Raw genomic sequence first — 57,671 nt, 5'->3', positions numbered from 1 at the left:
AGCGGCTGGACGCCTTCGGCCGCTCCGACCTCTCCGACTCGATCCGCCCGAACTCCTTCAGCCCGGACGAGTCGAAGCTCTACTTCCAGGTGTCCTTCTTCAACGGCTTCCTGGAGTACGACATCGCCACCGACCGGATCACCCGTCTCAAGACCCTCCCGGAGAACCCCGCCACCAGCAAGGACCGCACCGCCTGGGTCAACGACTCCCGGCACCACGGCATGTCCATGAGCCCCGACGGCGCCAAGCTCTGCATCGCGGGGACCATGGACGACTACGCGACCGTCGTGGACCGGGCCACCCTGGCCGAGGGCCCGCTGGTCCCGGTGTCCAAGCCGTACTGGGCGACGGTCAGCGGGGACGGCACGGCCTGCGTCGTCTCCGAGAGCGGCAGCGACCGGGTCACCGCCATCGACTTCGCCACCGGCGCCAAGCGGGTGTCCGTCCCCGTCGGCGACCACCCGCAGCGGGTCCGGCTCGGCCGAATCCCGGCCGGCTGGACCGGACCCGCCGCCTGACCGGGCCGGGTGCGCGTCACGACGCGCACCACGACGCGACGCGCACCACGGCATGCGTCACGACATGCCGAGCGCACCCAGCAGTGCCTGGATCGCCGCGACCGCGGGTGCTCCCACGGTGCCGGCCACGGTCGCGACACCCGCGATGCCGACGAGCGCCCGGCGCAGCCGCCCGGGCTCGACGCCCTGGCCGTCACCGATGACGGCCAGGTTCTCGTCGACCGCCTCGCGGTCCTCGGGACCGAGGTGCGGGCGCAGGCGTTCCACCGCGGCGAGCATGGCGCCGAAGGCGGTGCCCGGATCCGCCGGCGCCTGGTTCTTGATGATGCCGATGTTGTGGTTGCCGTGCTGCTCGACGCTGTCGCCGTAGTGGATTCCGCCGTTCGTCACAGGTCCTTCTTCCTGAGGTCGTGGTGGCCGTGCCGGACGGCCGAATGCCCAGGATGAGCGTCAACGGGCGCTCGGGCAAGGGGAGTTCAAGGCGATGGCTCCGTTCGGGGGCGCTGCCGTGCCGGGGCGGGCGGGCGGTCGGCCGCCGGCGTAGGCGATCTTCGCGGCTGCCATGCCGAAGTCCGAGGACCAGGCGCCGGGGCCCATGCCGGTGGGCAGCCGGTGCAGGTCCTCGGATCGGTAACGGCGTACGTTGCGGTGCCAGTTGAGGATGGCCGCGAGCCAGTCCTGGAGTTCCCGTACGTACGCGCCCAGGGCGGCCCGGGCCTCCTCGTCCAGCTTCCAGTCGTCGTACAGCACCGGCAGCCGGGTCGCGGCGATGTGCTCGAACTCCTCCGTGCGCCGGGTCATCAGGTCATGGCAGATGTGCAGGGCCTCCGGGTAGCCGATGTCGAAGAAGTTCCGGGTGACGAGCACGTGGTTGTGCACCTCGCCCTCGATCTCGATCTCCTTCTGGTAGGAGAAGATGTCGTTCATCAGGCAGGCGGTGTCGGCCGCGGCGTTCTCCAGCGAGCGGATCACCCCGGAGGCGTAGAGGCCGTCGGGGATGCCCCGCCCCTGGTGGCCGAGCCGGCAGAGGTACATGGTGAGTTCGCTGCCGAAGGTGTGGCGGCGCATCTCCGCGTAGTCCACCGGGTCCGGGATGCGGTTGGCGATCTGGTTGTCGACCTCCCAGACCCAGCTCTCCAGCATGGCGATCAGAGTGTCCCGGAACTCCGACCGGTGCTGCGGGGCCATGCCCGCGGTGGTGCGTACCCACAGGTCCGCCAGCGAGCGCTCCATCACGGTGAGCGGCTCCGGCTGCTGCGCGTGGTCGACCGGGACCATGCCGATCAGCCGGGCCGTGGCCGCCTTGGCCGCCGGCAGGTTCCTGGCCTGGGCGAACGCCACCGGGTAGTAGTCGTCCGCGTACGTCCCCCAGGTCAGCCAGCACGCGTTGAGCACCAGCTGCTCCGGCGTGGCGTCCGGGTCGAGGCCGGCCGAGCAGAGCGCGAAGTCGAACCCGCGCAGCTTGCGTTCGGTCCAGATCGCCGAGGCCGGGTCGCCGGGCTGGGGGTCGACCATGCCCATCCGCTTGGCCCAGGCCACCGATTCCTCGAAGGCGTGCCGGTGGTGCGGGCTGAGGGTCAGCGGGAACGGCAGGTAGACGTCCGGGATCACCGACGGGCCGGTCTTCTCGAACGGTACGTGGGTGAAGGACCGGCGGCGCAGGTCCACCGCGCGGGGTGTGAACAGGGAGCGGACGTCGAGGGCGGTGGTGCCGAGGCCGGACGGGAGGAACGGCAGCGAGAGCGCCGCGGTGGCCTCGGCCTCCTCGTTCATGTAGCGGCTGGAGACCATGTGCCATTCGTGGCCGCCGGACTGCCAGTCCTGCAGGCCCTTGGTGTAGGCGAGGACCGCGGCGGTCTCGGCCGGGTCCAGCCGGTGGTCGGCGATCAGCTGGGGGATCTCGGTGAGCGCGGTGTGCTCGAACTGCTGCAGCCGGGAGGTGAGCAGGTCGTTGGAGGCTTCGGCGGCCTCCTGGGTGGAGCAGCCGAGGAAGGTCTCCAGGACCAGGACGGCGTTGGAGAGCTCGCCCTCGTCGGCGACCTCCCGTTCGTAGGAGAAGATGTCGTTCCTGATGTGCACGGCGTCCGAGAAGGCGTCGCGCAGCACGCTCAGCGGGCGGGAGTGCGCGACCCGGGCCGGGACCTCCGCCGACACGTATTCGATCAGTCCGGCGGACCAGGGGGCGCCGCCGACCTTGCGGCGCATCTCGACGTATTCGAGCGGATTGGCGACCCGGCCGATGTTGATGTTGGCGAGCTCCCACATGGACTCGTTGAGCAGGTTCCGGGTGCTCTCGGAGAATCGTTCCCGCCAGTGCGTCGACATGGCCGGCACGGTCCGCGCCCACAGGTCGGCGAGCCCGGCCTCGACCGGGTTGGTGGCCTCGGGGAACCCCTCGGCCAGGTCCATGGGCATGAAGGCGGCCAGCCGCTCCAGGTAGTCCCGGGCGCCTTCCCGGTCCTGGGTGCGCTTGAACGTTTCCAGGAAGTGGTCGTCGAAGAAGAACACCCACACGTACCAGTCGGTGACCAGGTTCAGGGTGTCGCCGTCGCAGTCGGGGTGGGTGTACGAGCAGAGCAGCGCGTAGTCGTGGGACTCGAGGTCGCTCTCCTCCCACACCCCGGAGCCCTCCAGCATCCCGAGAGCGCGCGCCCACTGTCCGGTGTGGGTGCGGGCGGTCTCCAGGTGGGGGTTCAGTCGTGCCGGATAGGGCACATAGAAATCCGGCAGTCGGAACGGCTGCGTCACGGCGGGCTCGGCCTTTCATCACGTGGGTGCGGGGGACCGGTCGGCCCGGTCCCCCGCACGAGATCAGCAGTGCCCTACCCCTGCCTCCCCCGGGATAAGGGGGAGTTCACTGCTTCAGGTGACGGACGGGTCGTTCCGCGATGCGGAGGCCTGCCGGGGGATAGAAGGGCCGGCCTGCCCCGCCTCCCCGTACTGCTCGGCCTGCATCCGGAACATCGCCGCGTACCGGCCGCCCAGCTCCAACAGCTCCTGGTGACTGCCCTGCTCGACGAGCCGGCCCTCGTGCAGCACATAGATCACGTCGGCGTACCGGACCCCGGACATCCGGTGCGTCACCAGCACCACCGCGCGATCCGGCCCGGCCAGGCCGCGGATGCTGTCGAAGGCCGCGATCTCCGCCTCCGGGTCCAGGGCGGAGGTCGGCTCGTCCACGACGATCACGGTGGCCTCCCGGTAGCGGGTGCGGGCCAGCCCGAACTTCTGCCACTGTCCGCCGGAGAGCTCGGAGGCGCCCCGGAAGACCCGGGCGAGCAGGGTCTCGTACCCGTGCGGCAGCTTCGCCACGACCGTGTCCGCGCCCGCGTACCGGGCGGCCGCCACCACCTCGGCCGCGCAGTCCACCCCCTCCTCGGCCTGCGGCCGGCCGATCGCGATGTTCGTCCGGGCGGTCACCGGCCAGCGCTCGAAGTCCTGGGTGAGCAGGGCCACCCGGTCGAAGACCTGCTCCCGGTCGGCCTCCGCCAGGTCCACCCCGTCCCAGCCGATCCGGCCGCTGTCCGGCAGGTGCAGTCCGGCCAGCAGTTTCACCAGGGTGGACTTGCCGGAGCCGTTCTCGCCGACCAGGGCGACCACCCGGCCTGCCTCGATGGTCAGCGAGACACCGGCGAGGGCGGGCTCGTCCCGGTCCGGGTAGCGGAATCCCACATCGGTCAGCTGCACCGCGCCGAACCGATCGGGCAGCTTCCGCCCCCCGGACGGGATGGCCCGCTGCCCGGCCTCGGCGACGAACCGCTCCAGGTCCCGGACGTACAGGGATTCCTCGTGCAGCGTGTTGGTACCGGCGACCAGCGCGCCGAGTCCGGCCGAACCGCTGCGCACCGCGAGCACCGCGGTGCCGGCCACGGCCAGGTCCATCCGGCCGGAGACGATCAGCGCACCCATCGCGGCATAGGTGATCAGGGCGGCGGCGCCGGACAGCGCCGCCGCGAGCAGTTCGGTGGCTGCCTTGTCCCGGGCCAGCCGGGTGGCCTCGGTCTCGGCGTGCTCGGCCATGTTGCGGTAGTGGCCCAGCAGGTAGCGGCCCACCCCGTGCACCCGGACCTCGGCGGCGGAGGTGCGGGAGATCAGCAGCTGCCCGATCAGCCGGGCGGCCCTGGCGTGCTCGACCCAGGCCATGACGGACAGGTACCGGCGCTGGGCCACCCGCATCGCGCCCCAGCCGCGCGGGGCCGCGATCAGCAGCAGCAACGGCAGCAGGGCCGGATGCAGCACGGTGAGCACCCCGGCTGCGGCGATCAGCGAGATCACCGCGTTGAGGGTGGCCACACAGGCTCCGATGGTGCGGCGGGCGCCCGGCGGGCCCCACTGCGCGCTGTCGAGCAGCCGCCGGAACTCCCCGTCCTCGATGGCTTCGAGCTCGACCCGGACCGAGGCGTGCAGGTACAGCTCGTGCGCGGCCCGCTCCACCTTCGGCTCCAGCCGCCCGGCGGCCGCCGTCGACCAGGAGGCCAGTACGGCACCCAGGACGGCGATCAGCGAGCCCAGCGCCAGCGCGGGCAGCGCGGCGTGCAGCCGCTCGGCGGCGGTGCCGGCGCCGAGCAGCCGGCCCAGTACGGCGTTGACCACCAGCAGTCCCACGGCGGAGGTCACGCCCTGCCCTGCCTCGGCGGCGGCCACGGTGAGCAGCGCGGGCCGGTCGGTGTCCCGGGCCAGCCGCAGGGTTCCGCCGACCATCCGGGGCATCGCCCGCAGGGTGGTGATCAGGCGGGTCTCCAGCCGGGCGTACTCGTGGTTGGCCCAGCCCTGGTCGTAGCGCAGGGGGCCGCCGAAGAGCTGCCGCTCGCTGTCGGAGACGGCGCTTTCCGGGGCGACGGGCCGCTTGAGCAGCCTCATCCGCGGCCACCCCCGTCCGGGTCCTGGTCGAACAGCACATGAACATGCACGGATCGCAAAGTTCCTCCCGAGGGTGGTGCGGCGGGTGACTGACGCCGGAAGAACGTGGCTGTTCAGAGCGGCGTCACGGGCGCGGGGGAGCGAAGAGTCGTACGTGTTTACGAGCCGGGGGCCGGGGCCAAGGGGCAGCCGGAGAGTCGGCCGTGATCCGGCGTTCGAACCACCCGGAAGGGGTGGACGCCTTCCTTCGAGGGATTGCGCCACTGGATAGGGTGGGCGGGTCATCGGACCACGAACGAGTACCTGAGGAGCAGCCGTGAGCGAGCCGGCGTCCATCGCCCTGCAGCAGCAGATCGCCCGGGATCTGGAGGTCGCCGAGACCTTCGAGGCCGAGCGGGAGATCGAGCGCCGGGTGGCCTTCCTCGCCGAGCGGCTCACCACGACCGGACTGCGGTCGCTGGTGCTCGGGATCAGCGGCGGGGTGGACTCCACCACCGCCGGCCGGCTCTGCCAGCTCGCCGTGGAGCGGGTCCGGGCGGCCGGGCAGCAGGCCGAGTTCTACGCGATGCGGCTGCCGTACGGGGTCCAGGCCGACGAGCACGACGCGCAGCTCGCGCTGTCCTTCATCCGGGCCGACCACGTGCTGACCGTGGACGTGAAGCCCGCCAGCGATGCCGCGCTGGAAGCGGCGCTGGCCGCCGGGGTGGTCTTCCGTAACGCCCACCACCAGGACTTCGTGCAGGGCAACATCAAGGCCCGGCAGCGCATGATCGCCCAGTACGCGGTGGCCGGCGCGCAGGACGGCCTGGTCGTCGGCACCGACCACGCCGCCGAGGCGGTGTCCGGGTTCTTCACCAAGTTCGGTGACGGGGCCGCCGACCTGGTGCCGCTCACCGGGCTGACCAAGCGCCGGGTGCGCGCCGTCGCGGACGCCCTGGGCGCCCCGGCCGAGCTGGTGTGGAAGACGCCGACCGCCGACCTGGAGACCCTCGACCCGGGCAAGGCGGACGAGGACGCGCTGGGCGTCACGTACGACGACATCGACGACTTCCTGGAGGGCAAGCCGGTGGACGAGCGGGCCTTCGAGACCATCACCCGCCGCTACGAGGCGACCGCTCACAAGCGGCAGCTGCCCATCGCGCCGTAGAAGTCCCTCCCGGGGGTGTCCGCGCCCCCGGGCTGGGAAACTGGGGGGCATGGACCGGGTTGCCGGGCCGCGTCTCGGCGAGGACGCCGTCGCGCGGCGGAACTGGCGGGACGCCTTCGTGCTCCTGACGGAGGCCGACCGGCGTGCGCCGCTCGACCCGGAAGCCCTGGAACGCCTCGCCCTCGCCGCCCACATGACCGGCCACGACCAGGCGAGCGAGGACGCCTGGACGCGCGCCCACCACGCCTGGCTGAGCCGGGGCGAGGTGCGGCGCGCCGTGCGCTGCGTGTTCTGGCTGGCCCTCGACCTGGTGACCGGCGGGCAGTGGGCGCGCAGCACCGGCTGGGTGGCCCGGGCCCGGCGGCTGCTCGCCGCGGAGGCGCCGGGCGGGGTGGAGGAGGGCTACCTGCTGGCCGTCGAGGGGCTGCGGCTGAGCCTGGCGGGGGAGGCCGAGCCTTCCCGGCAGGTCTGCGAGCAGGTGCTGGAGTACGCCACCCGGTTCGGGGACCCCGATCTGGAGAACTTCGCCCTGATCGGCGTCGGCGAGAGCCTGGTCCAGCTCGGCGACACCGCCGGAGGCGTCCGGCTGCTCGACGAGGCGATGGTCGCGGTCACCGCCGGCGAGGTGTCGCCGGTGATCACCGGACTCGCCTACTGCGCGGTGATCACGGCCTGCCACGAGCTCTTCGACGTGCGGCGGGCCAGCGAGTGGACCGACGGGCTGTCCGCCTGGTGCGGGGCCCAGCAGGACGTCGTCCCGTACCGCGGCGTCTGCATGGTCCACCGGGTGGAGCTGCTGCGGCTGCACGGCGACTGGGCCGACGCCCTCGACGAGGCCGAACAGGCCTGCCGGTGGCTGCGCAGACAGCCCGCCCTCCAGCCGGAGGACGCGGCGCTCTACCAGATCGGCGAGGTCCACCGGCTGCGCGGCGAGTACGCCGAGGCGGAGGAGGCCTACCGGGAGGCCGGCCGGCTCGGGCATCCGGCCCAGCCGGGCCGGGCCCTGATGCTGCTCGCCGCCGGGGACGCGGACGCGGCCGCGCGGGCGATCCGTTCCGCCCTGGACGCGGCCGGCGACCACCGGCCCTCCCGGTGCCGGCTCCTCCCCGCCTGCGTGGAGATCATGCTGGCCGCGGGCCGTACGGAGGAGGCCGCCGCGGCCGTGGCCGAACTGCGGGCGGCCGCCGAGACGGTGGCGGGCCCGCTGCTGACCGCCCTGGCCGGGTCTGCGGAGGGGGCCCTGCTGCTCGCGGCCGGCGAGACGGGCCGGGCGCAGGCCGTGCTCGCCCCGGCCGCCGCAGCCTTCCGCGCGCTCGGCATGCCGTACGAGGCCGCCCGCGCCCGCCTGTTGCTGGGCCTGGCCTGCCGGCAGGCCGGCGACGAGGTGACCGGCCGGCTGGAGCTGGGCGCGGCCACCGACGCCCTCCGGGAACTGGGGGCGGGCCCGGACGTGTTGCGTGCCGAGCAGCTGGGGATCGGGGCGGCGGGCCGGGCCGCCGGGCTGCTGACCGTCCGGGAGCGCGAGGTGCTGCGGCACGTGGCGGCGGGGGAGTCGAACCGGGCCATCGCACAGGGCCTGTTCCTGAGCGAGAAGACCGTCGCCCGGCACATCAGCAACATCTTCGCGAAGGTCGGGGTGGGCTCGCGGTCGGCGGCGACCGCCTATGCGCACAAGCACGGGCTCGCCTGAACCGCCTGTTTCAGGACAGCGGGGTGCGGTGCAGGGCGATCAGCAGCCGCCAGACCTGGCCGGCGATCCGGTCGGGTGTGCCCTCCACCAGGCCGTGCAGCCAGTCGGCGAGCACCCCGGCGAAGGCCGCGGCCACGGCCGAGGCGACCAGCTCGGGTTCCGGCGCCCCGGCCAGGCTGCGTTCCGCCGTGCTGCGGGCCCGCAGGTCCCGGTGGAGTACGAGGCCGAGCGGCCCCCCGCCGCCCGGGCCCAGCAGCTCCCGGTACAGGCCGGCGTGCGGGGCGAGACCCTCGAAGAAGGCGCCGAGCGCGGGCGGCGGCGCCGCCGGGTCCGGGATGCCGCGCCAGGCGTGCAGGGCGTCCACCGCCTCGCGGACCACATCGGCGCAGGCGTCGACGGCGAGTGCCTCCAGCCCGGTGTAGTGCAGGTAGAACGTGGCCCGGCCGACCCCGGCCCGGCGCACCAGCGCCGCCACGCTGACCTCCGCCAGGGGCCGCTCGGCGCACTCCGCCAGCAGCGCCCGGCGCAGCGCGGCACGGGTGCGTGCGGCACGCGGATCCTCCGGCCCGGCGCCGGTCACCGGGCCGCCAGGACGGCGGCGAGGGCCAGCGCTCCGGGCAGCGCCTGGGCGAGGAGGATGCGGCGGTTGGCGGTGAGGCCGCCGTACACGCCGGCGACCAGGACGCAGCAGAGGAAGAACACCTGCACCCGGAAGCCCGTCGGGTCCTCGGCGACCAGGCCCCAGACCAGGCCGGCCGCCAGGAAGCCGTTGTAGAGGCCCTGGTTCGCGGCCAGCGGCGCGGTGGCCCGGGCCATGGCCGGGTCGAAGCCGGAGAGGGCGCGCCCCGGCTTCTTCTCCCAGAGGAACATCTCCAGGACCAGGATGTAGCCGTGCAGGGCGGCCACCAGGGCGACCAGGACCTGCGCCGTCGTCTCCATCGTCGGGATCCTCTCGTCGGGGCGGATAGCTTGTGGACAGGTGTCCAGAATACATGGACAGCTGTCCAGGAGTGTCCTGGGGAGCTGCGCAGAAGTACCCATCTCCGCTGCGGGCAGTTCTCCCGACGCGCCGGCTTCCCGCCCGCGCCTAGCGTGGGATCACCTCCGGGAGGTGACGTCATGAACCACTACGACGCGGTGATCGTCGGAGCCCGGTGCGCCGGCGCGCCGACCGCGATGCTGCTGGCCCGTCAGGGCTACCGGGTGCTGGCCGTCGACCGGGCGGCCTTCCCCAGCGACACCCTCTCCACCCACCTCGTCCACCCGCCGGGCCTCGCCGCGCTGCGGCGCTGGGGACTGCTGGACCGGGTCGTGGCCACCGGATGCCCGCTGATCACCACGTACCGCTTCGACTTCGGACCGCTGGTCCTCGCCGGCTCGCCGGCCGGCGCCGGGTCCCCGGGCTCGTACGCGCCGCGCCGTACCGTCCTCGACGAGATCCTCGTCGAGGCCGCCGCCGAGGCCGGCGCCGAGGTGCGCGAGCGCTACTCCGTCGACGGGCTGATCACCGACGGCGACGCCGTCACCGGGATCCGGGGCCACGGCCCCGACGGGCACCGCACCGAGGAGTACGCCCGCGTCGTCATCGGGGCGGACGGAGTCCACTCGCTCGTCGCGAAGTCCGTGGACGCCCCCCGCTACGCCGAGAAGCCCAAGCTCCAGTGCAGCTACTACGCGTACTGGGCGGGCCTGCCGATGGACGGCCGGTTCGAGGCGTACATCCGCGAGGACCGCGCCTTCGCCGCCTGGCCCACCAACGACGACCTGACCCTGGTCATCTGCGGGCTCCCGATACGGGAGTTCGAGGCGAACCGCGCCGACATCGAGGGCGGTTACCTGGCCACCCTGCGGCAGGCACCCGCCTTCGCCGAGCGGGCCGCGTCCGCCACCCGCACCACCCGCCTCGTCGGCACCGCCGTCCCCAACTTCTTCCGCGTTCCCTACGGTCCGGGCTGGGCGCTGGTCGGCGACGCCGGCTACCTGAAGGACTTCATCACCGCCCAGGGCATCCAGGACGCCTTCCAGGACGCGGAACTGCTCGTCCGGGCCCTCGACGAGACCTTCACCGGGCGCCGCGCCTTCGGGCCCGCCATGCGCGACTACCAGCAGGCCCGCGATGCCCGGGCGATGCAGATGTACGAGTTCACGGCGGAGCTCGCCACCCTGGACCAGGCGCCGCCCGAGGTGCAGCAGGTGCTGGCCAGGGCCGCGGAACACCAGGACACCACGGACGCGTTCGTCCGGATGAACGCCGGACTCATCACGCCGGGCGAGTTCTTCTCCGACCCGCGGCTGACGGGGCTCCCGCTGACGGTCGCCTGAAATCGCCCCTTTTGGGCCGCGCCCCGAAGCAGGTGCCCGGTTGCCGGGTTGTCATTTGTGAAGAAGTCGGGGTGGTGTATCCGCGAAAACTCGGGGGTGCCGTCGCGGTCCAGCACCCCACCAGCCAACGTGGGCGCACTTCAAGCCAAATTCCTGCAATATTGTCGAAGAATCTCGTGGTTGCGGTCATTTCGTGTAAAGGGTGCAGACAATCGGAAACCTCTATTCCATTAACTGCTGGCTATTTTCCCTTGATCGCGACGCTCGCCATGTCCTAGCCTCGAACCCGAGTGCCAACGGCATCTACCTATGGAGGTAACCATGGCAAATTCTGCTGACCGCGGCGCCGCGGACAACGAGTTCCCGGAGGTGGAGGTTCGGGTTTCGTCGGTGGGCGAGAGGGCCCGTGCGACCTTCGCCAAGACGCATCACCGTCCCAGCGTTCCGGACTTCGCCAAGCTGTTCGCCGACTCCGCGAAGTAGCTGATTGACTCTGCGTGTACCGGGTCCCAGTGGCCCGGTACACGCAGATTCCATTCTCCGAGCTTCTCCGCAGCGGTATGAGGGTGATTCAGAGAGTATGACGACACTTGCCTCACGGTTCGGCCGCGCCTTGTCAAGCGAACTCGGCGTGGATTTCGCGACCCGCCAAGTCAGCAATGAGGTGGTCTTCAGACACCTTGACCCCGAGCTGCTCGAGGAGTGCTTCTCCTGGGAGGGCTTGAACGAGATCCTCTCACGGGGATCCGCCGAGCCCGCGGAGTTCCTGCTGTATGCGGACGGAAAATCGCTTCCCGAGCATCAATACACGGTGACGAGAGGCGGGCGCCGGGTTTTCGATCTGTCGAAGATGTTCGCGCTCATGCGGTCCGGCGCCAGTTTGATAATCGATTCCCTGGACAGGATTCATCCCGGCGTCCGCGTCGCGACCGACGACATCATGCGGATCACCGGCGAGACTTCCGCCTGCAATATGTTCGTGACCTTTGACGACGCCCAGGCATTCCCCAGTCACTTCGATGAGGTCGACACATTCGTCGTACAGATCCTCGGCACAAAGCGCTGGCAAATCCACGGGCCCTCTGAGGAATTCCCGCTGCCCGAGTACGGCGACAGCGATCCGGTGAACTGCCCCGAGAGCGTGCTGTTCGAGAGGACGCTGGTTCCGGGGGACGTGATGCACGTACCCCGAGGCTGGTGGCACACGGTGCGAGGAGGCGGTGACACCAGTCTGCACCTCACTTTCACCTTCACCCGTCGCACGGGCTACGACTGGCTGCGCTGGGTCATGCGCCAGGCGCTGTCCCGCGTGGAGATCCGTGGGAATCTGGACCGTGCAGGTACGCCCGAAGCCCAAGAGGCGCAGGCCGAGCGGATTCTTGCGGCATTTCTGGCCGAGGCCAAGAGCCTGCCGCCGGCCGAATTCTTTGCCGCGGAGCGCCGCGCCTCCGGAGGCCGTGACCTGTCCAGCCTGCCCTGGGACGTGCTGAAGGCCCGGCCGTCGGCTGACGCCGTGGTGGAGCTGGTTCCCGTCCTTCCCCCCGTGGTCCACGTGGACGCGGACCAGGTGACCGTCACCACCGCTGACCAGAACTTGACGCTGCCCGCCGAACACCTCGCGGTCATCGAGCTGCTCATCAGGGAACGCCGGGCCACCGTCGCCGGGTTGGCCGATCGGACCGGGAGCCCCGTCGGGTCCGTCGCGGCGCTGGTCTCGGCCCTGTTGCAGTACCGGCTGGTGACCGTGTCCGGTGGGAGAACGCCCCGCGCAGAACGAGGGACGGTCCGGTGACGGCCCTGTTCCGCCGTGGCATGGGAGCGCTCGGGCTCCCCTCCGCGGAGATGAACACCGTGCTCTCCGGGGAACTGCCGGCCGATGCAGTCATCCTGGGCCTGCCGTTCGATGCCGGAGTACCGGGTGTGCCCGGTCAGCGCCATGGTCCGGAGATCTTCCGCAAGCTCAGCCCCACGCACGATTGGACAGTCGACGACAGCGGCGCCCTGGGTGGGCTGATCGATCCCGTCACCCGTGACGCGGTGCTTCCCGGCCGCAGAGTCTTCGACCTGGGCGACCTGGGCGACGTGCCGATCGATCCACGGGTTTCCAGAGGCGCCTACTACCGGACTCTGGCCCGCTTGTCCGAGCAGCTCGCCAAGACGGCAGCCATCCCCGTCTTCATCGGTGGTGACCACAGCCTGTCGGCGCCGGCCGCCGCGGGAGTGGCAGCCGTGCACGGACCGCTCCACTTCGTGTGTTTCGACGCGCACTGCGACTTCAGCGCCCGCCCGATGCCGGACGTCACGGACATCACCCACGCCGATTTCCTCGGGCACCTGCTCCAGAACAACGCGATCTCGGGTGCCGAGCTGTTCGGCATACGCACGTACCTGCCCGCCGGCTGCGGTCCCTTGCCCGACGGCCTCCGCTGCACCTACTCCTACAGCCCCGATCAGGCGACGACGTGGGACGACCGGCCGACCTATCTGTCGATCGACCTGGACGTGATCGACCCGGCCGAGTTCCCGGCGACCGGACACCCGGAGGCCGGCGGCTACCGCCTGCGAGAACTGCTCACTGCTGTCGAACATGTATGCCGCACCCGCCGGGTGGTGGCGGTGGACATCGTCGAAGCCCTTCAGGACGACAGGGAGAACCGGGCCACCAGCGCGACGGTGTCGGCGACGGTCATGACCTGCCTGCGGGCACTGCTGGAGTCCCCTCAGGAACGGGAGAAGACCGGATGAGTACCGAGACGACCGAACCGGACGCAGAGCCCTCCGCGCACACGGGGATCCGTTCCCTGCACGACTGGCAGCTCGAACTGATCTCACACCACGACCGGCCCGTCATGACGGCGAACGGGCCGACCGAAACCGGCACCAACGCCGGAGAGCGTGATGTGACGGTGCGCTTCCATCAGGGCCGTACCTGGATATACAAGGTGTGGCAGAGCGACCGTGGAACGGACCGCTTTCACCTCTACACCCCTGTCACGGGCAATATTCATGAAATCAGCCGCGAAGAGGCGGATGTACTCAGGTCGGCGGACTGGGAGGCAGTCTCGGCCTCGGACATCAGCAGGCTGATGTCGCTGGTCGTCCCGTTCGAGGAAAGCGGCTGGCGTTTTCCGGAACTGCCGGCCGACGCACGGGTCGACACACCTCGTGTCCGGGTTCTCATGCTCAACCCCACAGAGCAGTGCAACATCCGCTGCACCTACTGCTACTACGGCGGTGCCTACTCCGAGACGCGCCCTCACCAGACGGCATCACCGCAGGCGGACATGGTGAAGGCGGCCATCGACCTGTTTGTGACCGGTGAAGAGAAACTGGAGTCCGCTCCGCGGGCCGTCTACTTCTTCGGTGGCGAGCCGCTCCTTGCATTCGACGAGCTCCAGAAGGCCGTTCTGGCCCTTGAGGAGCGAAAGCGTGAGGTCGGGGCCCGCCTGGAGAACCTGGTTCTCCAGGTCAATTCGAACGGGATGTTGCTCACCCCGAAGATTGTCGACTTTCTCGTCGAACACGACATCTACCTCAACATCTCCATCGATGGCCCCAACCATGACCGCTACCGCATCGACCGGCGCGGAAAGGGTACTCACGACCGAGTGCGAGAGCGCACCGACTGGCTTGCCGAGAACTGGCCGGACTACTTCTCTTCCCGGGTCGCGCTCATTTGCGTTCTGTCGGCGCCGCTCGACGCCGCGAACCTCTACCGCTATTTTTCCGAGTGGCCCACTGCCCACCGTGCCCTGGCGTGGGACTTCGACCTGCTTCTGCCGGGAGGGGATCAGTCCTACTCGGATTTCGAGCAGATATTCAATGAGCAGCGTCGGGTTTGGGACATCTTCGTTCGGTCTCACGGTCGGCCCCACGGCGAACGCGAGCGGTCGGGACGCTATCACTTCGCGTTCAGCCACGGCTTTCTGCACCGCTCGTTCCACCGCGTTCTCAACCAGCCAGGACGTGAAGGTGGTGCCCGACTGGGGCATCTGCTCGGGATGCAACTCGTCCCCGGCAACGAGTACTTGGTGCTCGGCTCGGACGGAACGCTGTATTCGTCGTACGAATACCAGTCCCCGGAGTTCGCCGTCGGTCACACCGACCGAGGGGTTGACCCCGTGGCCGGAGTCGAGCAGCTGGCCATGTTCCGCGACGCCGTTCAGGCGAGTTCGTGCGCGACCTGCTGGGCGGCGCCCATGTGCACCGTCACCGTGCCGGAGGCACCCTTCCGAAGGGCGGACTCCGCCGAGTCGGTCATGGACAAGCTGACGACCAAGCGCGCACGGTGCATGTCCGAACGGGAGAACCTCCAGCAAGCCCTCCGAGCACGCGTCGACATCGAGGACGAGTACGGAGACGAGGCGCTGGAGGGGCATCGCGATGACTGGCGCCGGCAGCAGACGGAGGTGGCCCGTGTCGACCCCTTCTATGCCTGACCTCCCCGGTGCGCCTGAGCACGGCTCGGTCCCCGGCTTGCTCTGCGGCAGCGAGCCGGTGCTGCTGCGGGGAGCCGGCACCCGCTGGCCGATTTTTACCTCACTGCAAGAGCGGCAGCTGCGTGAGCGTCCCGACCGTCCGGTAGAGGCGGAGGACCGTGAACGCCGCCCCGTGACGGTTCCTCTGTCGGCCGTCCTCGACGACCTGGACGCCCGATGCCCCCAGGGGCTCTACCTGCGCAACCAACTCGTGTCGCACTTCGATCCTGAGCTCATCGCCCTCATACCGAAAGAAGTGCGGCGCCTCAACTGGCTCCTGGCACTGGAACCCGGTGCCCGTCCGGACTGGAGCTGGCTGATGATCGGCGCAGCCGGCACGAGTTCGCCGATGCACGTCGACGTGATGGCGAGCGCCGCGTGGAACCTGCTGTGCGCGGGGACGAAACGATGGACCTTCCATCCCCCTGAGCGTGCGGAGGAGTGGGGGCTGCTCCCGCCCGGCTGTACGGCGCGAGCCGCGGACGCGGGCGAACCGCGCCTGGAGTTCGTCCAGGAACCGGGTGACATCGTGGTCACGCCGAGCGGCTGGGCCCATGAAGTGCACAACCTCACCGGTTCGATCGCCATCACGAGCAACTTCATCAATGGCTCCAACATGGATTTCGCACTGCGGTACTTCGAGGTGCTCCAGGACACCGCAGCACGTGAGCTGCTCGTCGCCGTGGGGGAGACGTTCGCACGGCTCGGAGAAGGCGGTCACGCGTGAGCGCGAAGCCCCTGCCCTTCGACCTTCCCAGCGTGGGTCTGGGCACCTGGAACATGCGCGGTGAAGCAGCCGAACGCGGGGTGCGTGAAGCGATCGAACTCGGATACCGGCTCATCGACACCGCCACCGCGTACCACAACGAGGAAGCGATCGGGGCGGGGATCCGCTCGAGCGGCATCGACCGGAGCGAGCTGCTGATCGTGACGAAGTTTCCCGAGGAGGATGCGGGCCGCGAACGGGAGGCACTCCGCACCAGCCTGGATCTCCTGGGCGTCGACCACGTGGACCTGTGGCTGATCCACGCGCCTTTGGACGCAGAAGGGTCGCTGCGCATCTGGGAGCGTTTCATCGAGGCCCGAGACGAAGGACTGGTCAGGGCCATCGGGGTGAGCAATTTCCTTCCCCCACAGGTGGACGAGCTGATCGCGGCCTCGGGAGTGGTGCCCGCAGTGAACCAGGTCGCCTTCGGCCCCCATTACTACGACGTGGAGTTCGCGCCTCACCACACCGCGCGCGGCATCGTGGCACAGGCCCACAGTCCCTACAGCGAAAACGATCTGGCTCATCCCGTGCTGCGCGCGATCGCCGGCCGGCACGACTGCAGCGTGCCGCAGGTCCTGCTGCGCTGGCACCGGGCACACGGCGTGCCCGTGGTGGTCAAATCCGTCTCTCGGACGCACCTCGCCGAGAACCTGGACACATCCGGCCGCCCGCTCGAGCCCGCCGAAGTGGCGGCCATCGACCGTCTGGGCATCAACCCCCCGTCAGGGAAGGAAGAATGAAAGTCCAGCTGGATGGAGTACGGCGTTCCTATCAGGTGCGGCGACGCCCGGAAGCGGGCCCGCGGCTGACCCGTCTCATCCGCCGGGAACGCAGCGAGGTCGAGGCCCTGCGCGGTGTCGACCTCCGAATCGAGTCGGGCGATTCCGTCGGATACATCGGGCTGAACGGTGCCGGCAAGTCCACGACCATGAAGCTCATCGCCGGCATCCTCACCCCGACCGAGGGGCGGGTCATCGTGGACGGCCGGGACCCTCACCGCGAGCGCCGGAGGCTCTCCGCGGATCTGGGATACCTGGCAGCCCAACGGTCCAGTCTGTGGTGGGACTTGCCGGTAAAGGACTCCTATGAGCTCCTCCGGCGGGTGTACGGCATCGAAGCGAACGTGTTCCGCCGACGCTGTGAAGAACTGGTGGCCCGACTCGACATCGGCCGCTACCTCAATACCCCGGTGCGGGAACTGTCACTCGGCAACAGGACCCGTGCGGAGCTGGTGGGGACCCTGCTTCACGCACCGCGGCTGCTGCTCCTGGACGAGCCCACGATCGGACTGGACATCTTCGCGCGCGAGGCGATCTGTGACCTCCTCAAGGAAATTCGCCAGGACAGCGCACCCACCATCGTGATGGCCAGCCACGACCTCCGGGACGTTGAGGTCGTCTGCGACCGGATCATCATGATCGACGCCGGCCGGCTCGTGTACGACGGGAAGATCGCCGATCTGCGGGCACTTGGTGGTGGCAGGCGCCGGCTGGTCGTCCACCACACCGAAGGGCACCAGCTGCCCTCCGCACCCGGGCTGAGGCCCGTCGGGGAGGCCGCCCGCACCGTCACCACGTTCGAGTACGCGCAAGGAGATCTCCCCGTGGAGATCCTGTCGGCGCTCTTCTCCGATCCCCTGGTCGACGACGTCCAGTTGGAGGCGCCGAGCCTGGAGCAGCTCATCAAAGACCTCTATGCAAAGGCCGAATGATGGAGCGGATGCGACGCACCTGCCGCTCCCATCTGGCCGTGGCCCACATGCAGGTAAGACTCTCCTTCCACTACCGGACCAGGGCCTTTTCGCAAGGTCTCGGCGCCCTGCTGCTGATCGGCCTGCAGGGTGCTCTGTGGACGGCTGTGTATTCGGGAGGTGACGAGACGCCGGCGGGTTGGCTGAGTCTGCGCCAGACCATGGCATACGCCGCGGCTGGGACCGTATGGGTGCTCTGCCTGCCCAATCTCGGGCTGGCCCGCCAGCTCGAGGCCAAGATCCGGGATGGTCGGATCACCACCGAACTGCTCATGCCGATGGGCTTCTTCACCCAGTGGTTCTCCGCTGCGCTCGGCCGCACCTTGGGCATCACCGCGCTGGTGGGGCTGCCGGCGGCTGTCGTGGGAGGTGCACTGCTCGTTCCCTTCCACCTCGGGCCCGGCCAGGCTGCGCGCCTCGCCCTGACGAGCGTGATTGCCTTCGTGGTCCTCTTCAATCTCAGTTACATGATCGGGCTTTCGGCATTCTTCATCCGCCGCGTCGACGGTCTCAACGAAGTGCGTGAAGCACTCCTGCTGCTGCTGGGCGGCTCGATGATGCCGATCTCCCTCTATCCCGGGGCCCTGCGCGACGTGGTGGTGTGGACCCCGTTCGTGCACGGCTTCTACACCCCGCTCGGCACCCTGGTGAAGGACCCTTTCGTGGACGGCCGAGTCATTGCCATCGGAATGGGCTGGGCGATGCTGCTGACCGCTGCCAGTGCTCTCTACACCCGCCGTGGTCTGCGAAAGCTGGTGATCGCCGGTGGCTGAGCGCATCGCAGAGCTGAAGAAGTCCGTGGACGTTGCACTGTTCGCCACGCGGATGAATTTCCGGAGCCACTTGGTACACCCCGGAGAGGTGGTTCTTGCGAACCTCGGGGCCCTGGTGCAGGCGGTCTCCGGTTCCGCGGTGTTCATGCTGGCGCTGTCGACCGCAGGTGCCGTTCACGGATGGACACTAGCCCAGTGGGCGGTGTTGACGGGATTCACGACGGTGGCCCGTGCGCTGTGGAACACCGTCTTCTATGGAACCCTGGACATCCCGGACATGATCCGAGGCGGCGAAGTCGATCACTATCTGGTGCGGCCCACGAGTCCTCTGATGCTCATCCTCTTCTCGAAGGTCGACACGGACGTCTGGATCGAGATCGTGATCGGGCTCGGAATGATGGGCACCGCACTTCACTTCAGCGGTGCCGAACTCTCGGTGGCAGTCGTGGTGTTCATACCCGTTGCGCTGGTCGGTGCGGCGCTCGTCTTCGCAGCCATGCACCTGGCGGTCACCTCCTTGTCGTTCTGGCTGCGGCACGACGCGATGCTGAGCATGCTGATCTGGCGGTTCGACAGCTTCGCCCAACTGCCGATGAGCTTCTACCCGAAATGGATCCTGGCCGTATTCTCCACGGTCGTTCCGTTCGCCTTCGTCGGCTACTACCCCTGCCTCTACATTCTCGGCAAGACGGATTCACCCGTCGTCTGGCTGTTCCCCATGGCGGGCCCCCTGCTCATGGTTCCGGCCGTCATGGTGTGGAGACGCGGCCTCGCCCGCTACAGCGGAACCGGCTCATAGCCTCTTCCGGCCCACGGGCGGCAGCGGGAACACCTGGATCATTTCTGAGAACACCGGTTCGTGAGGAGCCTGACAGTGGACAACCTGGCCGCGTTCGAGCGCGACGGATATCTCGTGATGGACGTCTTCTCCGAGGACGAAGTGGCACGAATGAAGACGATGCTCTCGGACCTCATCGATCCCCCGGCGCCCGGGCATCCCCGCCTGTACATTCACGCGGCGTCGGACAAACCGCTGTCGCGCCTCGATCCCTACAACCCGTACGCAGTCTGGAAGATCGTCAACACCCCACTGGCCGGGGACGCCTGGTTCTCCCTGATCCAGGACGCGCGGATCCTCGACGTCGTCGGTGGACTGCTGGGCCCCGACGTCAATTTCCACATGGGGTTCGCCCGGCTGCGTCCCACCGGCCTCACGGCCGAAGAAGGCTGGCACCGCGACCTGGACACCGATCAGCACACCTTGCCGGAGCTGGTCACAGCGCTGATCTACCTCGACGAGATGGATGCCGAGTCCGGTGCAACGCTCGTCTGGCCAGGGAGCCACCGCCACCGCGAGCGCGGGCCCGCGCCCGAAGAGCATGAAGCCGTACCCGTCCTGACCCGCCCGGGATCGGTCCTCTTCCTGCACTGCCTCACCGCTCACAGGGCCAGCACCAACCGTACCGCGCGTCATCGGTCGATCCTCGTCAACGAGTACAAGAGCGCCCGGACCGTCGAGCTGACCCCCAATGACGCCGCCTTCGGGGATCTTCCGCTGCGCAGAGGAGGACGGAACCTCAGTGTTCTGTGAGGAAGGCCCGGGGCGGACCCGCGGATGACCGGCGTGCCGCGGCCGGCCGGATGACCGGCCGGCCGCGGCACGCGGCGGTTATTCCGCCTCGCCCTCCAGGCTGCCCTCCGTGTCCAGGTACACCTGGCGCAGGGACTCCAGGATCTGCGGGTCCGGCTTCTCCCACATGCCGCGGGACTCGGCCTCCAGCAGCCGCTCGGCGATGCCGTGCAGGGCCCACGGGTTGGCCTCCTTCAGGAAGGCCTGGTTCTCCGGGTCCAGCACGTACGTCTCGGTCAGCTTGTCGTACATCCAGTCCGCGATGACGCCCGTCGTGGCGTCGTACCCGAACAGGTAGTCCACCGTCGCCGCCAGCTCGAAGGCACCCTTGTAGCCGTGGCGGCGCATCGCCTCGATCCACTTCGGGTTGACCACCCGGGCGCGGAACACCCGGCTCGTCTCCTCCACCAGGGTGCGCGTGCGGACCGTCTCCGGCCGCGTCGAGTCCCCGATGTACGCCTCCGGGGCGGTGCCGCGCAGCGCCCGGACCGTGGCCACCATGCCGCCGTGGTACTGGAAGTAGTCGTCGGAGTCGGCGATGTCGTGCTCGCGGGTGTCGGTGTTCTTCGCCGCCACCGTGATCCGCTTGTACGCCGACTCCATCTCGGCGCGCGCCGGACGGCCCTCCAGCCCGCGGCCGTACGCGTACCCGCCCCACACCGTGTACACCTCGGCGAGGTCGGCGTCGGTCCGCCAGTCCCGGCTGTCGATCAGCTGGAGGATGCCCGCGCCGTAGGTGCCCGGCCGGGAGCCGAAGATGCGGGTGGTGGCGCGCCGTTCGTCGCCGTGCTCGGCCAGGTCCGCCTGGGCGTGCGCCCGTACGAAGTTGTCCTCGGCCGGCTCGTCCAGCGAGGCGGCCAGCCGTACCGCGTCGTCCAGCAGGCCGATGACGTGCGGGAAGGCGTCCCGGAAGAAGCCCGAGATGCGCAGCGTCACATCGATGCGGGGGCGGCCCAGTTCACCGAGCGGGATCGGCTCCAGGCCGGTCACCCGGCGGGAGGCCTCGTCCCACACCGGGCGGACACCCAGCAGGGCCATCGCCTCGGCGACGTCGTCGCCCGCCGTGCGCATCGCGCTCGTCCCCCACAGGGACAGCCCGACCGAGGCCGGCCACTCGCCGTTGTCGGTGCGGTAGCGGGTGAGCAGGGAGTCGGCGAGGGCCTGCCCGGTCTCCCAGGCCAGCCGGGAGGGCACCGCCTTCGGGTCCACCGAGTAGAAGTTCCGGCCCGTCGGAAGGACGTTGACCAGGCCGCGCAGCGGGGAGCCGGACGGGCCGGCCGGCACGAAACCGCCGTTCAGCGCGTGCACGGCGTGGGTCAGCTCGTCGGTGGTGGCGGCCAGCCGCGGCACCACCTCGCGGGCCGCGAACGCCAGTACGTCGGCCACCGCCGGGCCGTGGCCCTCGGCGACCGAGGCCACCGCGGCCGGGTCCCAGCCCGCGTCCTCCATCGCCTGGACCAGGGCGCGGGCCTGCTCCTCCGCCTCGTCGGCAGAGGTGCGGGTGGCCGCGGACTCGTCCAGGCCCAGGGCCTCGCGCAGGCCGGGCAGGGCGGTCGTACCGCCCCAGATCTGGCGGGCGCGCAGGATGGCCAGGACCAGGTTGACCCGCTCGGGCCCGGCCGGGGCGCCGCCCAGCACGTGCAGGCCGTCGCGGATCTGGGCGTCCTTGACCTCGCACAGCCAGCCGTCGACGTGCAGCAGGAAGTCGTCGAATCCGTCGTCGTCCGGGCGCTCCGCCAGACCGAGGTCGTGGTCCAGCTTCGCCGCCTGGATCAGGGTCCAGATCTGCGCCCGGATCGCCGGGAGCTTCGCCGGGTCCATGGAGGAGATCTGCGCGTACTCGTCCAGGTGCTGCTCCAGGCGCGCGATGTCCCCGTAGGAGTCGGCGCGGGCCATCGGCGGCACCAGGTGGTCGACCAGGGTGGCGTGCACCCGGCGCTTGGCCTGGGTGCCCTCGCCCGGGTCGTTGACCAGGAACGGGTACACCAGCGGCAGGTCGCCGAGCGCGGCGTCCGGGGCGCAGGCCGCGGACAGGCCGGCGTTCTTGCCGGGCAGCCACTCCAGGTTGCCGTGCTTGCCCAGGTGGATCATCGCGTCGGCGCCGAACCCGCCGTCGGCGGCCGCCGCCTGGATCCACCGGTAGGCGGCCAGGTAGTGGTGCGAGGGCGGCAGGTCCGGGTCGTGGTAGATCGCGATCGGGTTCTCGCCGAAGCCGCGCGGCGGCTGGATCAGGATCAGCAGGTTCCCGCGCCGGAGCGCGGCCAGCACGATGTCGCCCTCCGGGTTCCGCGACCGGTCCAGGAACATCTCGCCCGGCGCCGGACCCCAGTGCCGCTCGACCCCCTCGCGGAGCTCGGCGGGCAACTGCTCGTACCAGCGGCGGTAGTCGGCGGCCGGGATGCGGACCGGGTTGCGGGCCAGCTGCTCCTCGGTCAGCCAGTCCTGGTCGTGGCCGCCGGCCTCGATCAGGGCGCGGATCAGCTCGTCGCCGTCCCCGGAGACCAGTCCGGGGATCTCCTCGGCCGGCCCGAAGTCGTAGCCCTCCTCGATGAGCCGGCGCAGCAGGGCCACGGCCGAGGCCGGGGTGTCCAGGCCGACCGCGTTGCCGATCCGGGAGTGCTTCGTCGGGTACGCCGACAGCACCAGCGCGATCTTCTTCTCGGCGTTCGGGGTGTGCCGCAGGCGGGCGTGGCGTACGGCGATCCCGGCGACCCGGGCGGCCCGCTCGGGGTCGGCGACGTACGCGGGGAGGCCGTCCGCGTCGATCTCCTTGAACGAGAACGGCACGGTGATCAGACGGCCGTCGAACTCCGGCACGGCGACCTGGCTGGCGGCGTCGAGCGGCGACAGCCCCTCGTCGTTCTCCTCCCAGTTGCTGCGCGAACCCGTCAGGCACAACGCCTGCAGGATCGGCACGTCGAGCGCGGCCAGCGCCCCCGCGTCCCAGGACTCGTCGTCCCCGCCGGCCGAGGCGTCGGCGGGCCGGGTGCCGCCGGCCGCGAGGACGGTGGTGACGATCGCGTCGACGCCCTCCAGCTCGCGCAGCAGCTCCGGCTCGGGGCTGCGCAGCGAGGACACGTACAGCGGAGCGGGCGTGCCGCCGGCCTCCACGATCGCATCGCACAGGGCGTGCACGAAGGCCGTGTTGCCGCTCATCTCGTGGGCCCGGTAGTAGAGCACCGCGATCCGCGGCCCGTACGGGCGGACCGCATTGCGCTCCAGCCGGCCCCAGGTGGGCGCGGGCGCGGGCGGCTCGAAACCGTGGCCGGTCAGCAGCACGGTGTCGGACAGGAACCGGGCCAGCTGCTCCAGGTTGGCCGGACCGCCGTGCGCCAGGTAGGCGTGCGCCTCGGCGGCGAGGCCGATCGGCACGGTGGAGGCCTCCATCAGCTGTGCGTCCGGGGCCTGTTCGCCGGTCAGCACCACGACGGGGCGGGGCTGGTCGGGGGAGAGCAGCAGGTCCAGCCCGTCCTGCCAGGCACGCAGACCGCCCAGCAGGCGTACGACGACCAGGTCGACGCCGTCCAGCAGCTGCGGCAGGTCGTCCAGGGGGAGCCGGGAAGGGTTCGCGAACCGGTACGGCACGGGTCCGTCCGCGGCGGCGCGAGCGCTGAGCAGATCGGTGTCGGAGGTCGACAACAGCAGGATCATGCGGCGGCAGGCCTTCCTCGGGGTTTCCGCGCCCCGGGCAGTGCGGACGGCGGGAGTTCCTGACTCACCCGGAACAGCCGTCACCGGCTGCCACCGGACTCACAGTGGCGGGACCGCGCCGGAATCGCACCGGGCTTCCTCCCATGTCGCCGTCCTCGGCGAAGGCGGGCCAGTCGGCCCGCCGACCAGCATCCTAAGCGCCGATCCGCCGAGGCGGGGAGGGGGGTTGCCGTGCGCCCGGGAGCACGGCCGCCACGGCCGTGCGCCGGGGCACCGGGGTGCGGCCGGAGGTGGTGACGGCCACAGGCCCGGGCCCGACAATCGTGGGTATGCTCGCCGCCATGCCACCGCCCCCCTCCGCCGCGTCCCGGGACGAACCCGTCATACGGGACCGCGGCGACGCCTGCCCCGGCGCACTGCGCCTGCACGCGGCGGACGACGGGTACCTGGCGCGCGTCCGGATCCCCGGCGGACTGCTGACCGGCCGCCAGGCCTCGCTGCTGGGGCTCGCCGCCGACCGGTTCGGCGACGGGCACCTGGAACTCACCTCGCGCGGCAACGTGCAACTGCGCGGCCTTGCCGAAGGGTGCGGGGCGGGGCTGGCCGAGCTGCTGGACGCCTCCGGGCTGCTGCCCGCGCCCGGCCACGAGCGCATCCGGAACATCGTCGCGAGCCCGCTCTCGCCCACCGTGGTGCCCTGGGTACGGGAACTCGACCGGCTGCTGTGCGCGAACGCGCGGGTGACGGCCCTGTCCGGACGGTTCCTGTTCGCCCTGGACGACGGCCGCGGTGACGTGGCCGCGCTGCACCCGGACGTGACCGTGCTGGGGCGGGCCGGCGGGCCGGACGGCGGGCCGGCTGTGGCGCGGGCGCTGGTGCGGCTCGGGGCGGCCGCGGGCGCCGTCGAGGTGGCTGCGCCGGACGCGCCCCGGGCGGCCCTGCTGGCCGCCGAGTACTTCCTCGACGCGGCCGAAGCGGCCGGCACCCGAGCCTGGCGGGTGCGCGAGCTTCCGCCCGAACACGCCCTGGACGAGGCCGAGTTCGCCGCCCGGCTGACGGCCGCCGGGATCGCGGCCACCCCCGTACCGGAGGTGGCCTGGCCGTACGCCGCGCCGCCGGAGCCGGGGGCGACGGGCGCCGGCCGGGAGCGCGCCCTGTGCGTGCTGATCCCGCTCGGGCGGCTGACCTCCGACCAGTGGCGGCTGCTGGCACAGGCCGCCGCCGGGCGCGACGAGGACATCCTCCGGGTCACCCCGTGGCGCAGCGTGGTCCTGCCCGGTGCGGCCGGCCTGCGCCCGACCGCAGGCCCGACCGCGCCGGAGCCGGCGCCGGGCGCCGGGCCGGGTGCTCCGGCCGGTCTGACCCGCCCGGCCGGCGTGGAGTTGGCGGAGTTGTCGGGGCTCGTCGTGGGCGCCGATCCGGGCGCCGGGCCCGCCGCGCGGCCCGAGCCTGGCACCGGACCGTCCGGCCCGGTGCGGCCCGAGCCTGCCACCGAACCCTCCGGCCCGGAGTCGGCCACCGAACCGTCCGGCCCGGAGCGGTCGGAGGCGGCCCTGCTGGAGTCGGCCGGGCTGGTCGTGGCCGGCGGTAGTTCCTGGCAGTCCGTCACCGCCTGTACCGGGCGCCCCGGTTGCGCCAAAGCGCTGGCCGACGTGCGGGCCGACGCGCGTGCCGTCGCCGAGCGGGCCCGGGGCGCACTGCCGGTGCACTGGTCCGGCTGCGAGCGCCGGTGCGGACACCCGCGCGGCACGGCCTGGGTGGACGTACTCGCCACCCGCGACGGGTATCAACTCTCCGTCCACGGGCGGCGGCCGGTCCCGGCCGGCCCCGACCTCGCGGCCGCCCTGCGCGCCGCACGCCACACCACCACCGCGGCATCCGACGCCGACCCCACACAGTGAAGAAATGAGCGAGTACCCCGTGTTCGAGTACGAGAAGGACGGCGCCGCGATCTACCGCCAGTCCTTTGCCACGATCCGCGCCGAGGCGGACCTCTCCGGGCTGCCCGCCTCGGTCGCCCAGGTCGCCGTCCGCATGATCCATGCCTGTGGAATGACCGACCTGACCCGGGACCTGGGCTGGACCGACGAGGTCGTGCTGCGCGCCCGCGCCGCCCTGCACGCCGGCGCGCCGATCCTGTGCGACGTACAGATGGTCGCCAGCGGGGTCACCCGCAAGCGGCTGCCCGCCGGCAACGAGGTGCTCTGCACGCTCTCCGACCCGGCCGTGCCGGACCTCGCCGCCAAAACGGGCACCACCCGCAGCGCCGCCGCCCTCGAACTCTGGCGGGACCGCGGCCTGTTGGAGGGCGCCGTGGTGGCCGTCGGTAACGCGCCGACCGCACTGTTCCGGCTGCTGGAGATGATCGAGGAGGGCGCCCCGCGCCCGGCCGCCGTCATCGGCGTGCCCGTCGGCTTCATCGGCGCCGCCGAGTCCAAGGACGCACTCGCCGCCCACCCCTCCGGACTGGACCACCTGATCGTGCGCGGCCGGCGCGGCGGCAGCGCCATCGCCGCCGCGGCCGTCAACGCGATAGCGAGCGAGGAAGAATGAGCGACCGCACCACCGGCCGCCTGTACGGAGTGGGGCTCGGCCCCGGCGACCCGAACCTGATGACCCTGCGGGCCGCCCAGGTCATCGCGGAGGCGGACGTCGTCGCGTACCACTCCGCCCGCCACGGCCGCTCGATCGCCCGCTCGATCGCCGCCGCGCACCTGCGCGCCGACCACATCGAGGAGCCGCTGGTCTACCCGGTCACCACCGAGACCACCGACCACCCCGGCGGCTACCAGGGCGCGATGGAGGAGTTCTACGAGGCCTCCGCCGCCCGGCTGGCCGCCCACCTGGACGCCGGCCGGACCGTCGCCGTGCTCGCCGAGGGCGACCCGCTCTTCTACAGCTCGTACATGCACATGCACAAGCGGCTCGCCGACCGGTACCCGACGGAGGTGATTCCCGGGGTCACCTCGGTGAGCGCCGCCGCGGCCCGGCTGCAGACCCCGCTGGTCGAGGGCGAGGAAGTCCTGACCATCCTGCCCGGCACCCTGCCGGAGGAGGAGCTCACGGCCCGCCTCGCCGCGACCGACTCGGCGGTCGTCATGAAGCTCGGGCGTACCTTCCCCGCCGTACGCCGGGCCATGGAGTCCTCCGGCCGGCTGGCCGAGGCCCGGTACGTGGAGCGCGCGACCATGGCGGGCGAGCGGACCGGGACCCTCGCCGACACCGACCCCGAGTCGGTCCCGTACTTCGCGGTCGCGGTCGTGCCGAGCCGGGTCGGCAACCCCGGCAGCCGGCCCGAACTCCCCGGCGAGGTGGCCGTGGTCGGCACCGGGCCGGCCGGCCCGCTGTGGCTGACCCCCGAGACCAGGCGGGCCCTGGCCGACGCCGACGTCCTCATCGGCTACACCACCTACCTGGACCGGGTGCCGGTCCGGGCCGGCCAGATCCGGCACGGCTCCGACAACAAGGTCGAGTCGGAGCGCGCCGAGTTCGCGCTGGACCTGGCCCGGCGGGGGCGGCGGGTCGCGGTGGTCTCGGGTGGTGACCCGGGCGTGTTCGCGATGGCGACGGCCGTGCTGGAAGTCGCCGCGCAGGACGCGTACAAGGACGTGCCGGTGCGGGTGCTGCCCGGTGTGACCGCCGCGAACGCGGCTGCTGCCGCGGCGGGCGCGCCGCTCGGCCACGACTACGCCACCATCTCCCTCTCCGACCGGCTCAAGCCGTGGGAGGTCATCGCGGAGCGGCTGCGGGCCGCCTGTGCCGCCGACCTGGTGCTGGCCCTGTACAACCCGGGGTCCCGCAGCCGCACCTGGCAGGTTGCGCAGGCGCGCGACCTGCTGAGCGAACTGCGGGGGGAGTCGACTCCCGTCGTGGTGGCGCGTGATGTGGGCGGGCCGGAACAGTCGGTACGGGTGCTCACCCTGGGGACGCTGGAACCGTCCGAGGTGGACATGCGGACGATCCTGCTGATCGGTTCGTCCCAGACCCGCGTCACCGAACGCGGCGACGGCACCCGCGTAACCTGGACCCCCCGCCGCTACCCGGAGTCCTGACCCCCGGCGGCGAGCCGCGGCCCCGGCCCCGTTCGGGTTCGGGGCCGGCGAGCCGCGGCGGGTGTGAGCCCGGCCCGGTCAGCCGGGCAGCGTAGGCGAGGGCTGGGACAGCCAGGTCAGAGCCGCCCCCACGGACTCGGCGAGGGGGACCCCGCCCGGCACCGCCGGCCGGTCCACGATCAGGACCGGGAGCCCCGCCTCGCGTGCAGCCGCGAGTTTGGGGGCGGTGGCGGAGCCGCCGCTGTCCTTGGTGACCAGTACGTCGATGCGGTGGTCGCGCAGCAGCGCGCGCTCCCCGTCGAGGGTGAACGGGCCCCGGTCCAGCAGGACTTCGGCGCGAGCCGGCATCGGCGGCTCGGGTGGGTCCACCGAACGGACCAGGAACCGGAGCCGGTCGAGGGCGGCGAAGGCGGCCAGACCCATGCGGCCGGTGGTCAGGAAGGCGCGGCTGCCCAGACCCGGGAGGGCCCGCGCGGCAGCGTCCAGGGAGGGGACGCGGTGCCAGTCGTCGCCGGGTACGGGCGCCCACGCCGGGCGGCGCAGCGCCAGCAGCGGCACCCCGGTGGCGGCGGCCGCCGCGGCCGCGTTGAAGCTCATCCGCTCGGCGAACGGGTGCGTGGCGTCGACCAGGCGGGTCACCCCGTGCTCCGCGATCCACGCCGCCAGCCCCTCGGCCCCGCCGAACCCGCCGACCCGGGTCTCGCCGGGCGGCAGCACCGGGTTGGCGACCCGGCCGGCGAGCGAGGTGGTCACGCGTCCCCGGAACGCAGCCGGACTCCCGGCCAGGGCCCCGTCCCCGCCCAGGCCTGACGCGACCGTGCCCCCGCCCAAGACCGTGCCCCCGCCCCCGCAAAGCGCCTCGGCCAGCCCCCGCCCCTCCGTGGTTCCGCCAAGGATCAGGACGTGCCCGCCCGATCCCTCAGCAGACATGCCGGTCGCGCTCCGCGGAGTAGAGGTGGCTGTCCCGGAACTGCTCCGCGCCCAGCGTGCGGCCGACGATGATCACTGCCGTGCGGACCAGGCCGGCCTCCTTCACCTGGGCGGCGATGTCCTCCAGGGTGCCGCGGAGGATCAGTTCGTCCGGGCGGGAGGCCATCGCGACCACCGCCGCGGGGCAGTCCGCGCCGTAGTGGGGGAGGAGTTCGGTGACCACGCGGTCGACGTAGCGGGTGGCCAGGTGCAGGACCAGCAGGGCGCCGCTGCGGCCCAGGGTGGCCAGGTCCTCGCCCTCCGGCATCGGGGTGGCCTGCTGCGCGATCCGGGTCAGGATGACGGTCTGCCCGACCGTCGGGACGGTCAGTTCCCGCTTCAGCGCGGCCGCCGCCGCCGCGAACGCCGGCACCCCGGGCACCACCTCGTACGGCACTCCGGCCGCGTCCAGCCGCCGCATCTGCTCGGCCACCGCACTGAACACCGACGGGTCGCCGGAGTGCAGCCGGGCCACGTCCAGGCCGGCCTCGTGGGCCGCGACCAGTTCCGTGATGATCTCGTCGAGGTTGAGCTGCGAGGTGTCGACGAGACGGGCGTCCGGCGGGCACTCGGCGAGCAGTTCGCGCGGCACCAGACTGCCCGCGTACAGGCACACCGGGCTCGCGGCGAGCCGGCGCGCGCCGCGCACCGTGATCAGGTCGGCGGCACCGGGGCCCGCCCCGATGAAGTACACGGTCATATCAGCTCTCGGTTCCTTCCTTGGTCACGGACCACTGGGTGACCGGCATCGCCTGACGCCAGCCGGTGAAGCCGCCGACCGGTACGGCGTGCGAGACCGCGAGCTTCACCAGCTCGCCGCCGTGCGTCCCGTACCAGCGGCCGAGGAGCGCCTCCGACTCCAGCGTCACGGTGTTGGCCACCAGCCGGCCGCCGGCGGGCAGCGCCGCCCACACCGCTTCCAGCAGGCCCGGCGCGGTGAGTCCGCCGCCGATGAACACGGCGTCGGGGGCGGGGAGTCCGGCGAGTGCCTCGGGGGCCGCTCCGGTGACCACGCGCAGGCCGGGCACCGGCACGCCGAGGGCGGCCGCGTTGCGGACGATCCGGTCGGCCCGTTCGGGGGAGCGTTCCACGGTGATGGCCCGGCAGGAGGGGTGGGTGCGCATCCACTCGATGCCGATGGAGCCGGAGCCCCCGCCGACGTCCCACAGCAGTTCGCCGGGTGCCGGGGCCAGTGCGGACAGGGTCGCGGCCCGCACGTGGCGCTTGGTCAGCTGGCCGTCGTGCTCGTAGGCGGCGTCGGGAAGCCCGGGCGTGGCGCCGAGGCGCGGGGCGCCGGGGGCGCGGCGGCAGTCGACGGCCACCACGTTGAGCGGGTCGCCGGGCTCGTGGTCCCAGTCCGCGGCCGTGCCCTCGTACGCGCGCTCCCGGCCGGAACCGAGCTGTTCCAGCACCCGCATCCGGCTCGGCCCGAAGCCCCGCTCTCGAAGCAGAGCAGCGATCTCGGACGGCGATCCGGCGCCCGCGCTGAGCACCAGCACCCGCCGGCCCTCGTACAGGACGGCCGCCACCCGGGCCACCGGGCGGCCGACCACCGTCACCACCTCGGTGTCCTCCACCGGCCAGCCCAGCCGGGCGCACGCGAGGGAGACGGAGGACGGGTGGGGGTGGAACAGCAGGCGCTCCGGGCCCAGCTCCTCCGAGAGGGCCCGGCCGATGCCGTAGAACATGGGGTCCCCGCTGGCGAGGACCGCGATCCGGCGGTCGGCGTACTGCGCCATCAGCCGCGGCACCGAGGGGCGCAGCGGGCTCGGCCAGGACACCCGCTCCCCCTGGCAGGCCATGACCGGCAGCAGGGTCAGCTGGCGGGGTCCGCCGATCAGCAGGTCGGCCTCGGCCAGCGCGGTCCGGGCGGCCGTGGTGAGCCCGGCCCAGCCGTCCGCTCCGATGCCGACGACCGTCACGGGTATAGGGGGTGGTGCGGAGCTCACTGCGCGGTTCCTCGGGGGCCGGGACGGGGGTGGCTCCGCACTCTACCCCTAGCCCACGGCGCCCCTTCAGGGGGCAGGACCGGACAGGGTCCGGCTCCCGAGGTTCTTCGGCGATTCCCGGTGGCGAGGGAAGATCGAATCCCTGTGCACGGTTGTGGCCGGTGACGATGCACGTGCATGAGACAAACAGGAGGGGATGCACATGTCGTATCCGGAGGCCCGCTATTTCGGGGACAAGGGTGAGAACAGCGCGGTGTTCAGGCCGGTCGACACGCCGGCCGAACTGTCGGCGCCGACGGGGGACGCGATCCACTACCTCGCCACGAAGGCCTCCACCCAAGGGGAGTTCGGCCTGTACCGGGTGGAGATGAGTGCCGGCGCCGGCGGTCCGAAGACGCACTTCCACAAGACCATCTCGGAGTCGTTCTTCATCCTCGACGGCACGGTGCGGCTCTTCAACGGTGCCGATTGGATCGACGCGAAGAAGGGGGACTTCCTGTTCGTGCCGCAGGGCGGATTGCACGCCTTCCGCAACGACTCGGACGCCCCGGCGGAGATGCTGATGCTGTTCGCTCCGGGGGCGCCGCGCGAGGAGTACTTCGAAGGGCTGGCGCAGCTCGCGGATGCCACCGATGAAGAGCGCACAGAGTTCTTCATCAAGCACGACTCGTACTTCGTCGAGTAGGCGGGTCCGCCCGACGCGTTGCCGATGCCGATGCCCCATGTCTAGCGGTTGTTCACTCAACTCCCTTACGCTCCCGGCCTGTTGACCTACCGGCGAGTACGAGATCAAGGGAGCCGAGACATGGCACTGCGCAACCGCAACCGCAACCGCATCACGGGAGCGGCGGCGGCACTGGCCGCCGCCGCTCTGCTGCTCGGCACCGGGGCGCCCGCCGGCGCGGCCGCCGCCGCAGACCTGCCCTACGCCGGCTCCACCGGGGTCGGCGTGCACAACGCCTACGAGAAGTCCAAGTACCCCTACTTCGCGGACGCCCTCGACTCCGGCGCCGCCATGCTCGAACTCGACGTCTGGACGAACTTCTTCGGCAGCTCCTGGCGGGTCTCCCACAGCAACCCGATCGGCAACGACAACAACTGCGAGAACGCCACCACCCCCGCCCAGCTCCGCACCAAGTCCCGCAACCAGAACCTGGCGGGCTGCCTCGCCGACATCCGCAGCTGGCACGACGCCCACCCCGGCCACCGGCCCGTCGTCCTGAAACTGGAACTCAAGGACGGGTTCGCTGCCAACCTCGGGCGCGGCCCCGCCGAGCTGGACGCCCTGCTCACCGCCAAACTCGGCGACGCCCTCTACCGGCCCGCCCAGCTCGCCGCCGGCCACCCCGACCTGGACACCGCCGCCCGGGCCGGCGCCTGGCCCAGCCGCTCCGCCCTGGCCGGGAAGTTCCTCGTCGAGCTCATCCCCGGCACCCTCGAGGAGGGCAACGCGGCGGACAAGCTGTGGACCGACCGGGAGTACGCCACCCACCTGCGCAACCTCGCGGCCGCCGGACGGCTCGGCCAGGCCGCGGCCTTCCCCGCCGTGCACCGGGCCGAGGCCGGCGACCCCCGCAACCGCTACGCCGACGCCTTGATCCGCCCCTGGTTCGTGGTCTTCGACGGCGATGCGAGCGCCTATGCCGGCGGCTCCATCGACACCGGCTGGTACGGCCGCAACCACTACCTGGTGATCGCCACCGACGCCCACAACGTCGCCCCCGCCATCGACGGCACCCGCCCCACCGAAGCCCAGGCCCGCGACCGCCTGGCCCTGCTCGCCGGCAAGCACGCCACGGTCGTCTCGGCCGACTGGTACCCGCTGCCGTCCGTCCTCGCCACCGTCGTCCCCCGCGGCTGACACCAGGGTCGGGACCGACGGCCAGGACCGACAGCCGGACCCCGACCGTCGGAACCGGCAGCCGGAACCGAGAGCCGTAACCGACAGTCGGGGTCCGGCCCGGATCATCCGGGCCGGACCCCGCCCCCCGTGTCGCCGGCTCAGGGTGAAGGGCTCACCTGGACCGTGGTCAGCGATCCGCCGGCCGCCTCCTTCACCACCGCGATCCGGGTGCCGGTGTCCGGCACCTTCACCCCGACCTGCGGCAGCTCCGCATTCCAGTAGGAGCCCTTGCGGTCGTCGAAGACGGGCACCCCCGGCCGGGCCGGGACCAGCACCGGCACCCCCGCCTTGTGCAGCACGATCTCGTCACTCGGGCGCAGCGAGAACGGCGCGTCGAAGGTCTGCGCCCGCGCGTTCGCCAGGCTCCCGTCGGTGTACCGCAGCGGCTCCGGCCGGGCGTCCACCGGCAGCAGCATGCCCGCGCCCGGGTGCGCCTTGGTGGTGTTGTCGCTGTACGCGGTGTCCCAGAGCCAGATCAGCACGCCCTGCTGGTACGGGTAGAACTCCACCCGGTCGGTACCGAACCCGAAGTTGTACGGGCCGGTGCGCAGGTAGCTGCCGTAGCCGGTGTAGCGCCGGTTCTCGACCAGGTACGCCCGCGGGTGCTCGGCGGTGCCGGTGCGGCCCTGCGTACGCGACCACTTGACGGCGGTCCAGCCGTTCGCGCCCTGCTCGGCGCCGTCCCGCAGCAGTTCGCGGCCCTCCGGTCCGGCCGTGATCCGGATGTCGTCGAAGGTGACGCCCCGGCCGTGGGTGTTGCTGTCGGAGGTGACGCGCAGCCGCAGCTGTACGGACTTCCCGGTGAACGCGTCCAGCGGGACGGCGAGTTCGGCCCAGCCGCCGGAGGTACCGCTGATGCCCTTCGCCGGGATGGCGGCACCGCCGACGGTGCCGGGCAGCACCGCCCAGTTCGCCCCGCCGTCCGTGGACGCCTCCACGGTCAGGTAGTCGAAGTCCTGCTCGGTGTCGTACCAGACCCGGGCGGCCAGCCGGGCCGGCCCCGCGGTCCCGGTCAGGTCGACCGTACGGGTCAGGGTGTTGTCCATGAAGTCACCGGTGCCGCTCCACCACTGGCTGCCGCCCTCGTACGGGTCGGTCAGCTCGGTCCGCGTCACCGACGGCGGCAGGTGCACCAACAGGGCCTGCGGATCCTCGGTGTTGTAGCCGGACACGCCGAGGACGGCGCGGGTCTTCCGGCCGGCGTCGGCCTCCGTGTACTCCAGCCAGCCCAGCTGGAGCTTGGACCACGGGTCCAGGTCGCCGGGGAAGTCGCCGGTGGTGTTGCGGCCCTTGCCCAGGTACGAGCCCGCGGACATCAGCGACCAGTAGTTGACGCTGTTGTCGCCGTCCGAGCTGTACAGGTCGGGCAGCCCCAGGTCGTGCCCGAACTCGTGGGCGAACAGGCCGACCCCGCTGTTCTCGCCGCCGGTCAGGTAGTCGCCCGCCCAGATGCCGGAGTCGCCGACCGGGGTGCCGCCGGCCTTGTTGCCCTCGGGTCCGGCGCTGCCGGCCTGGTTCCAGTACGCGAACCAGCGGTGCGCCCACACGGCGTCGGTGCCCTGCGCGCCGCCGCCCCAGGTCTGGTCCTTGCCGGCGTGCACGACCATCAGGTGGTCGAGGTACCCGTCCGGCTCGTCGAAGTTGCCGTCGTGGTCGGCGTCGTACCGGTCCCACACGTCGTACTCGGCGAGCTGCGCCCTGATCTGCTCCGGGGTGCGGCCCTTGCCGCGCTCGGAGTGGTACCAGGCGTTGGTGGCGTCCCGGATCATGTCCCAGTTGGTTCGGCACTGGCCGGACTCGGTGCATTTGTCGGTGCCGTACCGGGCTTCGTTGAAGGGCAGGGTCACCCAGTCGGTGACCGTGCCCTCCATGTCGTAGCGGCCGGAGGACTGCAGCCGGTAGTAGTTCCGCAGGGTGGCCGCGCCGGGCTCGGTGCCGAAGAACTGCCGCTGGTAGTAGGCGCGGTCGAAGTCCTTGCGCCAGAGGGTGTGGTTGTCCTCGCGGGCGGGCTTGCCGATGGTGTTGTGGCGGGGGCCGGGCGTGCCGCCGTACTTCGGCTCCACCTGGTCGCCGAACTCGGCGAGGATGACGAAGACCTTGTCCTTGCGCTCCTGGGCGAGTTCGACGTACCGCTTGCCGACCTTGACCTGCCGGGGGAGCGTCCCGTCGGCCTCGGCGCGGGTGCCGCCGGCCGCCACCCCCTCCAGGGCCTGGCGGCGCAGGGCCTGCCGCTGGAGCTCCAGCGGGGCGGGCGGCGGCGGGGTCGCGTTCTGCTGCTCGGGGACGGGGTGTCCGGGAGCGGGGACGGGGGCGGGGGGTTGGGGGGAGGCGGCGAACGCGGGGGCGGCGAGCAGGGCGAGGGATATCGCCGCGCCCACCGCAGCGAGTCTGCGCAACGTCACGGACCTTTCGGTGAGTTGGACGGAAGCGCAGGTAATATTTCACATGTCACAGGTGACGGCTAGGGTGCGCGCAAACCTGACGGGCATTGGCTCTGCGGCCACATTGGCTCGACGGCCACCTCCCAGTACTGCCGCAGGAGGTCGCAGATGGCGGCGGAGAGTCCGGCGACACGTTCATCCTCGCCGGCGGCGGGTCGCGGAGGACTTCGGGAAGCGGGTGGGTCAGAGCTCCGGGCGGATCCCCGGTTCGGTCCCGTCCTCCACGGCCCGGGCGGACCGGCCGTGCCGGCCGAGGGGCAGCACCGCATGCCCGCGAGCATCCTCCAGCGCGAAGGCGGCGGCCGCGTACAGGGCCAGTACGGTCACGGCGATCCCGACCACCCCGGCCGCGTGCCGGAGCCCGGAGCCCCCGGCCAGCTCGTACACACCGGTCAGCAGGAAGTGCAGCGCGGCGACGCCGAACGCGGCGGAGGCGGCGAGCTTGCCGGCCCCGACGGCGGCGAGCGGCACCAGCAGAGCCGCGGCCGCGAACACCAGGAACAGGCCCAGCGCCTCACTGCGCAGCCCGTGCGGAACGCCGCCGAGGACCGCCCCGCCGGTCAGCCAGATGCCGGCCACGGTCCCCAGGGCCGTGGCGGCCGCGGTGTCCCGGCACCGGAAGGAGACCAGGGAGGACACCAGCGCCAGCGGGAAGGCGAAGGCGAGCAGGATCAGCGGCACGGCATGGCGGCCGGGCCCGGATATCCAGCCGAGCTGCAGACCGGCCAGCGCGACGGCGCCGCCGGCCAGGGCGAGGAAGCCGAGGGGGAGGGGGCTAGCCACCGGCCGCAGTACGGAAGTCGTGGGGGAAGGAGTGCCGGTCATCATGGGGACGTCCTGTGATCGTCGGACTCACGCTCTTGACCTGATTACCGGCGCTTACCCACCCGTGCGGCCGCAAACCGGCCCCCGGCGCATCAGGACCAGTCGAACGCGTCCCGGTGCCCGGCCAGCCAGGTCGCGAAGTCCTGCAGCGCCGGATCGAGGGCCCGGACGGCGTCGAGATCGCGGGCGGCGGTGAACCGCTCCTCGCAGTCCGCGTAGAACTGGAACATGTTCCCGGACTCGTCGGCACCCGGGAACCCCTGCGCACGGAAGGCGTCCGGGGACAGCGGCCGGTAGCGCACCGTCTTCCCCAACGCCTCGGACAGCGCGGCGGCCATGTCGGCGACCCGCAGATGCTCCCCGGCGATGCTCACGGTGGCGCCGATGAAGTCGGTCCCGCGCTCGAAGACGGCCAGCGCGGTCCGGCCGATGTCGTCCACCCCGATGCCGGACAGCCGCTTGTCACCCATCGGGTAGGTCAGCTCGTACGCACCGTCCTCGGCGCGCTGCGGGGCGAACGCGCCGAGCAGGTTCTCCCAGAAGTAGGTGAGCCGCAGGAAGGTCGTCGGCACCCCCGCATCGGTGAAGTAGTGGTCGGCCTCCGCCTTCGCGTCGAAGTGCGGGACCTTGTACGAGCCCTGGAGCGTCGGCATCCGGTCGTCGTCGAGCGGAATGCACTCGCGGGTGTCGTCCAGCGTGGACCAGATCGCGTGCTGCACCCCGGCATGCCCGGCCGCCCGGGCCAGCGCCGCCGCCTGCGCCTTCTCGTGCTCCGCGGACATGTCCTCCCAGAAGTCGGTCATCAGAAAGGCCCCGTACGCGCCCTCCATGGCGGCGGTCAGGCTCTCCTCGTCGTCCATGTCGGCCTGCACCACCTCGGCGCCGAGCCGCGTCAGTTCCCGTGCCCGGTCCGACCGCGGATTGCGGGTCACCGCCCGTACGGCGAACTGGCCGCCCTCCCCCTTCGCCAGGGCGGCCCGCACGAGGGCCCCGCCCTGCTGCCCGGTCGCCCCGAACACGGTGAGGATCTGCTTCCCGGTCATCGTCAGCACCCGCTCCCTGCCCTCTACGCTCCGCGCCCGGCCGGGCACGGTCCGCAGCGAACCTACGGGGACGGCGGCACGGCCCGGCGGATCACACGCCGACGGCGCAGTACAGGTCCCCGACGAACTCCCGCTTCTTCGCGAACCGGAACTCGGTGTTCGCAGGGCACTCCTTCTTCTCCGCCCCCCTCACGATGCTCAGCGGCACGATCTCGACGACCTTGTAGAGCGGCTGGGCGGTGCCGGTGCCGGCGCAGGCGGTTTCGAAGACGCTCTTCTCCAGGGTGCTCCCGCCGAGGGTCTTCCGTTCCAGCAGGCAGTCGCCCTTGACGATGTTCGGGCCGCCGCCGGCGCCCGGGGCGCCGGGATGGGGGTCCTCGAGGTTGCGCAGGCACACCTCGGCGTACAGCTTCTTGCCGTAGTTCTCCGGGTCCTCGCGGGTCAGGTGGATCAGGGCGTCCGCCTCGGCGGCGGGCTTCTCGCACCGGTCCGCCTTGACCGTGTCGAAGTCCTCCCGCAGCAGGACCGCCGCGACTGCGTCGGGGGCCTCGCACGGAGTCTCCCGGTACGAGCCCGAGGCGGTGGCGGTCGGGTCGAGGGCGACGCAGTCGCCCTTGGCGAACGAGTCGCTGCCGAAGGTAGGGGACGCGCTCGGTGTCGGTGTCGGTGTCGGTGTCGGTGTGGATGTGGGCGCGGGGTCGGGGGCCGGCGAGGTCGTGCCTCCCGCGCTCCCGGCGCTCGACGACGACGGCGTGGCGGCGCTGCCCGTGGCCTTCCCGTCGGCCTCGCCGTCCCCGCCGCCCCCGCCGCAGGACACCAGCAGCAGCCCGCACACCGCCAGCCCCGCCCAGCCCGTACGCCGCATCGCGTCCCCCTCAGCCCCGGTCCTCGTAGACACCGAAGCTACCCCTGCAACCCCCCTGCATGCACGGGAAGTTCACATCAGACGGATGCGCTCGCCCGGCCCGCGAGGACGCCCGCACGGGCGGCCAAGGCCACCGCCTCGGCCGGCCGCGGATCCGCATAGCCCTCGGCCCGGCCGGTCGTCAGCAGGGCTGCCACGTCGGCCTCGGTGACCGTGCCGGCTTCGGCCAGCGCGGCGAACCGGACGACTTCCGCGCCGTGCAGTGCCTCCTGCTCCCCGGACAGCGGGTCCGGGGAGGACGCCGACTCGCGGAACCCCTCGTCCGAGCCCACCCACGGGGCCGCCATGTCCAGTCCGTCCTCCCGCAGCTCCGCCGGATACGGAATGCGGTGCCAGGCCCCGTCCTCCCACCAGTAGACGAAGCCGAACAGGTTGCCCGCTGCATCGTCGCGCAGCAGCTCCCAGGGCAGCCAGTCGGGCCCGCCGGCCAGGAAGTCGATCTGCTTCCCGCCGATGTGGGTGTGGCTGCCGTCGGGGTCCTGCCCGACGAACACGGCCCGCTCGCCCCCGTCGAACAGGGTCAGCCGCCACCAGCCGCCCGCCCCCGTCGAATGGCACCACAGCCCGTCCTCGTCCACGGCGTACTCCTCGGACTCCCAACAGCCGACCTCCAGCAGCGCCAGGGTCACGGCCCTGGCCCACAACAGGCGCGGCGGGGCGAGGTCTTCGGGCCGGCTCGGCGTGTGCATCGTGCGTCATTCCCTTCGGTGGACCGGCCCGCCAGCCTCGCACAGAAAATCCCGTGCCCCGCCCCGGCCGCGGTCCCTACACTCGCCACACGCGCTGCCGACAGGGCACCGCGTACCTGATGCCGAGTGCCAGAAGAGAAGGGGAACAGGGTCATGTGCCGTCGCAGCACCGCCGCCTTCGTTCCCCCGTCCCGGTACGACGTGATCCCGGTGTCTCGCGGCGCACGGGGCCGGCTGCGCGGCCGCCCCCGTATCTGCCCGTGACGCAGAGCTGAGTTCTGCCCTCTCCTGCCTGCCTGCCTGCTTCGCCCTGCCCCCTGCCCCCTGCCCCGCCCCGCTGCCGTGCGGCTGCCGGGGCGCCGGGTTGCGGGGCCCCGGGCGACGGCCCGGCGGGCCTGCCGTCACCGAATCGCGCTGCCCTCTTCCTCACCGTCCGAAAGGCCTCGGGCCATGCGCACCAACCGGCGACCGCTCGCCACCACTTCCTCCACCACGACCGTCCGGAACCTCGGCATCCTCGCCCACGTCGACGCGGGCAAGACCACCATCACCGAACGGATCCTCTTCGCGACCGGCACCATCCACAAACGGGGCGAGGTCCACGACGGAACGACCGTCACCGATTTCGACGCCCAGGAACGCGACCGCGGCATCACCATCTTCGCCGCGGCCGTCAGCTGCACCTGGAGCGGACATCGCGTCAACCTGATCGACACCCCGGGGCACGTCGACTTCTCCGACGAGGTCGAGAGGTCCCTGCGGGTGCTGGACGGGGCGGTCGCGGTGTTCGACGCCGTCGCCGGAGTCGAACCGCAGAGCGAGTCGGTGTGGCGGCAGGCCGACCGGTACGGCGTGCCGCGCATCGCGTTCGTCAACAAGCTGGACCGGGCGGGCGCCGACCTCGACACGGCGGTGGCGTCGATCCGCGAGCGGCTGGGCGCCGTCCCCCTGGTGGTCCAGCTGCCGATCGGACGGGAGGACGGCTTCACCGGCGTCGTGGACCTGCTGCGCATGCGCGCCCTGCTCTGGCGCGCGGGCTCCGACACGTACGAGACGGGGCCGGTCCCCGAGGAGCTGCGGGCGGAGGCGGACCTCCGCCGCCGGCAGCTGGAGGAGACCGTGGCCGAACTCCACGCGGACGCCCTGGAGGAGTTCTGCGCGACCTCGGCGCTGAGCGGGCCGACCCTGGCCCGCGCGCTGCGGGAGCTGACCCTCGGCGGGCACGGTGTGGTGGTGCTGTGCGGCTCGGCGTACCGCAACCGCGGCATCGAGCCGCTGCTGGACGCCGTCCTCGCGTACCTGCCGTCGCCCGCCGACATGCCGCCGGTGCGCGGGACGGCCGACGGTGCGGAACAGGAGCGGGCCCCCGAGCCGGAGGCCCCGTTCGCAGCGCTCGCCTTCAAGGTGACGGCGACGGCCACCGGGCGCCTCACCTACCTGCGCGTCTACGCGGGCACCCTCCGCAGGGGGGAGTCCGTACTGGACGCGGGGACCGGACGGACGGAGCGGATCGGACGGATCCTGCGCGTGCAGGCGGACCGGCACGAGGAGCGGGAGGAGGCGGTCGCCGGTGACATCGTCGCCGTGGTCGGGCTGAAGGCCGTCCGGGCCGGCACGACCCTGTGCGCGCCGGGAGCGCCGCTGCTCCTCGAACCGCCCTCGGTGGCCGATCCGGTGGTGTCGGTGGCGGTCGAGGCCCGCCGCGGCACCGACACCGGCCGGCTCGCGTCCGCGCTGGCCCGGCTCGCCGAGGAGGACCCCTCGCTGGCGGTGCGGTCCGACCCGGAAACCGGGCAGACCGTGCTGTCGGGTCTGGGCGAACTCCATCTGGAAGTCGCGGTGGAGAAGATCCGCCGCGGCCACGGGGTGGAGGTCGTCGTCGGCCGGCCGCAGGTCTCCTACCGGGAGACCGTGGTGCGCGGGGTCACCGGCCTGGTCTACCGGCACGTCAAACAGGAGGGCGGAGCCGGCCAGTTCGCGCACGTCGTGCTGGACGTCGAACCTCTGGAGGAAGGGGGATTCGCGTTCGGCTCCACGGTGACGGGCGGTCGGGTGCCCCAGGAGTACGTGCGTGCCGTGGATGCCGGATGCCGGGACGCCCTCGCCGAGGGGCCCCTCGGCGGCTACCCGGTGACCGGGGTGCGGGTCACGCTCACCGACGGTGCGACCCACTCCAAGGACTCCTCGGAGATGGCGTTCCGGACGGCCGGGCGGTTCGCGCTGCGCGAGGCGCTGCGGGCGAGCACGGTGGAACTCCTGGAGCCGGTCGTGGAGGTCACGGTCACCGTCCCGGAGGAGGCGGTGGGCGGGGTCCTGGGCGATCTCGCGGCCCGCCGCGGCCGGGTCTCGGGGTCCACCACCCAGGCCGGGACCGCGGTGGTCACGGCGGCGGTGCCGCTGGCCGAGCTGTTCGGCTACGCGTCCCGGCTGCGCGGCCGCACCCAGGGCCGCGGCACCTTCACCACCCGCCCGGCCGCGCCGGCACCCGTACCGCCCTCGGTGACGGCCACGCTGCTGGGCCGGTGACCTGGTGACCTGGTGACCCGGTGACCCGGTGACCCGGTAGCCCTCTTTCTGCCCCGCCCCCCGGCCCTTGGGGGCGGGGCAGAAGCGGCCCGAGCTGACGCGGCGCCATCTTGTCCTGTTTTTTCGCCACTTCACCTCTCGAATAATGACTTGAAGCCGCTCATAACGAATTCGGCGGGCGATTTGGTCGTTTCGTGGAGGGGTGGATGTGAGCTGGGCAACGTGCCTGCTGGGGTGCGTTGTTGTTGCACCCGGGAAGTGGGAGGATCGCCTCCGTTTTTTACTATTACTTGAGAAAGACCCTAAGTGAACCAACCTTCCATATCCCCGGTGGGAGAGAACTCCTCTCCCACCGCCGGGGTGCGGGCGCCGTGGCGGCTCAAGGCCGTCGCCGGCGCCACGGCGGCCGTCCTCGCCGCCCAGACCGTTCTCATCGCGCAGGCGACGGCAGCCCCCGTCCCCGCCTCGCCCGCCGCCCCAGCCGCCAAGCCCGCCCTGGGCCCCGCCGAGGCCCAGGACGCGGCCACCGCCCACCTGCTCGCCCGGTTGCAGAAGCGCACCATCGAGATCCTGGACGAGCGCACCGACTCGACCACGACCTTTGCGCAGCCGAGCGGCGCCACCACCGTGCAGAGCTACACCGGCCCCATCCGCGTCAAGGACGCGCAGGGCCGCTGGAAGCCGATCGACACCAGCCTCGTCGACACCGGTGACACCGTGCGCCCCAAGGCCGCTGCCGCCGATGTCGCGCTCTCGGACGGCGGTTCCGGCGAGGCCCTCGTCAAGGTCGGCCGCGGAAAGCACTCCCTCGGCATCGGCTGGGAGGGCAAGCTGCCCGCTCCGCAGCTGAAGGGTTCGACGGCGACGTACAAGAACGCCGTCGCGGGCGGCGGCGATCTGGTCGTCACCGCCCTGAAGGAAGGTTTCTCCCACTCCGTCGTCCTCCACGAGGCGCCCAAGGCGGCTGTGGAGTACCGGATCCCGGTCGAGGCGACCGGACTGAAGCTCGCCGAGACCGCCGACAAGCGGCTGCGCTGGAACGACGCGGCGAACACCGCCAAGGCGACCGCGCCCGCCCCGGTCATGTGGGACTCGTCCTACGACCGCGCCTCCGGCGACGCCGAGCACATCGCGCCCGTCGAGGTCGAGATCGAGCAGGCCGAGAACGGCAAGGGCCAGGTCCTGGTCCTCAAGCCCAGCATGGCGTTCCTGAACGACCCGAAGCTCACCTACCCGGTGACGATCGACCCCACCGACTCGCTGATGGGCCCGGTCACCGACACCTGGATCCAGTACGACGACTACCTCACGAGCCAGCGCGGCTCGACCGAGCTGAAGGCCGGCACGTACAACGGCGCCGAGAAGGCCCGGTCCTTCCTCCAGTTCAACGTCGACAAGTACAAGGGCAAGCAGATCCTCGACACGGACCTGCGCCTGTACTCGTACTACTCCTCGAGCTGTTCGACGGCGAACTCCGGCAACCAGGTCCGGCGCATCACCGCAGCCTGGGACCCGTCCGCGATCACGTGGACCAACCAGCCGGGCGCCACCACGGCCGGCGCGGTGACCTCCACCGCGGCCAAGGGCTACAACACCTCCTGCCCGGCCGGCCACGTCTCATGGGACATCGACGCGATCGTCCAGGCCTGGGCCGACGGCCAGCCGAACTACGGCGTGCGCATCGCGGCCGTCGACGAGACCGACGTCCTGACGTGGCGCCGCTACCACTCGGCGAACCAGACCGACGGATCGCACAACGCCACGTACGAGCCCTCGCTGACGGTCAACTACAACACCAAGCCGGGCGCCGCCACCCCCGTCTCGCCGCTCTCCGGCACCGTCACCTCGGACACCACGCCGACCCTGACCGGCAAGGCCACCGACGCGGACGGCAACCCGGTCCAGCTCTCCTACGAGATCTGGACGTCCGCCGGCACCGCCGCCCTGCAGACCGGCAAGTCCGCGTTCACCGCCTCCGGCGTGGCCGCCCCCTGGACTCCGGTCACGGCGCTCGCCCCGGGCAGCTACAAGTGGCGTGCCGCCGTGTACGACGGCAGCACCTGGAACGGCACCTGGTCCGCCTGGCAGACCTTCACCGTCGACACCGTCGAGCCGGGCAACACCGCCGTCTCCTCCGGCGACTTCCCGGCCGGCCAGTGGTCCGGCACGGCCGACGCCAACGGCGACTTCTCCGGCTCCTTCACCTTCACCCCGCCCACCAGCGACGTGAAGGACATCCAGTACAAGCTGGACTCCGGCGCCTGGGTGACCGTCGCGACGACCGGCGCCGCCGTCTCGAAGACGCTCACCTTCAAGGCGGGCCCGCACACCGTCACCGCGCACACCCGTGACGCCGCGGGCAACGCCTCCGCCGATGTCACGTACGCCTTCTCGGCCGGCAAGGGCGCGGCCCTGACCTCCCCCGCCGAAGGCGACCGGCCCGCGCGCCGCGCCGTCCTGATGGCCGAGGGCAAGACCACGTACACCGGCGTGCGCTACCAGTACCGCCACGGTGAGGCCGACGCCTGGAAGGACGTGCCCGCCGCCGACGTCCGGCGCAGCTCCGACGGCACCGCCATCGCCGGCTGGCCCGTCGCCGTCACCGGCGGCAAGCCCGCCTCGATGTGGTGGAACGTCACCGACACCCTGAGCAACGACGGCTCCGTCGACGTGCGCGCGGTGTTCACCGACGGCGCCACCACGGACGCCTCCCCGGAGGCCTCGGTCGTCGTCGACCGCAACGCGGGCGAGGCGCCCTCCGCCCAGGTCGGCCCCGGTTCCCTGAACCTGCTGACCGGCGACTACAAGCTCGGCGCCAAGGACGTCCAGGCCTTCGAGGTCTCCGTCAACCGGACCGCGTCCTCGCGGGCCAACCCGGCGGACTCCGAGGGCCAGGCGGCCATCTTCGGACCGGGCTGGGTCTCCTCCGTCAGCGCCGAAACCTCCGGCAGCGGCTACACCCAGCTGCGCAAGACCTCGGCGACCTCCGTCGAGATCCTGACCGCCTCCGGCGACTCCACCGCCTTCACGGCCACGGCCGGCGGCGGCTGGGAGCCCGAGGCGGGCGCCGGCACGCTGACCCTGACCGGCTCGCTGACCGGCAACACCTTCACCCTGAAGGACACGGACGCCACCGTCACCGTGTTCGCCAAGGCGGGTCCGGCGGCCACCACCTGGACGATGGCCACCTCGGCCGCGGCCGCGGACGACTCCACGGTCACCGTCGTCTCCGAGACCGTCACCCAGGGCACCGAGACGGTCGCCCGCCCGAAGTACCTGATCTCCCCGACCGAGGCGGTCCCGGCCGCCACCTGCCAGGCCACGCCCTCCACCAAGGGCTGCCGCGTCGTGGAGTTCGTCTACGCGACGACCACCACGGCCACCGGCTGGTCCACGGCCGCGGACTTCGGCGACTTCGCCGGCCAGGTCAAGGAGATCAAGCTGTGGGCCACCGACCCCGGTGCGTCCACCGCCCGTGACGAGGCGCTGTCCAGCTACCGCTACGACAAGAGCGGCCGGCTGCGCCAGCAGTGGAACCCGCACTACTCGCAGGGCACCCAGGTCCAGTACTCGTACGACGCGGGCAACCGCGTCTTCTGGATGATGTCGGGCGCCGACCAGCCGCTGAACTTCCACTACGGCAAGGCCGGCTCCGCCCTCACCGCCGGCGAGGGCATGCTCCTCAAGGTGACCCGCGCCGCCCTCAAGCAGGGCACTGCGGACACCACCGAGGGCACCTCCACCACCACCGTGGTCTACGACGTCCCGCTGACCGGTGCCAAGGCGCCGCACCAGATGGGCGCCGCGGCCGTCAACGCCTGGGCGCAGGACGAGGTCCCGGCCGACGCCACGGCGGTCTTCCCCGCCGACTCCGTCCCGTCCTCCTCCACCGGCGCAGACCTCGCCGCCGACGGCTACGGCCGGGCGACCGTGACGTACGTCGACGCCAACGGCCGCGAGACCAACACGGCGACCCCGGGCGGCGGCCTGTCCACCACCGAGTTCGACGGCTACGGCAACACGGTCGGCTCGCTCAGCGCCGCCAACCGCGAACTCGCCCTGGGCACCGGCCCGGACGCCGCGGCGAAGCTCGCCGCCCTCGGCCTGACCGGCCTGTCCACGGCCGAGCGGGCGGAGCGGCTGTCCACCACCTCCGTGTACACGGCCGACGGCCAGCGCATGACGCACGCCTACGGCCCGGTGCACCTGGTCACCCTCGGCAGCGCGGTCGCGGCCTCCGGCGGCAACCCGGCGCTGCCCGCGGGCGCGCAGGTGGCGACCCGCTCGCACACCGCGTACCGGCACGACGAGGGCCGTCCGGCCGACGCCGCCGTCTCCGGACAGGTCACCTCCTCGTCCACCGGCGCGGCGATCGACGGCTACGCCCAGGACGCCGACGTCCGCACCACGGTCACCACGTACAACTGGGCGACCGGCGAGGAGATCGCGAACAAGGACACCCAGGGCACTCAGCTGGGTGCGACCCGGTCCACCTACCGTGCCGACGGCAAGCTGGCCTCGACCAGCCTCGCCTCCTCCGACGGCAGTGACGCGGGCACGCTGAACTACACGTACTACACGGCCGACGGGACCGGCGCCTGCGCCGCCCGTCCCGAGTGGGCCGGCAAGCTCTGCAAGACCGCTCCGGCGGGTGCCATCACCGGTGGCGGCGCCAACCCGGCCGAGCTCGCCACGACCGTGTACGAGTACAACCGCTGGGGCGGTGTCACCTCCACGGCCAAGACGGCCAACGGCGTCACCCGCACCAGCACCGTCACGTACGACGACGCGGGCCGCCGCGTGAAGTCCTCGATCACCGGGGGACTGGGCACCGCCACCCCGGAGACCACCTTCACCTTCGACGGGGACACCGGCCGGACGCTCACCCAGTCCGCGGGCGGGAAGACGGTGACGTACGCGTACGACACCCTCGGCCGCCTGATCTCGTACGGCGACGGCTCGGGCAACACCACGAAGACCGAGTACGACCTCCTCGACCGTCCGGTGAAGTCGTCCGACTCCACCCAGGCCACCAGCACCTACGGCTACACGCCCGAAGGCGACCTGGGCACCCTGACGGACTCCGTCGCCGGCACCTTCACCGCCCAGTACGACGCCGACGGCCGGCTCGTCTCGCAGACGCTGCCGGGCGGCTACAAGCTGAAGGTCACCACCGACCCGGTGGGCCGGACGACGGCCCGCGAGTACACCGACGCGAGCGGCACCACCGTGCTCGCGGACGTGGCCGAGTACCGCATCAGCGGCCAGCAGGTCGGCCGTACCCAGACCGACGGCACCACGGTGTCCACGGACTACGGCTACGACACCACCGACCGGCTGACCCAGGCCGTGGACACCACCGGCTCCGGCTGCACCACCCGCGGGTACGCCTTCGACGGCAACCGCAACCGCACCTCGAAGTCGGTCACCGGCGACGACTGTGACCCGGGCACGGCGGACGCGGTGACCGCCAACACGTCGTACGCCTACGACAGCGCGGACCGGCTGGTCGGCACCGGCCGGGCCTACGACGCGCTCGGCCGCACCACCGTCAAGGACGGCACCACGCTGGAGTACTTCACCGGCGACGTGCTGCGCACCGAGACGGTCGGCGCCCAGCGGCGCACCTGGGACCTCGACGGCGTCGGCCGCATGGCGGTCGCGACGACGCAGACCCGCGCCGAGGACGGCACCTGGTCGACCACCGGCACCGTCACCCAGCACTACGGTGACGAGTCGAGCAGCCCGGACTGGGCGGCGAACAGCGACGGCACCGTGACCCGTTTCGTCAACGACATCGCCGGCTCGCTCGGCGCCGTCACCTCCGGCGGGGGTGTGGTGCTGCAGTTCGCCAACCTGCGCGGTGACGTCTCGGTCCAGCTGGACGTGGCCGCTCCGGCGAACTCGGTCGTGCAGCGGTACGACGAGTACGGCGTTCCGGTGGACGGCACGGGCGCGGCCCGCTACGGCTGGCACGGCGCCGCGCAGGTCTCCAGCGAGACGCTCAGCGGCCTCTCGCTGACCGGCGTGCGGGCGTACGAGCCGGCCACGGGCCGGTTCCTCCAGGTCGACCCGCAGTACGCGGGCGCCACGAACGCCTACTCGTACTGCAGTGGCGACCCGGTCGGCTGCCGTGACATCAGCGGCACCGCCAGCTACTACGTGTACTACGACCTGGGCCGGACCAGCGCCTCGGACAAGTCGGTGTTCAAGTACTGGAAGAACCACTTCAAGGCGGTCTTCCCGATTCCCGGACGCCCCAACAAGATCACGCACGAGGGCCAGAAGTTCACGCTGTGGCCGGTGATGTGGGGCATCGAGATGTACTTCCCGCTGAACGTCAACAGCATCGGCAAGAGCTACCTGCAGCTCGGGGCCCGCTTCGGCCACCCCGACTGGCCGGGCGGCTGGATCGGCTTCGACCTGTACAAGTCGAAGGGCCGGATGAAGCTGGAGGTCCGCGGCAGGCTCGGCGGCCTGGCCGCCATCTGCAACCGGACCTGCAACGAGAAGGCCGGCCGGAAGTACTGGGACAAGCTGGGCGCCAACCTCCGCAAGGTGGTTCGCGACAAGTTCTAGACCCGGAGCCTCGCTCCATCGCTGAACATGTTCAATAATGGAGCGGGGCGGGCCCGCGACCCCATCCGGGGTCGCGGGCCCGCCGTAACCTTCGAACCCTCCGTACCCTCCCTGGCCTCCGGACCCGATCCACCGAAAGACGGACCACCGCAGATGAGCCCGACCACCCGCCGCTCGCACGCCGCGCACACCGCGCGGCCCCTGGCCCTCGGCTACCTCGCCCTGATGGCCGCCGCCGGCCTGGTCCGCGGCATCGCCGGCGCCTCCGGCGACGGCTACCTGGCCGCGCTCTACTTCCTGTCCTTCCCGGGCTCCCTGCTGGTCCTGGTGTTCGGGATCATGCCCCTGAACGCCCTCCTGGGCAGCTCGACCTCGGAGGCCGCGAACTCCTTCGGCCCGATGGTCTACCTGGTGGGCGGCGCCGCGGTGAACGTCCTGCTGGTGTGGGGGGCGGCGACGCTGGTGCGCCGCCTGCGCCAGCCGCGGGACCGCCGGTTCAGGCTGTGGTCGTAGGCTGCTTCTGCGGTTCGGGCTGCCGCGGCGGCCCGAGGCGGCCGGTGCGGTGCAGCCCGTACAGTGCGGCGGCGCCGGCGGCGCCGAGGGCGAACAGAGCCGCCCACGGCAGCGCGGACATCCCGGAGGCACGGGCGGCGTCCAGGGCCGCACCGATCCCCAGGTTGCCCAGGGTGATGCCGATGCCGCAGATGGTGTTGTACAGCCCGTAGTGCGTCGCGACGAGCCGGTTGCCCGAGAGCCGCACGATGGTGTCCATCTCGAAGGGGTACGCGATCATCGTGCCGAGGGCCAGGAGCAGCGCGGCACACGCAGACGGCACGACCGCGAACAGCCGGCGCCCCACCCCGTCGTCCGGCACGGGCACGGCGGTGGCGAGCAGCAGCGGTACGAACGCCAGGCCCATGGCGAGCAGGCCCCAGGTGAGTGCCCGGCCCGGATCCATGCGGGCCTTGCACCAGGCCGTCACCCTGGTCTGGAACAGGATCGTGCCGAGCCCGGACACCGCGAACAGCATCGCCGCGGCGGCCGTGCCGAAGGTCCCGCTGCCGCCCAGGCGCCGGACTTCCAGGGGCAGGGCCAGATACACCTGGAAGGTGAGCACGTACGAGCCGATCATGGCGGCGGAGAACAGCAGGAACGGGCGGTTGGCCACCACCCCCCGCCACTGCGCCAACACGCTCTCGCGCTCGGGCTCGCCCGATGCCCGGTCCGCGGCATCACCGGCCCGGCGGGCGGGAAGCGCTCGGACCTGCACGATGCTCAGCAGCGCGAAGACACCGGCCGCGACCAGGCAGGTGATGCGGAAATCGACGCCCGTCAACACCAGGCCCACCAGCGGCCCGAGCAGGATGCCGGCCTGGTAGAAGACGTTGAACAGCGCGAACGCCTCGACCCGCCGCTCACCGGCATCGGCGGCGAGATACGCCCGGACCGCCGGGTTGAACAGGGCCCCGGCCAGGCCGGTCGCCGCGGAGGCGGCCAGCAGGGCGGGCAGCGAGTCCACGAACCCGAGTGCCGCGAAGCCGGCGGTGCGCAGCACGCACCCGGCGACGATCAGCGGCTTGTACCCGTACCGGTCGGCGAGGGTGCCGCCGACGAGGAACATGCCCTGCTGGCTGAAGTTGCGTACGCCCAGGACGAGTCCGACGATCCAGCCCGCCAGGCCGAGCGACCCGGAGAGGTGCTGCGCGAGGTAGGGCATCAACATGTAGAAGCCGAGGTTGATGGTGAACTGATTCACCATCAGCAACTGCACGCTCCGCTCGTAGGACCGCAGTTGCGCGAGAACGCCCTTCACTTGCCGTCCCCTTCGGAGTCCTCGGACAGGGTGAGCGGGTCGACCACGGTGGTGCACCGGGTCCAGCGGGTGACCTCCTTCTCGTCCATCCGGCCCACCGTCTCCGGCTCGGCGGCGGGCGGCCCGTCGAGCAGGCCGTGGGCCGCGCAGTAGTCGTCGTCGTACACCGTGCCCAGGTAGCGCTGCGGCCCGTCCGGGAAGACCGCCGCGATCCGGGTATCCGCGGGCAGCGTGCGGGACAGCCAGCCGGCGACCAGTGCCACGGCGCCCACGCTCCAGCCGCCGGTGGCGTAGTGGGAGCTCGCGAGCTGCCGGCAGGTCCACACCGCTTCGCCCGGGGCGACCCAGTGCACCTCGGAGAAGTTCTCGTACGCGACGTTGCGCGGGTAGATGCTGGAGCCGAGGCCGCGCATCAGGCGGGACCGGGCCGGCTGGCCGAAGATCGTCGAGCCGATGGTGTCCACGCCGACGAGCTTCATGTCGGGGTAGAGCGGGCGCAGGACGCGGGAGATGCCGGCGGAGTGCCCGCCGGTGCCGACGCTGCACACCAGGACGTCGATGTGGCCGAGTTCGGCCGCCAGCTCCAGCGCCAGCGGGGTGTACGCGGTGGTGTTGTCGGGGTTGTTGTACTGGTCCGGGCACCACGATCCGGGGTGCTGTTCCATCAGCCGTGTCACCCGGTCGCGGCGTGCCTGCTGCCAGCCGCCGGTCGGGTGGGGCTCGGAGACGAGGTTGACCTGGGCGCCGTACGCGGCCAGCAACCGGTTCATGGACATCTCGAGTCCGGGGTCGGTGACCAGCGTGACCGGGTGCCCGTAGACCATGCCGGCCAGGGCCAGCCCCAGGCCGAGGGTGCCGCTGGTGGATTCGATGATCCGGGCACCGGGGCGCAGATCCCCGCGGGCCCGGGCCCGCTCGACCATGTGCAGGGCCGGGCGGTCCTTGATTCCGCCGGGATTGAAGCCCTCCAGCTTCGCCCAGAAGCCGCGGCCTTCCCGGGTGAAGGGCTCGGTCACACGGAGGAGGGGAGTGTTGCCGACCAGCCCGGAGAGGGAGGACCGGGCGGCCGGGTTGTCAGCGGTGGGAAGAGTGGTCATCTTCTCGGCTCTCATGCGTAGACGGCTGCTAGGGGCGCGGGCGGCGGCCGATGACTACGGCCGCACGACTTCGCTCTAGATCCGCCACCGGCAAACGCGTTCGAGCGTGCCGCGGCCGGCCCTCACTGCCGGACATCGACGACGCGGCTGCCGCCGGGCCGCCAGGGGCCACACACTCACCACAACCACGAGTTGCGGAACCGCGGCAGCCGAAAACTGGGCTGTTTCCACCGACACGGTCCGCGCTGTTGCCGGAACACAGGTCTCGGTGGAATCAGGCAACTGGGGTGCGCCGTCGGCGGCTTCGACACTCGCGGATGCGTGGGAGTGCCCGGCCGAATGAGGGTGCTCGACACACCCGAGTGCGGCGATCGTGAGTGCCAGCAGAATGAAGACGGCGAGCACGCTCCGCATGCGAGCGCCTGCCGTACCGAGTACCGAGAACGGGTCGAACGACACAGTTCCTCCGTGCGTGGCCCCTCCACACGAAGGGGGCCGTACAGAGATCGATCAGGTCAGCGGGGGAGGACCCCGCGACCTAGATCCGCAGAACTGCCGGGCCGTCCGACGTCACCGAGGAGGGACAGCTCACCCGGTTCCCGGCGGTGGGGGACCGCTTGGCCACCCAACCGCAAGCCACACCGTCACCCACGCCGGCGGCGCAGTCGACCCGCACGGTAGCGCCCTGCTGCGACTGCCCGGGCATGCACTGCTCTTCCGGATGCCCGGCCTCTTCGGCAGCGACTTCGCGCGGAATCCCGCCGGCATCGGCAGCCGCATGACCGGCACTCACCACTGCCACGGGGGGACCGGCAGCGTGGTGCGAGACCGCTTCGGTCCCGGCGCCGTGCCCGTACACCAGCCCCACCATCAGCAGGGCCACCCAAAGGGCGCGCAACGAGCCCGTGGACACACGGGCCCGCAGCACACCGAGGGGTGACCGCGCCGTAATCATGCCGTGATCCTAACCGCTTGCTCCAGGCCGCGAACGCAACCCATCTCACAATGGCCGGAGTTGATGCGCCTATACCGATCTCGTGCGACAGCGAACTCCCCGGATTCCCGCAGGCGCGAAGGTCTCGCCATTCACCCGTGTCACGAGAAGGTTGCTGCCGTCGAAGCCGATCCGGTCGCCGGGTGCCAGGAAGAGCGGGGAAGACAATGCGCAGAAGTATCCGTCATCCGTCTCGAGGTCATCGACCAGCAGCAGTCGCGGGACCGGGGTGACTCCGTCGGTTGCCAATCGCATGCCCGGATGGTTCCACACCAGCGGCAGGCACGGGGGCGGGTCGTCGCACCATGAAGACGTCGATCGCGTCCTGAACCTCCACGGTGAACCCATGGCGCTCGTACAACCGCCGCGCGGCGCTGCCCCGTAGGACATTCAGGCGGACGGGCACGCCGTCCGCATCGGCCCGGTTCAGCACCGATCGCAGCACAGCCGATCCGAGCCCCCGGCCCTGGAGTCCCGGGGCGAGATAGAAGTGCTCGAGCCACAGCCCGTCCTCAGCCGGGCGCACGGTGACGCAGCCCGCGAAGGTGCCGTCGGCCACGATGACCGACGTGTGCTGCGGGGAGAAGGAATCCCGCAACCGCTGCCGGACCCGATGCTCGTCGAACCGCCCCAACCGCTCCAGGTCCGGCCGCATCACGACCGTCCGCAGCTCCGCGACCACCTCGACATCCGCCGCCTCTGCGGAACGCAGCACCCATTCCACGCCCCCGTGCTCCCCCCGGCCGTCCGCCTCCGCAGTCATATCCATGGTCGGAGTATCCCAACGGCCTCTGTGGCCGGGCACGCGGCAGGCTCCACAGAGCGCAGGCAGGCCTGGCCTGCGGACCTCTGGCATGGGTGTGCGTGCCGGCGGGTGCCGTGGGTGGTGCCTGGGTGGGCAACGAGCTGGGAACCCTCGCCGATGAGCAATTGGACGAATGGGGATTCTGGGATTGGACGGACGGCCTGACCAAGCACGACTGACCAAGACCTTCCCGATCAAGCCCTTCCCGATCAACAAAAACTGATCAATAAGAACTGATCAGGAAGAACCGATCGCGAAATGATCCCGCCGCCGTGGCCACCGCATTCCCGCCGTGGCCACGGCGGCCCCCGCCGTAGAACTCTCCGCACAAGCGGAATGTAGGATCCCCCCGATGCACGAAAGAAGGAACGACATGTTCGACTCCATGGCCTCCGGCAGCGACCTCGGTCGGTTCCAGGCGGCTTCGGGCGCCCGTCCCGGCTCTCCGGCGGGTCTCATGCCGCGCTGCGCCGCAACTGCCATCGACCTGGTCATCGCTGTCGCGGTCATTCTCGTTCCGCTGGTCGGCCTCGACCGGATTCTCACGGCCGCCGGTGTCGCCGACGGTGACGCCGGCGTGATCTGGCGCACCACCGCCGCACTCTGGGTCGCGGCCTTCTTCCTGCTCTACTCCCCGCTGAGCGTGTCGCGCTGGGGCGCGACTCCGGGCAAGCGGGCCCTGCGCCTCGAAGTGGTGCACTTCGAGACCGGCGAGCGCATCGGCTACGGCTCGGCCGTCGCCCGGCACCTCATGAACCTCGTGGTGACCGGCATCCCGGTGCTGTGCGTCGCCAACGTCTCGTCGATCAACCTCAGCAAGGACCGCCGTGGCATGCACGACAAGGCTTCGGGCAGCGCGGTGATCCGCCGCCGGTGACGGCGCGGTCGGGGGCCGGCTCAAGGGTTCGGGCCCGTCGAGCCGGCCGGCCTCAGGGGCGGTCCGGGGCGGGCTTGCCCGGGGGCCGGGGGGTCGGGTGGGTGGAGCGGTCGCCGTCGGCGCCGTCGCCCGGGCCGCGGCCCGGGTGGCCGTCGCGTCCCGGCTCCGGGCGTTCGCCGCAGTAGCCGGGTACCCCCTGCTCGCCTCCGGCGGCGGTCACCAGCCGCTGCCAGGCCGCCGACTCCGCCGCCTTGCCGCGGCCCTTGACCTTCTCGTACGCGCTGCAGAGCGCCTCGTGGTCCTGGGCGGTGGCGGGCTTCGCGGGACGCGGGGCGGGCCGGGTCTCCCGGTCGACCGAGGGCGTGGCCGGTACCGGTGAGCCGGCCGGCTTCGGCGGCGGCAGCGGTACGGAGGTGCTGCGGCGCGGCTTCGGCTCGGGCGCCGGGGTCTCGCGGAAGGGTGTGGGCAGTGCCCCCGCGGCGATGGCCACCCCGCCCAGGGTCACGCTGGCGAGCAGCGAGGCCAGGGCCGTCCTCAGGGAACGTCCCAGCCGCCGCTCGGCGGCCGGGCGCCAGTCGTCCCGGCGCCGGGTACGGGCGGATGCGTGCAGCCCCTCGTCCCGCGCGACCCGGAAGGCGGCGACCGCGCGCGCGGCGCCGTCGTGGGCGGCGGCGCCGGCACCCTCCTGGCCCGGCGCGGGCCGGTCGCAGGCCTGCGGGGCGGCGCGCAGGGCGGCGCGCAGTGCGTCCTCGATGCCGGCCCCCTGCCGGTTGGCCTGCCGGTCGTCCCACTGGCCGTCCGTCATCCCGTTGCCTCCCTTCATGCCCTCAGCTCCTTCGCCAGTCGCTTCAGTCCGCGGTGCGCGGCGGAACGTACCGCACCGGGGCGCTTGCCGAGTACCCGGGCCGCCGTCGGGCCGTCGAGGCCGACGACCACCCGCAGCAGTACGGCCTCCGCCTGGTCCTGCGGCAGGCCCGAGATCAGAGCTAGTGCCTGGGCCGTCGAGAGCGCCTCCAGGACCTGCCCGGCCGTGTCCTTGGCGGCGGGCAGTTCCAGAACGTCTTGTTCGATCAGGGCCGGGCTGGGCCGGGACCTCACCCGTCGCAGGTGGTCGAGCGCGCGGTGCCGGGCGATCGTCGCGGTCCAGCCGCGGAAGCCTGCCCCGTCGCCCCGGAACCGGCCGAGGTCGCGGGCGATCTCCAGCCAGGCCTCGGAAGCCACGTCCTCGGCGTCCTCGCCGACGAGCCCCCGCAGGTATCCCAGCAGCCCCGGGTTCACGGTTCGGTACGCGAGCGCGAACGCCGTCTCGTCACCGCCCTGGGCCCGTTCCACGGCCCGGGCGAGCGCCACGTCGTGTGCGGCGGTGGGCTCGGCGCCCGTCCCCTTGCCCACACGATCCTCTTCGTTGCCGTACACACAGAAACACCGGTTCCCGTCGTGGAACCGGACGGCAATCATCCTCTCAGATCAGCGCACCCCGGCCGCCACCCCCGCCGGCTGCGGGCGGGCGCGACGCGAGCGGCGCCCGTGCAGCGTGAGGTAAAAGGTCTGGAGGGATTCCTGCGGGCCGATCTCGAACCGGTTCACGGTCCGGCCGAGCGGGTTCCACACCCGCCCGTCGGGCATCCGTACGCCCACGGGGTGCGCGAAGCCGGAGTACAGCCGGTGCTCGGGGGAGAGGTCCACCCAGACCGCGCCCGCCTCGCGGACCAGCACCTCGCCGACGTACGCGCCGAGCCCGAGCAGGGCGCCGGACACCCGCTCCCGCTCGGTGCCGCCCTTGCGCAGGCCGTCGATCAGCCGGTCGACGATCCGCAGGCTGGCCGCGGTGTAGTCCAGCGGCAGGCGGGCCCTGGCGGTGGCCCGCTCGACGAACGCGGACGCGTGCCCGCCCATGTCGGAAGCGCTCAGCTCCTGGGCGGTCCGCCGGCCCGGCATCCTGCTCGCGGTGTCGCTCATGTGCTCCCCAGCCGTTGGCTACGAGAACCGGTGCGGCTCTCCGGGTGGTCAAGCGGATCCGACGGCCGGATCATCACGGGCTCACGGTGTGACCTGCATCACGGTGCAGTCGCTCCTTGTGGAGCATGTGGGCACGGGGGCGGCGTTCCCGGCCGGTCGGGAAGACCCGGCCCGCGCGGTGGCGCTCGACGAGCCGGACGGTGGGCCGGAACACCGAGCTCCAAGTGGTGTCACGCAGCCGCAGGCCGGTCGGCAGGCGCGGGGCCGGGGCTTCGCGTGGTGTGCAGCAGGGATGCCCAGCCGACGGTGTCCGTGAAGTCGCGGCCGCCGGCCGGGACGACGTCCGCGACGACACGGTCGGGGCGCAGCAGCGCCGCGTCCGCCCGTCCCCCGCGCAACCAGTCGGCGAGGCCGCCGTCGTCGCGGGAGCCGGATACCGGGACGATGCGGGCGCCGAGCCCGTGGGCGAGCGCCTGTAGCGACGGTGAGAGGGGAGCGACGGTCAGGACGGCGAAGTCGTCGCCGAGCACGTCGTCGAGGCGAGCGCGCCGCCCCTCGGCGGTCACCCACGGCTGCGGGCAGAGCCGTCCTACGAGACCGCGGCCGTGCCGGCGGGCACGACGGCGTACGAGCGGACCCGCGGCCAGGGCCGGACTGAGTTCGCGCCCTGCCGCCCGAGTGATGCCGGGGATGCGGCAGGCCGCGCCCAGGACGCTGCGCCGGACGGCGGCGGCGCCGTCCTGGCCGCCGGTCATGGCCCAGCCCATCGCGACCGCCAGGCGGACCACATGCCGGACATGCGGCTTGCGTTCGCTCTCATAGGTCCCCAACAGCCGCTCGTCCGCGCCCTGCCGGAGGACACGGGCCAGCTTCCACGTGAGGTTGTAGGCGTCGCGCAGGCCGGAACACAGTCCCTGCCCGATGAACGGCGGGGTGAGGTGCGCGGCATCGCCGAGGAGGAACACCCGGCCGCGGTGCCACCGGTCGGCGACGCGTGCTCGGAACGTGTACTGCGCCTGTCGTACCACGTCGAAGTCGGCGCCGTCGGCGAGGTCCACCCACGGAGCGATCAGCTCGCGGAGCCGCTCGCGGTCCGGTTCCGACGCGTCCCGCAGCCGGAACTCCCACCGGTAGCGGTCCTCGCCGATGCGCATGAAGGTCGCCGGCCGGTTCGGGTCGCAGACCTGATCGACGCCCTCCCAGCTACGGACCGGGAGGCTGGTGCGCACGTCGACGACGGTCCAGCGTTCCTCGAAGCGCAGGTCCTCCCATACGGTGCCGATGGCGTCGCGGGTCACGCTGTTGGCGCCGTCGCAGCCGAGGACCGCGTCCGCCCGCAGGAGGTGTTCGCCCTCCTCGTCCCGGTACGTCACACGGACCGGTCCGTCGGCGTCCTCCTCGACGCCGACGACCTCCACCCCGCTGCGCAGCTCGCACTCCGGGCGCCGGGCCAGGGCGTCCCGCAGCAGTCGTTCCAACTCGGGCTGGTCGAACATGCTGGTCTGCGGGAAGCCGTGCGGTCCCTGTGCGGTCCGCGGGAACTCGGCCATCACCCGGTGCCGTGCGTCCAGCAGCCGCAGCCCGCGCGCGGGGCGCGCGATCGCGGCGAACTCCTCCTGGACCCCTGCGGCCTGGAGTATCCGGCGCACCTCGTCGTCGGTGGCGACGGCGCGGGGCAGCGGGTAGACGCCGTGATGGCGTTCGAGGACGACGCTGCTCACTCCTCGCCGGGCTAGCAGGAGCGCGGCGGTCACGCCCACGGGCCCGGCTCCGACGATCACCACGGGTACGCGTCCCGGCCCGGGCGGGGTGTCCCGTGGTCCGGCCACCTGGTCGACGGTCATGTGCGGCTCACTTCGGGTCTCACTTCGGGTGTCGTTTCGGCTGTCGTTTCGTATCGGTTCGCGCCGGTCAGTTCGCGTCGGCCACGGGGGTGCGCTGCTCGCCGAGGTCGATGCGCCCGTCCGGGGTGGCGATCGTCGCGGTCACCACATCGCCTTGCCGCAGGTAGCGCGGATTCTTCGCCTGGCTCTTGAAGAACGCCTTCCACTTCACGGCGGGCGGCAGGAGCGCGCCGATCTTCTCGACCGCCTTGGAGGGCGCCTTGAGGGCCGTACCGCCGGGGGTGCCGGTCAGCAGCAGGTCACCGGGGTCGAGGGTCTGGAACCGGGCCAGCACGGTCAGCGCCTGCGCCGGGCGGACGATCATGTCGGCGAGGGTGCGGTCCTGGCGCGGGTCCCCGTTGACGCTCAACTTCAGTCGCAGGTCGGAGAGGTGGGCGAAGTCATCCGGCTCCAGCAGGGCCAGGTGGGGACCGGTGGGGGTGAAGGTCGGGTACGACTTGCTCTCGTAGAACTGGGTCTTCGTCAGTTGGACTTCGCGGGCGCTCACGTCGTTGGTGATCACGAGCCCGGCGACGTAGGCGGGTAGGTCACGTTCCTCGACGACCGTGCCCACCGGGAGGGGTGCGCCCATGACCAGGCCGAGTTCGATCTCGTAGTCGAGGAACTTCACGTGCGCGGGCCGCACGATGCTGTCGCCGGGGCCGCTCACCGAGCCGGACGCCTTGCGGAAGAAGGTGGCCGGGATATCGCCGGTGAAGCCCGAATCGCGTGCGTGGCTGCGGTAGTTGACCAT

At 71.8% G+C, this 57,671-nt stretch carries 45 protein-coding genes and 1 riboswitch (2 of these 46 running past the window's edge); of the genes, 23 read left to right on the top strand and 22 right to left on the bottom strand.

From position 1 onward, the window contains the following. Window positions 1-518: the final stretch of a YncE family protein gene (locus tag AB0447_RS12400; RefSeq protein ID WP_366476544.1), read on the top strand. Its footprint begins 721 nt before the window's first position; 518 of the gene's 1,239 nt are visible here — the last part of the coding sequence; its start codon lies off the left edge, out of view; its stop codon occupies window positions 516-518. 57 nt (window positions 519-575) lie between these two features. Here AB0447_RS12400 and AB0447_RS12395 read toward each other — a convergent pair whose 3' ends face one another. From AB0447_RS12395 to AB0447_RS12385, 3 genes are all read right to left on the bottom strand, one after another. Further along, on the bottom strand, window positions 576-908 hold the full coding sequence (locus tag AB0447_RS12395) for a hypothetical protein (protein ID WP_366476543.1): 333 nt from the start codon (window positions 906-908) through the stop codon (window positions 576-578). 60 nt (window positions 909-968) lie between these two features. Continuing rightward, the gene (locus AB0447_RS12390; protein ID WP_366476542.1) at window positions 969-3,266 is read right to left on the bottom strand and encodes a germacradienol/geosmin synthase; all 2,298 of its coding nucleotides are present in this window, start codon (window positions 3,264-3,266) and stop codon (window positions 969-971) included. A 114-nt stretch (window positions 3,267-3,380) separates the two neighbouring features. Beyond that, a complete protein-coding gene (locus tag AB0447_RS12385) occupies window positions 3,381-5,378 on the bottom strand; it encodes an ABC transporter ATP-binding protein (RefSeq protein ID WP_366476541.1) in 1,998 nt (665 codons plus the stop codon). Between the two features lie 316 nt (window positions 5,379-5,694). Here AB0447_RS12385 and nadE point away from each other — a divergent pair, with 316 nt between their 5' ends. Continuing rightward, window positions 5,695-6,525: an ammonia-dependent NAD(+) synthetase gene (gene nadE / locus AB0447_RS12380; RefSeq protein ID WP_366476540.1), complete on the top strand. Its 831-nt coding sequence runs from the start codon at window positions 5,695-5,697 to the stop codon at window positions 6,523-6,525. A gap of 49 nt (window positions 6,526-6,574) precedes the next feature. Beyond that, window positions 6,575-8,215, top strand: coding sequence for a LuxR C-terminal-related transcriptional regulator (locus AB0447_RS12375; protein ID WP_366476539.1), 1,641 nt, complete (start codon window positions 6,575-6,577; stop codon window positions 8,213-8,215). A gap of 10 nt (window positions 8,216-8,225) precedes the next feature. Here the strand turns inward: AB0447_RS12375 and AB0447_RS12370 are convergent, their stop codons facing one another. Both AB0447_RS12370 and AB0447_RS12365 read right to left on the bottom strand, forming a co-directional pair. Further along, the gene (locus AB0447_RS12370; RefSeq protein ID WP_366476538.1) at window positions 8,226-8,795 is read right to left on the bottom strand and encodes a TetR/AcrR family transcriptional regulator; all 570 of its coding nucleotides are present in this window, start codon (window positions 8,793-8,795) and stop codon (window positions 8,226-8,228) included. Beyond that, window positions 8,792-9,154 carry a DUF1304 domain-containing protein gene (locus AB0447_RS12365; RefSeq protein ID WP_366476537.1) on the bottom strand — a complete coding sequence of 121 codons (363 nt, stop codon included), beginning with the start codon at window positions 9,152-9,154 and terminating at the stop codon, window positions 8,792-8,794. The genes AB0447_RS12370 and AB0447_RS12365 overlap by 4 nt, the downstream gene beginning before the upstream one ends. A gap of 180 nt (window positions 9,155-9,334) precedes the next feature. On the opposite strand from AB0447_RS12365, the gene AB0447_RS12360 reads away from it, so the two are divergent. The 11 genes from AB0447_RS12360 to AB0447_RS12310 all read left to right on the top strand — a co-directional run bounded on the left by AB0447_RS12360 (window position 9,335) and on the right by AB0447_RS12310 (window position 19,898). Continuing rightward, window positions 9,335-10,537 carry an NAD(P)/FAD-dependent oxidoreductase gene (locus AB0447_RS12360; RefSeq protein ID WP_366476536.1) on the top strand — a complete coding sequence of 401 codons (1,203 nt, stop codon included), beginning with the start codon at window positions 9,335-9,337 and terminating at the stop codon, window positions 10,535-10,537. Window positions 10,538-10,858: 321 nt separating this feature from the next. Next, entirely contained in the window at window positions 10,859-11,020 is a 162-nt protein-coding gene (locus tag AB0447_RS12355; protein WP_366476535.1) for a hypothetical protein, read from the top strand. Window positions 11,021-11,117: 97 nt separating this feature from the next. Next, entirely contained in the window at window positions 11,118-12,329 is a 1,212-nt protein-coding gene (locus AB0447_RS12350) for a cupin domain-containing protein (protein ID WP_366476534.1), read from the top strand. After that, window positions 12,326-13,282, top strand: a complete 957-nt coding sequence (locus AB0447_RS12345) for an arginase family protein (RefSeq protein WP_366476533.1) — start codon at window positions 12,326-12,328, stop codon at window positions 13,280-13,282. The genes AB0447_RS12350 and AB0447_RS12345 overlap by 4 nt, the downstream gene beginning before the upstream one ends. Further along, window positions 13,279-14,976 carry a radical SAM protein gene (locus AB0447_RS12340; RefSeq protein ID WP_366476532.1) on the top strand — a complete coding sequence of 566 codons (1,698 nt, stop codon included), beginning with the start codon at window positions 13,279-13,281 and terminating at the stop codon, window positions 14,974-14,976. Before AB0447_RS12345 ends, AB0447_RS12340 begins: the two co-directional genes overlap by 4 nt. Then, entirely contained in the window at window positions 14,969-15,742 is a 774-nt protein-coding gene (locus AB0447_RS12335; protein WP_366476531.1) for a transcription factor jumonji, read from the top strand. Before AB0447_RS12340 ends, AB0447_RS12335 begins: the two co-directional genes overlap by 8 nt. Next, complete coding sequence (locus AB0447_RS12330) at window positions 15,739-16,524, top strand: aldo/keto reductase (protein ID WP_366476530.1); 786 nt, start codon at window positions 15,739-15,741, stop codon at window positions 16,522-16,524. The genes AB0447_RS12335 and AB0447_RS12330 overlap by 4 nt, the downstream gene beginning before the upstream one ends. Then, a complete protein-coding gene (locus AB0447_RS12325) occupies window positions 16,521-17,495 on the top strand; it encodes an ATP-binding cassette domain-containing protein (RefSeq protein WP_366476529.1) in 975 nt (324 codons plus the stop codon). Before AB0447_RS12330 ends, AB0447_RS12325 begins: the two co-directional genes overlap by 4 nt. Window positions 17,496-17,542: 47 nt before the next feature. Beyond that, the gene (locus AB0447_RS12320) at window positions 17,543-18,307 is read left to right on the top strand and encodes an ABC-2 family transporter protein (protein ID WP_366476588.1); all 765 of its coding nucleotides are present in this window, start codon (window positions 17,543-17,545) and stop codon (window positions 18,305-18,307) included. Then, on the top strand, window positions 18,300-19,106 hold the full coding sequence (locus tag AB0447_RS12315; protein WP_366476528.1) for an ABC-2 family transporter protein: 807 nt from the start codon (window positions 18,300-18,302) through the stop codon (window positions 19,104-19,106). The genes AB0447_RS12320 and AB0447_RS12315 overlap by 8 nt, the downstream gene beginning before the upstream one ends. A gap of 75 nt (window positions 19,107-19,181) precedes the next feature. Continuing rightward, window positions 19,182-19,898, top strand: coding sequence for a phytanoyl-CoA dioxygenase family protein (locus AB0447_RS12310; protein WP_366476527.1), 717 nt, complete (start codon window positions 19,182-19,184; stop codon window positions 19,896-19,898). Between the two features lie 78 nt (window positions 19,899-19,976). On the opposite strand, the gene cobN is transcribed toward AB0447_RS12310, so the two are convergent. Next, entirely contained in the window at window positions 19,977-23,588 is a 3,612-nt protein-coding gene (gene cobN, locus AB0447_RS12305) for a cobaltochelatase subunit CobN (protein WP_366476526.1), read from the bottom strand. Between the two features lie 53 nt (window positions 23,589-23,641). After that, window positions 23,642-23,729: riboswitch (cobalamin riboswitch) on the bottom strand. A gap of 200 nt (window positions 23,730-23,929) precedes the next feature. On the opposite strand from cobN, the gene AB0447_RS12300 reads away from it, so the two are divergent. The 3 genes from AB0447_RS12300 to AB0447_RS12290 are packed head-to-tail and all read left to right on the top strand — an operon-like array spanning window position 23,930 to window position 27,640. Further along, window positions 23,930-25,489, top strand: a complete 1,560-nt coding sequence (locus AB0447_RS12300; protein ID WP_366476525.1) for a cobalamin biosynthesis protein CobG — start codon at window positions 23,930-23,932, stop codon at window positions 25,487-25,489. 4 nt (window positions 25,490-25,493) lie between these two features. Continuing rightward, a complete protein-coding gene (locus tag AB0447_RS12295; RefSeq protein WP_366476524.1) occupies window positions 25,494-26,141 on the top strand; it encodes a precorrin-8X methylmutase in 648 nt (215 codons plus the stop codon). Then, window positions 26,138-27,640 carry a precorrin-2 C(20)-methyltransferase gene (locus AB0447_RS12290; RefSeq protein ID WP_366476523.1) on the top strand — a complete coding sequence of 501 codons (1,503 nt, stop codon included), beginning with the start codon at window positions 26,138-26,140 and terminating at the stop codon, window positions 27,638-27,640. The genes AB0447_RS12295 and AB0447_RS12290 overlap by 4 nt, the downstream gene beginning before the upstream one ends. Before the next feature lie 78 nt (window positions 27,641-27,718). Here the strand turns inward: AB0447_RS12290 and AB0447_RS12285 are convergent, their stop codons facing one another. Genes AB0447_RS12285 through cbiE form a run of 3 tightly spaced genes read right to left on the bottom strand, consistent with a single transcriptional unit; the run spans window position 27,719 to window position 30,558 of the window. Then, window positions 27,719-28,570: a cobalt-precorrin-6A reductase gene (locus AB0447_RS12285; RefSeq protein ID WP_366476522.1), complete on the bottom strand. Its 852-nt coding sequence runs from the start codon at window positions 28,568-28,570 to the stop codon at window positions 27,719-27,721. Beyond that, the gene (cobM, locus tag AB0447_RS12280) at window positions 28,560-29,309 is read right to left on the bottom strand and encodes a precorrin-4 C(11)-methyltransferase (protein ID WP_366476521.1); all 750 of its coding nucleotides are present in this window, start codon (window positions 29,307-29,309) and stop codon (window positions 28,560-28,562) included. The genes AB0447_RS12285 and cobM overlap by 11 nt, the downstream gene beginning before the upstream one ends. Before the next feature lies 1 nt (window position 29,310). Then, window positions 29,311-30,558 (bottom strand): precorrin-6y C5,15-methyltransferase (decarboxylating) subunit CbiE, encoded by a 1,248-nt coding sequence (cbiE, locus tag AB0447_RS12275; RefSeq protein WP_366476520.1) that lies wholly within the window; start codon window positions 30,556-30,558, stop codon window positions 29,311-29,313. A gap of 196 nt (window positions 30,559-30,754) precedes the next feature. Here cbiE and AB0447_RS12270 point away from each other — a divergent pair, with 196 nt between their 5' ends. Then, complete coding sequence (locus AB0447_RS12270) at window positions 30,755-31,243, top strand: cupin domain-containing protein (RefSeq protein ID WP_366476519.1); 489 nt, start codon at window positions 30,755-30,757, stop codon at window positions 31,241-31,243. Window positions 31,244-31,363: 120 nt separating this feature from the next. After that, the gene (locus tag AB0447_RS12265; RefSeq protein WP_366476518.1) at window positions 31,364-32,419 is read left to right on the top strand and encodes a phosphatidylinositol-specific phospholipase C domain-containing protein; all 1,056 of its coding nucleotides are present in this window, start codon (window positions 31,364-31,366) and stop codon (window positions 32,417-32,419) included. Window positions 32,420-32,559: 140 nt separating this feature from the next. Here AB0447_RS12265 and AB0447_RS12260 read toward each other — a convergent pair whose 3' ends face one another. From AB0447_RS12260 to AB0447_RS12240, 5 genes are all read right to left on the bottom strand, one after another. Next, complete coding sequence (locus AB0447_RS12260; RefSeq protein ID WP_366476517.1) at window positions 32,560-34,863, bottom strand: immune inhibitor A domain-containing protein; 2,304 nt, start codon at window positions 34,861-34,863, stop codon at window positions 32,560-32,562. Between the two features lie 222 nt (window positions 34,864-35,085). Next, window positions 35,086-35,685, bottom strand: coding sequence for a hypothetical protein (locus AB0447_RS12255; RefSeq protein WP_366476516.1), 600 nt, complete (start codon window positions 35,683-35,685; stop codon window positions 35,086-35,088). Between the two features lie 134 nt (window positions 35,686-35,819). Beyond that, a complete protein-coding gene (locus AB0447_RS12250) occupies window positions 35,820-36,770 on the bottom strand; it encodes an NmrA/HSCARG family protein (protein WP_366476515.1) in 951 nt (316 codons plus the stop codon). A 91-nt stretch (window positions 36,771-36,861) separates the two neighbouring features. Next, a complete protein-coding gene (locus AB0447_RS12245; RefSeq protein ID WP_366476514.1) occupies window positions 36,862-37,668 on the bottom strand; it encodes a hypothetical protein in 807 nt (268 codons plus the stop codon). A 44-nt stretch (window positions 37,669-37,712) separates the two neighbouring features. After that, complete coding sequence (locus tag AB0447_RS12240) at window positions 37,713-38,384, bottom strand: hypothetical protein (protein ID WP_366476512.1); 672 nt, start codon at window positions 38,382-38,384, stop codon at window positions 37,713-37,715. A 450-nt stretch (window positions 38,385-38,834) separates the two neighbouring features. Here AB0447_RS12240 and fusA point away from each other — a divergent pair, with 450 nt between their 5' ends. The 3 genes from fusA to AB0447_RS12225 all read left to right on the top strand — a co-directional run bounded on the left by fusA (window position 38,835) and on the right by AB0447_RS12225 (window position 48,002). Continuing rightward, on the top strand, window positions 38,835-40,910 hold the full coding sequence (gene fusA / locus AB0447_RS12235; protein WP_366476511.1) for an elongation factor G: 2,076 nt from the start codon (window positions 38,835-38,837) through the stop codon (window positions 40,908-40,910). Between the two features lie 330 nt (window positions 40,911-41,240). Further along, on the top strand, window positions 41,241-47,489 hold the full coding sequence (locus AB0447_RS12230; protein ID WP_366476510.1) for a DNRLRE domain-containing protein: 6,249 nt from the start codon (window positions 41,241-41,243) through the stop codon (window positions 47,487-47,489). 153 nt (window positions 47,490-47,642) lie between these two features. After that, window positions 47,643-48,002, top strand: coding sequence for a hypothetical protein (locus AB0447_RS12225; RefSeq protein ID WP_366476509.1), 360 nt, complete (start codon window positions 47,643-47,645; stop codon window positions 48,000-48,002). Here the strand turns inward: AB0447_RS12225 and AB0447_RS12220 are convergent. The 3 genes from AB0447_RS12220 to AB0447_RS12210 form a co-directional block, all read right to left on the bottom strand. Next, window positions 47,986-49,302, bottom strand: a complete 1,317-nt coding sequence (locus AB0447_RS12220) for an MFS transporter (RefSeq protein ID WP_366476508.1) — start codon at window positions 49,300-49,302, stop codon at window positions 47,986-47,988. The two genes, AB0447_RS12225 and AB0447_RS12220, sit on opposite strands and share 17 nt — an antisense overlap. After that, window positions 49,299-50,399 carry a PLP-dependent cysteine synthase family protein gene (locus AB0447_RS12215; protein ID WP_366476507.1) on the bottom strand — a complete coding sequence of 367 codons (1,101 nt, stop codon included), beginning with the start codon at window positions 50,397-50,399 and terminating at the stop codon, window positions 49,299-49,301. The genes AB0447_RS12220 and AB0447_RS12215 overlap by 4 nt, the downstream gene beginning before the upstream one ends. Before the next feature lie 1,193 nt (window positions 50,400-51,592). Beyond that, a complete protein-coding gene (locus AB0447_RS12210) occupies window positions 51,593-52,156 on the bottom strand; it encodes a GNAT family N-acetyltransferase (RefSeq protein WP_366476587.1) in 564 nt (187 codons plus the stop codon). Between the two features lie 394 nt (window positions 52,157-52,550). On the opposite strand from AB0447_RS12210, the gene AB0447_RS12205 reads away from it, so the two are divergent. Then, window positions 52,551-53,075 carry an RDD family protein gene (locus AB0447_RS12205; protein ID WP_366476506.1) on the top strand — a complete coding sequence of 175 codons (525 nt, stop codon included), beginning with the start codon at window positions 52,551-52,553 and terminating at the stop codon, window positions 53,073-53,075. Between the two features lie 52 nt (window positions 53,076-53,127). Here AB0447_RS12205 and AB0447_RS12200 read toward each other — a convergent pair whose 3' ends face one another. The 5 genes from AB0447_RS12200 to AB0447_RS12180 all read right to left on the bottom strand — a co-directional run. Further along, complete coding sequence (locus AB0447_RS12200) at window positions 53,128-53,898, bottom strand: hypothetical protein (RefSeq protein ID WP_366476505.1); 771 nt, start codon at window positions 53,896-53,898, stop codon at window positions 53,128-53,130. Beyond that, on the bottom strand, window positions 53,895-54,467 hold the full coding sequence (locus AB0447_RS12195; RefSeq protein WP_366476504.1) for an RNA polymerase sigma factor: 573 nt from the start codon (window positions 54,465-54,467) through the stop codon (window positions 53,895-53,897). Before AB0447_RS12195 ends, AB0447_RS12200 begins: the two co-directional genes overlap by 4 nt. A 75-nt stretch (window positions 54,468-54,542) precedes the next feature. Beyond that, the gene (locus AB0447_RS12190) at window positions 54,543-55,034 is read right to left on the bottom strand and encodes a hypothetical protein (protein WP_366476503.1); all 492 of its coding nucleotides are present in this window, start codon (window positions 55,032-55,034) and stop codon (window positions 54,543-54,545) included. A 230-nt stretch (window positions 55,035-55,264) separates the two neighbouring features. Beyond that, window positions 55,265-56,878, bottom strand: coding sequence for a bifunctional 3-(3-hydroxy-phenyl)propionate/3-hydroxycinnamic acid hydroxylase (locus tag AB0447_RS12185; protein ID WP_366476502.1), 1,614 nt, complete (start codon window positions 56,876-56,878; stop codon window positions 55,265-55,267). Window positions 56,879-56,945: 67 nt separating this feature from the next. Beyond that, window positions 56,946-57,671, bottom strand: partial view of a fumarylacetoacetate hydrolase family protein gene (locus AB0447_RS12180; protein ID WP_366476501.1) — the 3' portion only. The gene runs 213 nt beyond the window's last position; the window shows 726 of its 939 coding nt (coding positions 214-939); its start codon lies off the right edge, out of view — the gene reads right to left on this strand; the stop codon is at window positions 56,946-56,948.

This window comes from Streptomyces sp. NPDC051211 (genome assembly GCF_040689505.1).
GTDB lineage: Bacteria > Actinomycetota > Actinomycetes > Streptomycetales > Streptomycetaceae > Streptomyces.
The sequence above is the reverse complement of the archived record's forward strand: the minus strand, read 5'-3'. Positions and strand labels throughout refer to the sequence as shown.

Coding starts and splice junctions, on each gene's coding strand:
- AB0447_RS12385 (WP_366476541.1), bottom strand. CDS start 5,378: ATGAGGCTGCTCAAGCGGCCCGTCGCCCCGGAAAGCGCCGTCTCCGAC.
- AB0447_RS12375 (WP_366476539.1), top strand. CDS start 6,575: ATGGACCGGGTTGCCGGGCCGCGTCTCGGCGAGGACGCCGTCGCGCGG.
- AB0447_RS12365 (WP_366476537.1), bottom strand. CDS start 9,154: ATGGAGACGACGGCGCAGGTCCTGGTCGCCCTGGTGGCCGCCCTGCAC.
- AB0447_RS12360 (WP_366476536.1), top strand. CDS start 9,335: ATGAACCACTACGACGCGGTGATCGTCGGAGCCCGGTGCGCCGGCGCG.
- AB0447_RS12355 (WP_366476535.1), top strand. CDS start 10,859: ATGGCAAATTCTGCTGACCGCGGCGCCGCGGACAACGAGTTCCCGGAG.
- AB0447_RS12350 (WP_366476534.1), top strand. CDS start 11,118: ATGACGACACTTGCCTCACGGTTCGGCCGCGCCTTGTCAAGCGAACTC.
- AB0447_RS12340 (WP_366476532.1), top strand. CDS start 13,279: ATGAGTACCGAGACGACCGAACCGGACGCAGAGCCCTCCGCGCACACG.
- AB0447_RS12335 (WP_366476531.1), top strand. CDS start 14,969: ATGCCTGACCTCCCCGGTGCGCCTGAGCACGGCTCGGTCCCCGGCTTG.
- AB0447_RS12325 (WP_366476529.1), top strand. CDS start 16,521: ATGAAAGTCCAGCTGGATGGAGTACGGCGTTCCTATCAGGTGCGGCGA.
- AB0447_RS12320 (WP_366476588.1), top strand. CDS start 17,543: ATGCAGGTAAGACTCTCCTTCCACTACCGGACCAGGGCCTTTTCGCAA.
- cobN (WP_366476526.1), bottom strand. CDS start 23,588: ATGATCCTGCTGTTGTCGACCTCCGACACCGATCTGCTCAGCGCTCGC.
- AB0447_RS12300 (WP_366476525.1), top strand. CDS start 23,930: ATGCCACCGCCCCCCTCCGCCGCGTCCCGGGACGAACCCGTCATACGG.
- AB0447_RS12295 (WP_366476524.1), top strand. CDS start 25,494: ATGAGCGAGTACCCCGTGTTCGAGTACGAGAAGGACGGCGCCGCGATC.
- AB0447_RS12290 (WP_366476523.1), top strand. CDS start 26,138: ATGAGCGACCGCACCACCGGCCGCCTGTACGGAGTGGGGCTCGGCCCC.
- AB0447_RS12285 (WP_366476522.1), bottom strand. CDS start 28,570: ATGTCTGCTGAGGGATCGGGCGGGCACGTCCTGATCCTTGGCGGAACC.
- cobM (WP_366476521.1), bottom strand. CDS start 29,309: ATGACCGTGTACTTCATCGGGGCGGGCCCCGGTGCCGCCGACCTGATC.
- AB0447_RS12270 (WP_366476519.1), top strand. CDS start 30,755: ATGCACATGTCGTATCCGGAGGCCCGCTATTTCGGGGACAAGGGTGAG.
- AB0447_RS12265 (WP_366476518.1), top strand. CDS start 31,364: ATGGCACTGCGCAACCGCAACCGCAACCGCATCACGGGAGCGGCGGCG.
- AB0447_RS12250 (WP_366476515.1), bottom strand. CDS start 36,770: ATGACCGGGAAGCAGATCCTCACCGTGTTCGGGGCGACCGGGCAGCAG.
- AB0447_RS12240 (WP_366476512.1), bottom strand. CDS start 38,384: ATGCACACGCCGAGCCGGCCCGAAGACCTCGCCCCGCCGCGCCTGTTG.
- fusA (WP_366476511.1), top strand. CDS start 38,835: ATGCGCACCAACCGGCGACCGCTCGCCACCACTTCCTCCACCACGACC.
- AB0447_RS12225 (WP_366476509.1), top strand. CDS start 47,643: ATGAGCCCGACCACCCGCCGCTCGCACGCCGCGCACACCGCGCGGCCC.
- AB0447_RS12215 (WP_366476507.1), bottom strand. CDS start 50,399: ATGACCACTCTTCCCACCGCTGACAACCCGGCCGCCCGGTCCTCCCTC.
- AB0447_RS12210 (WP_366476587.1), bottom strand. CDS start 52,156: ATGACTGCGGAGGCGGACGGCCGGGGGGAGCACGGGGGCGTGGAATGG.
- AB0447_RS12205 (WP_366476506.1), top strand. CDS start 52,551: ATGCACGAAAGAAGGAACGACATGTTCGACTCCATGGCCTCCGGCAGC.
- AB0447_RS12200 (WP_366476505.1), bottom strand. CDS start 53,898: ATGAAGGGAGGCAACGGGATGACGGACGGCCAGTGGGACGACCGGCAG.
- AB0447_RS12190 (WP_366476503.1), bottom strand. CDS start 55,034: ATGAGCGACACCGCGAGCAGGATGCCGGGCCGGCGGACCGCCCAGGAG.
- AB0447_RS12185 (WP_366476502.1), bottom strand. CDS start 56,878: ATGACCGTCGACCAGGTGGCCGGACCACGGGACACCCCGCCCGGGCCG.